At 66.0% G+C, this 41,603-nt stretch carries 38 protein-coding genes and 2 pseudogenes (1 of these 40 only partly in view); 18 read left to right on the forward strand and 22 right to left on the reverse strand.

The genetic code is table 11. From position 1 onward, the window contains the following. Both WS45_RS03405 and WS45_RS03410 read left to right on the forward strand, forming a co-directional pair. Window positions 1-1,128 carry the 3' portion of a cache domain-containing protein gene (locus tag WS45_RS03405; RefSeq protein WP_059698177.1) on the forward strand. It extends 252 nt beyond the left edge of the window, so only the last 1,128 of its 1,380 coding nucleotides appear in the window; its start codon lies off the left edge, out of view; the stop codon is at window positions 1,126-1,128. Window positions 1,129-1,159: 31 nt separating this feature from the next. Further along, window positions 1,160-1,804: a response regulator gene (locus WS45_RS03410; RefSeq protein WP_059528999.1), complete on the forward strand. Its 645-nt coding sequence runs from the start codon at window positions 1,160-1,162 to the stop codon at window positions 1,802-1,804. 109 nt (window positions 1,805-1,913) lie between these two features. Here the strand turns inward: WS45_RS03410 and WS45_RS03415 are convergent, their stop codons facing one another. Then, window positions 1,914-2,510 (reverse strand): MlaC/ttg2D family ABC transporter substrate-binding protein, encoded by a 597-nt coding sequence (locus WS45_RS03415; RefSeq protein WP_059529002.1) that lies wholly within the window; start codon window positions 2,508-2,510, stop codon window positions 1,914-1,916. Window positions 2,511-2,837: 327 nt separating this feature from the next. Here WS45_RS03415 and WS45_RS03420 point away from each other — a divergent pair. Further along, window positions 2,838-5,469, forward strand: a pseudogene (locus tag WS45_RS03420) (MMPL family transporter); the annotation flags it as partial. Continuing rightward, window positions 5,465-6,457, forward strand: a complete 993-nt coding sequence (locus WS45_RS03425) for an MlaA family lipoprotein (RefSeq protein WP_059698182.1) — start codon at window positions 5,465-5,467, stop codon at window positions 6,455-6,457. The pseudogene WS45_RS03420 and the gene WS45_RS03425, both read left to right, overlap by 5 nt. Window positions 6,458-6,573: 116 nt before the next feature. Here the strand turns inward: WS45_RS03425 and WS45_RS03430 are convergent, their stop codons facing one another. From WS45_RS03430 to WS45_RS03450, 5 genes are all read right to left on the reverse strand, one after another. Then, window positions 6,574-7,230, reverse strand: a complete 657-nt coding sequence (locus WS45_RS03430; protein WP_059698237.1) for a phosphorylase — start codon at window positions 7,228-7,230, stop codon at window positions 6,574-6,576. Window positions 7,231-7,284: 54 nt separating this feature from the next. Continuing rightward, window positions 7,285-9,258: a squalene--hopene cyclase gene (gene shc / locus WS45_RS03435; protein ID WP_059698184.1), complete on the reverse strand. Its 1,974-nt coding sequence runs from the start codon at window positions 9,256-9,258 to the stop codon at window positions 7,285-7,287. Between the two features lie 11 nt (window positions 9,259-9,269). Beyond that, a complete protein-coding gene (gene hpnE, locus WS45_RS03440; protein WP_059698185.1) occupies window positions 9,270-10,523 on the reverse strand; it encodes a hydroxysqualene dehydroxylase HpnE in 1,254 nt (417 codons plus the stop codon). Between the two features lie 4 nt (window positions 10,524-10,527). Then, a complete protein-coding gene (gene hpnD / locus WS45_RS03445; protein ID WP_059529130.1) occupies window positions 10,528-11,376 on the reverse strand; it encodes a presqualene diphosphate synthase HpnD in 849 nt (282 codons plus the stop codon). A gap of 257 nt (window positions 11,377-11,633) precedes the next feature. Beyond that, window positions 11,634-11,966 carry a hypothetical protein gene (locus tag WS45_RS03450; protein WP_059529016.1) on the reverse strand — a complete coding sequence of 111 codons (333 nt, stop codon included), beginning with the start codon at window positions 11,964-11,966 and terminating at the stop codon, window positions 11,634-11,636. Window positions 11,967-12,173: 207 nt separating this feature from the next. On the opposite strand from WS45_RS03450, the gene WS45_RS03455 reads away from it, so the two are divergent. Next, window positions 12,174-13,058 (forward strand): alpha/beta fold hydrolase, encoded by an 885-nt coding sequence (locus WS45_RS03455; protein WP_059698187.1) that lies wholly within the window; start codon window positions 12,174-12,176, stop codon window positions 13,056-13,058. Between the two features lie 38 nt (window positions 13,059-13,096). On the opposite strand, the gene WS45_RS03460 is transcribed toward WS45_RS03455, so the two are convergent. From WS45_RS03460 to WS45_RS03470, 3 genes are read right to left on the reverse strand one after another with little or no spacing between them, the layout of a single operon-like run. Further along, window positions 13,097-14,047: a GGDEF domain-containing protein gene (locus WS45_RS03460; protein WP_059698190.1), complete on the reverse strand. Its 951-nt coding sequence runs from the start codon at window positions 14,045-14,047 to the stop codon at window positions 13,097-13,099. Further along, the gene (locus WS45_RS03465; protein ID WP_059698191.1) at window positions 14,044-14,670 is read right to left on the reverse strand and encodes a chemotaxis protein CheC; all 627 of its coding nucleotides are present in this window, start codon (window positions 14,668-14,670) and stop codon (window positions 14,044-14,046) included. The genes WS45_RS03460 and WS45_RS03465 overlap by 4 nt, the downstream gene beginning before the upstream one ends. Beyond that, window positions 14,663-15,031: a response regulator gene (locus tag WS45_RS03470; protein WP_011548759.1), complete on the reverse strand. Its 369-nt coding sequence runs from the start codon at window positions 15,029-15,031 to the stop codon at window positions 14,663-14,665. Before WS45_RS03470 ends, WS45_RS03465 begins: the two co-directional genes overlap by 8 nt. Before the next feature lie 443 nt (window positions 15,032-15,474). Here WS45_RS03470 and WS45_RS03475 point away from each other — a divergent pair, with 443 nt between their 5' ends. Next, the gene (locus tag WS45_RS03475) at window positions 15,475-17,718 is read left to right on the forward strand and encodes a hybrid sensor histidine kinase/response regulator (protein ID WP_059529027.1); all 2,244 of its coding nucleotides are present in this window, start codon (window positions 15,475-15,477) and stop codon (window positions 17,716-17,718) included. 45 nt (window positions 17,719-17,763) lie between these two features. Here WS45_RS03475 and WS45_RS03480 read toward each other — a convergent pair whose 3' ends face one another. After that, window positions 17,764-18,318: an NADPH-dependent FMN reductase gene (locus WS45_RS03480; protein ID WP_059698193.1), complete on the reverse strand. Its 555-nt coding sequence runs from the start codon at window positions 18,316-18,318 to the stop codon at window positions 17,764-17,766. Window positions 18,319-18,691: 373 nt separating this feature from the next. Between WS45_RS03480 and WS45_RS03485 the strand changes: the two genes are divergently transcribed. Both WS45_RS03485 and WS45_RS33010 read left to right on the forward strand, forming a co-directional pair. After that, window positions 18,692-19,288 (forward strand): RNA polymerase factor sigma-70, encoded by a 597-nt coding sequence (locus WS45_RS03485; RefSeq protein ID WP_059698195.1) that lies wholly within the window; start codon window positions 18,692-18,694, stop codon window positions 19,286-19,288. Beyond that, window positions 19,269-19,508, forward strand: coding sequence for a zf-HC2 domain-containing protein (locus WS45_RS33010; protein ID WP_082721824.1), 240 nt, complete (start codon window positions 19,269-19,271; stop codon window positions 19,506-19,508). Before WS45_RS03485 ends, WS45_RS33010 begins: the two co-directional genes overlap by 20 nt. A 217-nt stretch (window positions 19,509-19,725) precedes the next feature. Here WS45_RS33010 and arsC read toward each other — a convergent pair whose 3' ends face one another. Further along, window positions 19,726-20,082, reverse strand: coding sequence for an arsenate reductase (glutaredoxin) (arsC, locus tag WS45_RS03490; protein WP_059698197.1), 357 nt, complete (start codon window positions 20,080-20,082; stop codon window positions 19,726-19,728). A gap of 895 nt (window positions 20,083-20,977) precedes the next feature. Here arsC and parA point away from each other — a divergent pair. Then, entirely contained in the window at window positions 20,978-21,640 is a 663-nt protein-coding gene (gene parA, locus WS45_RS03495; RefSeq protein ID WP_040138954.1) for a ParA family partition ATPase, read from the forward strand. A 23-nt stretch (window positions 21,641-21,663) separates the two neighbouring features. Next, window positions 21,664-22,725, forward strand: a complete 1,062-nt coding sequence (locus WS45_RS03500; RefSeq protein ID WP_059698199.1) for a ParB/RepB/Spo0J family partition protein — start codon at window positions 21,664-21,666, stop codon at window positions 22,723-22,725. Between the two features lie 90 nt (window positions 22,726-22,815). Here WS45_RS03500 and WS45_RS03505 read toward each other — a convergent pair whose 3' ends face one another. Continuing rightward, on the reverse strand, window positions 22,816-24,180 hold the full coding sequence (locus tag WS45_RS03505; protein ID WP_059467393.1) for a replication initiation protein: 1,365 nt from the start codon (window positions 24,178-24,180) through the stop codon (window positions 22,816-22,818). A 1,820-nt stretch (window positions 24,181-26,000) separates the two neighbouring features. Between WS45_RS03505 and WS45_RS03510 the strand changes: the two genes are divergently transcribed. Next, entirely contained in the window at window positions 26,001-27,182 is a 1,182-nt protein-coding gene (locus tag WS45_RS03510) for a DNA-binding protein (protein WP_059698201.1), read from the forward strand. A gap of 140 nt (window positions 27,183-27,322) precedes the next feature. Here the strand turns inward: WS45_RS03510 and WS45_RS03515 are convergent, their stop codons facing one another. The 3 genes from WS45_RS03515 to WS45_RS03525 form a co-directional block, all read right to left on the reverse strand. Continuing rightward, complete coding sequence (locus tag WS45_RS03515; RefSeq protein WP_059698203.1) at window positions 27,323-28,336, reverse strand: tyrosine-type recombinase/integrase; 1,014 nt, start codon at window positions 28,334-28,336, stop codon at window positions 27,323-27,325. A 102-nt stretch (window positions 28,337-28,438) separates the two neighbouring features. Beyond that, entirely contained in the window at window positions 28,439-28,816 is a 378-nt protein-coding gene (locus tag WS45_RS03520) for a DUF2471 family protein (RefSeq protein WP_059698205.1), read from the reverse strand. 129 nt (window positions 28,817-28,945) lie between these two features. Beyond that, window positions 28,946-29,557 carry a helix-turn-helix domain-containing protein gene (locus WS45_RS03525; RefSeq protein ID WP_059689207.1) on the reverse strand — a complete coding sequence of 204 codons (612 nt, stop codon included), beginning with the start codon at window positions 29,555-29,557 and terminating at the stop codon, window positions 28,946-28,948. 161 nt (window positions 29,558-29,718) lie between these two features. Between WS45_RS03525 and WS45_RS03530 the strand changes: the two genes are divergently transcribed. From WS45_RS03530 to WS45_RS34690, 3 genes are all read left to right on the forward strand, one after another. Beyond that, complete coding sequence (locus tag WS45_RS03530; protein WP_059698207.1) at window positions 29,719-30,918, forward strand: glycine C-acetyltransferase; 1,200 nt, start codon at window positions 29,719-29,721, stop codon at window positions 30,916-30,918. A 13-nt stretch (window positions 30,919-30,931) separates the two neighbouring features. Continuing rightward, complete coding sequence (gene tdh / locus WS45_RS03535; protein ID WP_059529060.1) at window positions 30,932-31,960, forward strand: L-threonine 3-dehydrogenase; 1,029 nt, start codon at window positions 30,932-30,934, stop codon at window positions 31,958-31,960. 321 nt (window positions 31,961-32,281) lie between these two features. Then, window positions 32,282-32,491, forward strand: coding sequence for a hypothetical protein (locus WS45_RS34690; protein ID WP_156437018.1), 210 nt, complete (start codon window positions 32,282-32,284; stop codon window positions 32,489-32,491). Here WS45_RS34690 and WS45_RS03540 read toward each other — a convergent pair. After that, a complete protein-coding gene (locus tag WS45_RS03540) occupies window positions 32,484-32,885 on the reverse strand; it encodes a hypothetical protein (protein WP_059698209.1) in 402 nt (133 codons plus the stop codon). The genes WS45_RS34690 and WS45_RS03540 overlap by 8 nt on opposite strands. After that, complete coding sequence (locus WS45_RS03545; protein ID WP_059698211.1) at window positions 32,882-33,520, reverse strand: GNAT family N-acetyltransferase; 639 nt, start codon at window positions 33,518-33,520, stop codon at window positions 32,882-32,884. Before WS45_RS03545 ends, WS45_RS03540 begins: the two co-directional genes overlap by 4 nt. 191 nt (window positions 33,521-33,711) lie before the next feature. Between WS45_RS03545 and WS45_RS03550 the strand changes: the two genes are divergently transcribed. Together WS45_RS03550 and WS45_RS03555 are read left to right on the forward strand one after the other, a co-directional pair. Then, the gene (locus WS45_RS03550) at window positions 33,712-34,326 is read left to right on the forward strand and encodes a TetR/AcrR family transcriptional regulator (protein ID WP_059698213.1); all 615 of its coding nucleotides are present in this window, start codon (window positions 33,712-33,714) and stop codon (window positions 34,324-34,326) included. A 55-nt stretch (window positions 34,327-34,381) separates the two neighbouring features. Next, window positions 34,382-34,861, forward strand: a complete 480-nt coding sequence (locus WS45_RS03555) for a nuclear transport factor 2 family protein (RefSeq protein ID WP_012365039.1) — start codon at window positions 34,382-34,384, stop codon at window positions 34,859-34,861. Window positions 34,862-35,297: 436 nt separating this feature from the next. On the opposite strand, the gene WS45_RS03560 is transcribed toward WS45_RS03555, so the two are convergent. Next, window positions 35,298-36,383 carry a tartrate dehydrogenase gene (locus WS45_RS03560; RefSeq protein ID WP_059698215.1) on the reverse strand — a complete coding sequence of 362 codons (1,086 nt, stop codon included), beginning with the start codon at window positions 36,381-36,383 and terminating at the stop codon, window positions 35,298-35,300. A 117-nt stretch (window positions 36,384-36,500) separates the two neighbouring features. Here WS45_RS03560 and WS45_RS03565 point away from each other — a divergent pair, with 117 nt between their 5' ends. Beyond that, window positions 36,501-37,424, forward strand: a complete 924-nt coding sequence (locus tag WS45_RS03565; RefSeq protein ID WP_059689202.1) for a LysR substrate-binding domain-containing protein — start codon at window positions 36,501-36,503, stop codon at window positions 37,422-37,424. Window positions 37,425-37,575: 151 nt separating this feature from the next. Here the strand turns inward: WS45_RS03565 and argC are convergent, their stop codons facing one another. Further along, complete coding sequence (gene argC, locus WS45_RS03570; RefSeq protein ID WP_059698239.1) at window positions 37,576-38,532, reverse strand: N-acetyl-gamma-glutamyl-phosphate reductase; 957 nt, start codon at window positions 38,530-38,532, stop codon at window positions 37,576-37,578. 118 nt (window positions 38,533-38,650) lie between these two features. Between argC and WS45_RS03575 the strand changes: the two genes are divergently transcribed. Beyond that, a complete protein-coding gene (locus WS45_RS03575; RefSeq protein ID WP_059698217.1) occupies window positions 38,651-39,535 on the forward strand; it encodes a LysR family transcriptional regulator in 885 nt (294 codons plus the stop codon). A gap of 61 nt (window positions 39,536-39,596) precedes the next feature. Here WS45_RS03575 and WS45_RS03580 read toward each other — a convergent pair whose 3' ends face one another. The 3 genes and pseudogenes from WS45_RS03580 to WS45_RS34695 all read right to left on the reverse strand — a co-directional run. Continuing rightward, window positions 39,597-40,061, reverse strand: coding sequence for a hypothetical protein (locus WS45_RS03580; protein ID WP_059698218.1), 465 nt, complete (start codon window positions 40,059-40,061; stop codon window positions 39,597-39,599). A 60-nt stretch (window positions 40,062-40,121) separates the two neighbouring features. Continuing rightward, window positions 40,122-41,339, reverse strand: coding sequence for a patatin-like phospholipase family protein (locus WS45_RS03585; RefSeq protein WP_059698220.1), 1,218 nt, complete (start codon window positions 41,337-41,339; stop codon window positions 40,122-40,124). A 129-nt stretch (window positions 41,340-41,468) separates the two neighbouring features. After that, a pseudogene (locus WS45_RS34695) lies at window positions 41,469-41,603 on the reverse strand (3-hydroxybutyrate dehydrogenase); the annotation flags it as partial.

Raw genomic sequence — 41,603 nt, forward strand, 5'->3', positions numbered from 1 at the left:
GCGCTCGCGATGCTGCAGAAGATGGATTTCGGCCCCGACGGTTATTTCTTCGTCTACGATCTGCACGGCAATGCGCTGATGCATCCGCGCGAGCCCGAGCGCGTCGGCCACAACTACTGGTCGATGCGCGACCCGCAAGGCGCGCTGACGATCCAGCAGCTGATCGGCGCCGCGTCGCACGGCGGCGGCTACGTGCGCTACACGTGGCAGCGGCCGTCGACGGGCAAGCCCGCGCCGAAGCTCGGCTACGTCGTCGCGCTCGAACGCTGGGGCTGGATGGTCGGCACCGGCATCTATCTCGACGACGTCGACACCGCGCTGCAACGCATCGACGCGCGCGCGTCCGCGAACATCGAGCGGACGATGAGCTGGCTCACCGCGATCGCGCTGACCGGCGCGGCTGCGATCGCCGTCTGCGCGCTGGTGCTGAACGTCAGCGAGTCGCGCAGCGCCGACGCGAAGCTCAAGCAGCTCGCGCAGCGTGTCGTCGAATCGCAGGAGCAGGAGCGCGAGCGGCTGTCGCGCGAACTGCATGACGGGATCAGCCAGATGATGGTGTCCGCGAAGCTGATGCTCGAATCCGCGCTCGCGCGCTTCGAGCGCGGCGCGACGCGCATGCCCGAAGCCGAGCAGGCGCTCGCGTCCGGCGTCGGGCGGCTCGGCGACACGCTGCGAGAAGTGCGGCGCATCTCGCATGCGCTGCGCCCGGCGATGCTCGACGATCTCGGCCTCGCGGCCGCGCTCGAGCAGCTCGTGCGCGAGCTCGGCGCGGAAAGCGGCATCGACATCGGCTATACGCAGGTCGCGCACAGCGGCGCGCGGCCGTTGCCCGCGCCGGTCAATACGGCGCTGTTCCGGATCGCGCAGGAAGCGCTCAGCAACATCGTGCATCATGCGCAGGCGTCGCGCGCGGCCGTCACGCTCGACGTCGGCGCGCATTCCGCCACGCTGACCATCGCCGACAACGGCTGCGGCTTCGATGCCGAGCGGTCGCAGACCGATGCGCGCCGCGGCATCGGGCTGCGCAACATGCGCGAGCGCCTCGACGCGCTCGGCGGCACATTGACGATCACGTCGCAGGTCGGCCACACCGTCGTGGCCGCGCGCGTGCCGCTGCGCGCCGCCTGAGCACGCGCCCCATCACCGGAGACCTTTGCCCATGAGCGCCCCCGATACCGTCCAGCCCGCCGCCCGACTGCTGCTCGTCGACGATCACCCGCTGGTGCGCGACGGCCTGCGGATGCGGCTCGAGGCGGCCGACCTGTCCGTGGTCGGCGAAGCCGGCAACGCGGACGAGGCGCTCGCGCTCGCCGCGTCGCTCGAGCCCGATCTCGCACTGATGGACGTCGGCATGAACGGGATGAACGGCATCACGCTCGCCGGCGTCTTCCACGAGCGCTTTCCGGGGATTCGCGTGCTGATGCTGTCGATGCACGACAACATCGAATACGTGACGCAGGCCGTGCGCGCAGGCGCGAGCGGCTATCTGCTGAAGGATTCGCCCGCGAGCGAGATCGTGCGCGCGATCGGCGCGGTGCTCACGGGGCAGACGTTCTTCAGCGAAGGGCTCGCCGCGCGGATGATCCAGGCGAGCGCGGCCGCGTCGCCGCTCGACCGCCTGACGCCGCGCGAACGCGACATCCTCGATGCGTTGGCCGAGGGGCTGTCGAGCAAGCAGATCGCGCAGCAGACGGGGCTGTCGGTGCGCACGGTGGAAACGCACCGGCTCAATCTGAAGCGCAAGCTCGAGATCGAGGGGCAGGCGGAGCTGATCAAGTTCGCGGTCGAGCATCGGCGGCGGTAGCGCCCCGACACGGGTCCCCGCGTCATTCCGAACCCGCAACGAAAAAGGGCGCCCGAGGGCGCCCTTGATGCATGCCGGCATGCTGAACATGCCGGCCGACCGGCGGCGATCAGTTCGTCCGCGCGTTGTGCTTCTGCAGATACGCGATCAGGCCGTCGATGCCGCCCGACGCGAGCTGGCCCTTGAACTGGCCCTGGTAGACCTGGATCAGCCACGCGCCCGACATGTCGATGTCGTAGATTTTCCAGTCGTTGCCGACCTTGCCGAGGCGGTAGCCGACCGACTGGCTGTCGCCCGGCGTCGTGACCGTCGACTGCACCAGCGCATCGGCGCCCGACGCGCCACCGGCCTTGAACGAGAACTTCGCGTCCTGGCCGCCGAGCTGCGCAAGCGACGCGGCATAGGTGCGCGTCATCAGCAGCTTGAACTGCTTGTACAGCTCCTGCTGCTGTTGCGGCGTCGCCTGCTTCCAGGCATCGCCGACCGCGATGCGGGTCGTGCGTTCGAAGTTCGTCGCGGGCAGGAAGCGCTGCTCGACGACTTGCGTGACTTTCGCCATGTCGCCGCCGCGCGCACCCGGATCGGCCTTCATCGCGTTGACGGTGCCTTCGACCGCATTGCGGACGATGTCGACGGGCGCGCTCTGCGCGAAAGCGGAAACCGACACGGCGGCCGCCGCGACGAAAGCAAACAGATGACGTTTCATACGGATATCGCACTCGATGAGAAAAAACGGCCGGCGGATTGCATCGGTGGCATCGGCCGGTGGGTCGAAGTATAGCGGCCCGGCGGCCGGCCTGCCGCGCGGTGACCGACTGTTACCTTTCAACCCCTTTTGTCACAGGCCCCGCCACGGCACGATGCCGGTCGATTATGTAAGTATCCCCATACGAATCGCCGGGCGCTGCGCGCCGATTCCTGCGCCGCGGAGCAAATATCCTTCCCGCCCCTTTACGCTCCATCGTCGCGACCGACGCCACGTTGCGCCGGTATACTCGTTGTTTTGTCCTTGCCAGCCCCTCCCCACCGCCACATGGTGACATCTCTCATCGTCCGACTCGTCGCATGGTCGGTACGCCGCCCCGTCTGGGTCGTCGTGCTGTCGCTCGTCGTCGCCGTCTTCAGCGGCGTCTACGTCGCGCAGCACTTCAAGATCAGCACGGACATCAGCAAGCTCGTCGACGCGGAACCCCAGTGGGCCACGCTCGGCCAGGCCGTCGACAAGGCCTTCCCGCAACGCAACGGCACGATCCTCGCGGTGGTCGAGGCCCCGGCGCCCGAATTCGCGACCGCCGCCGCGCATACGCTCACCGAAGCCCTGCAGAAGCAGGCCGACGCCGGCCGCATCGGCCAGGTCGCCGAACCCGGCGGCGGCCCGTTCTTCGAGCACAACGGGCTGCTGTTCCTGTCGCCGCAGGAAGTGACGGACACGACGACGCAGCTCGCGAGCGCACGGCCGCTCGTCAACGAGCTCGCGAAGAACCCGAGCCTGACCGGGCTCGCGACCACGCTGTCCACCACGCTCGGCCAGCCGCTCCTGACCGGCCAGGTGAAGCTGCCCGCGATGGCGAAGCTGCTCGCGCGCAGCGCCGCGACGGTCGACGACGTGCTGGCCGGCAAGCCCGCCGCGTTCTCGTGGCGCGGGCTGGTCGACAGCGATGCCGCACGCCAGCCCGCCCGCGCGTTCGTCACGGTGCAGCCGGTCGTCAACTACGGTGCACTGAAAGCCGGCGCCGAAACGACCCAGGTGATCCGCGACACGGCAAAAGTGCTCGGCCTCGAGCAACGCTACGGCGCGGTCGTGCGCCTGACCGGCGAACAGCCGCTCGCCGACGACGAATTCGCATCGGTGGAAGACGGCGCCGCGCTCAACGGCGCGCTCACGCTCCTCGCCGTGCTCGTGATCCTGTGGCTCGCGCTGCGCTCGAAGCGGATGATCGGCTCGGTGCTGGTCACGCTGTTCGTCGGCCTCGTCGTGACCGCGGCGCTCGGCCTCGCGATGGTCGGCTCGCTGAACATGATCTCGGTCGCGTTCATGGTGCTGTTCGTCGGCCTCGGCGTCGACTTCTCGATCCAGTACGGCGTGAAATACCGCGAGGAGCGCTTCCGCGATCCGCGCATCGATCACGCGCTGATCGGCGCCGCGCACTCGATGGGCATGCCGCTCGCGCTGGCCACCACGGCGGTCGCGGCGAGCTTCTTCTCGTTCATTCCCACGGCCTATCGCGGCGTGTCCGAGCTCGGCCTGATCGCGGGCGTCGGGATGTTCGTCGCGCTGCTGACCACGCTCACGCTGCTGCCCGCGCTGCTGCGCCTGTTCGCGCCGCCGGGCGAATCGAAGACGCCGGGCTTTCCGTGGCTCGCGCCGGTCGACGACTTCCTCGATCGCCATCGCAAGCCGATCCTGATCGGCACGCTCGCGGTCGTGATCGGCGCGCTGCCGCTGCTCGCGTTCCTGCACTTCGACTTCAATCCGCTGCACCTGAAGGATCCGAACAGCGAATCGATGGCGACGCTGCTCGCGCTGAAGGATTCGCCCGAAGCGGCCGTCAACGACGTCACGCTGCTCGCGCCGTCGCTCGCCGAGGCCGACGCAGCCGCGAAGCGTCTCGATGCGCTCCCGGAAGTCGGCCGCACGACGACGCTGTCGACCTTCGTGCCGGCCGACCAGCCGGCCAAGCGTGCGGCGATCGCCGCGGCCGCGAGCGACCTGCTGCCCGCGCTGACGCAACCGGCCGCGCCGGCCGCGACCGACGCGCAGCGCGTCGCCGCGCTCAAGCGCGTGTCGGACCTGCTGAGCTACGCGGCGGAAGATCACCCGGGCCCGGGCGCGGCCGCCGCCCAGCATCTGTCGGCATCGCTCGCGAAGCTCGCCGCCGCCGACAGCGCGACGCGCGACCGCGCCGAACGCGCGTTCTCCGACACGCTGCGCATCGCGCTCAATCAGCTCGCGACGCTGCTGCAGCCGCAGGACATCACGCGCGACGCGCTGCCGCCGCAGCTCGTGCGCGACTGGATCGCGCCGGACGGTCACGCGCTCGTGCAGATTTCGCCGAAGGTGCCGAAGGGCGTCGACCCGAACGACGACACGATGCTGCGCCGCTTCGCGAAGGCGGTGAAGGCCGCTGAGCCGGGCGCGATCGGCGGCCCGATCTCGATCCTGCATTCGGCCGACACGATCATCAACGCGTTCCTGCACGCGGCGCTGTGGTCGATCCTGTCGATCACGATCCTGCTGTGGATCACGCTGCGCCGCTTCGGCGACGTGCTGCGCACGCTGGTGCCGTTGCTCGTGTCGGGGCTCGTCACGCTCGAGATGTGCGTCGTGCTCGGCATGTCGCTGAACTTCGCGAACATCATCGCGCTGCCGCTGATGCTCGGCGTCGGCGTCGCGTTCAAGGTGTACTTCGTGATGGCATGGCGCGCGGGCCAGACGGGCCTGCTGCAGTCGAGCCTCACGCACGCGGTGCTGTTCAGCGCAGCGACGACCGCAACCGCCTTTGGCAGCCTGTGGCTGTCGCATCATCCGGGCACGTCGAGCATGGGCAAGCTGCTCGCGCTGGCGTTGACCTGCACCCTGATCGGCGCCGTGGTGTTTCAGCCCGTCCTGATGGGCAAACCGCGCGTCAAACGCGCCAAAGAACCAATCGCAAGGAAATAATGAACAAGGTGCGAATCATTGCGGCGACCGTCGCTGCCAGCGCGGTGCTGAGCGGCTGCGCGACGGGCCCGAACCGCAACCCCAACGACCCGCTCGAGCCGATGAACCGGGCGATGTACAAGTTCAACGACACGGTCGACACGAACATCGCCGTGCCGATCGCGAAGGGTTACCAGAAGGTCACGCCGACGCCCGTGCGCACCGCGATCAGCAACTTCTTCTCGAACCTCGGCGATCTCGGCAACATGGCGAACAACCTGTTGCAGCTGCGCATCACCGATGCGACGCAGGATCTGATGCGCGTGGCGATGAACTCGGTGTTCGGCGTCGGCGGCCTGATCGACATCGCGACGCCGGCCGGGCTGCCCAAGCATCACCAGGATTTCGGGCTGACGATGGCGCGCTGGGGCGTGCCGTCCGGCCCGTACCTCGTGCTGCCCGTGTTCGGGCCGAGCACGATCCGCGATGGCGTCGGCCGCGCGGTGGACGTCCGCTTCAACCTGCTCAACTACATCGAGCCGGCCGCGCGCAATCCGATGTACATCGCGCAGTTCATCAGCGCGCGTTCGGACCTGCTCGGCGCGACCGATCTGCTGAAGCAGGCGGCGCTCGATCCGTACTCGTTCGTCCGCGACGCGTATCTGCAGCAGCGCAAGTCGCTGACGTATCGCGGCCAGTCGGCGTCGGCCGCGCCGCCGAACTACACCGAGCCGGGTGAATCGGGTGCGGTGCCGGCGGCCGCGCCGACCGTGCCGGGCTTGCCGAACTACGAGGATCCGGGCGAGTCGGGCGGCGCATCGGGCACGGCACCGGGCAATGCGCCGGCCGCGCCGGGGTTGCCGCAGTATGAGGATCCGGGTGCGGACGGCGCGATGCCGGCGAGTGCGCCGGCGGCCGCGTCGGCCGGGGCGACGACTGCGCCGGCTGCCAACGGCGCACCGATCGCGCCGGCGATGCCGACGGTGCCCGCGAGCGGTCCGGCCGTGCAGTAACGCGCACGGCATCCGCCCGCAAGCCGAAGAGCGCTGCATCATGCAGCGCTCTTTTTTTGCGCGTACGCGAAACGAAAAGGGAAGGGGGAGGAGAAGCGGAAAGCGGCGAGCGCCGCTCAGACGATCCGCATCGCGCCGGCACGCTCGAATGCGTGCCGCGCCTGGATCAGCGTCGTGCGCGCCGCGCGCGCGTCGCCCGCAACCTGCAGCAGCGGGCCGAGCTGCGACGGCTGCTTCAGCAGTTCGCGCAGGATCGGCAAGATGGCCGTGCTGCCGTCGTCGCGCAAGCCGGCCGTCGCCGCCCGCGGCAACGTGCGCCACGCAGGGTCGACGATCGCGCGGCACACCGCGAACGGCACGCCGCGCGACGCCGCGAAGGCCGCGGCGATATGCGACTCCATGTCGACGGCGAGCGCACCCTTCGTGCGATGCAGCGACGTCTTTTCCTGCTCGCTGACCACCGGTGCACCGACCGCCGCCATCGTGCCGCGCGTGACGCGCGCCCACACCGGCGTGTCGTGCAGCGCAGCGACGAGCCGCGCGCTCCAGCCCGGATCGGTCTGCACGCGGCCGAACGGCCCGTCGATCGCGTCCGCGATCACGAGTGCGCCGGGCGCGAGATCGGGTGCGAGCCCGCCCGCCGTGCCGAAACTCACGATGCCCGCGCAACCGCGCGCGGTCGCCTCGGCCAGCGCGCGCTCGAGCCGGTCGGCCCGCGCGGCGAACACGGCCTCGACGCCGTGGCCGCTCGCAATGCGCGCCTCGAACGCCATCCCCGTGACGGCGATGACGGGCAACGTGCCGTTGTGCTGCGCCGGTGCCACGCGTTACATCCCGACCGTCACGCGCGTCGCATTGGCGCGCTTCAGGTTGCGATAGCGTGCGAGCGCCCACAGCGGGAAGAACTTGCGATAGCCGTGATAGCGCAGGTAGAACACGCGCGGAAAGCCGGTCGCGGTGAAGCGCGTCTCGTCCCACAGGCCTTCTTCGTTCTGTTGCGCGATCAGGTAGTCGACGCCGCGTGCAACGGCCGGGTTGTTCACCTCGCCGGCCGCCATCAGGCCGAGCAGCGCCCACGCCGTCTGCGACGCGGTGCTCGGCGCCTGCTCGAAGCCGCGGTAATTCAGCTTGTAGCTGTCGCCGTCCTCGCCCCAGCCGCCGTCCTTGTTCTGAATCGACAGCAGCCACTGCGCGCCGCGCTTCACGCGCGGATCGTCCGGCGTCAGGCCGGCTGCGTTCAGCGAGCACAGGGCCGTCCACGTGCCGTACACGTAGTTCATCCCCCAGCGACCGTACCAGCTGCCGTCCGGTTCCTGCTCCTTCAGCATGTAGTCGAGCGCACGACGGGCCGGCTCGCTGTTCAGCGCACTCTCGCCAAGCTGCGACAGCATCGACAGGCAGCGGCCCGATACGTCCGAGGTCGGCGGATCGAGCAGCGCGCCGTGATCCGAGAACGGAATGTTGTTCAGGTAGTACTGCGTGTTTTCCGGTTCGAACGCGCCCCAGCCGCCGTCGCTGCTCTGCATGCCGACGACCCATTCGCGCGCGCGCGCCATCGATTCGCGATACGTATCCGTCTGCTTGAGCTTCTGCGCACGGTCCATCGCCATCACGACCACGGCAGTATCGTCGACGTCCGGATAGTGCGCGTTCGCATACTGGAACGCCCAGCCGCCCGGCCGCACGTTCGGGCGGCGCGAGATCCAGTCGCCGCGCACGTCGAGGATCTGCAGCGGGCGCAGCCAGTCGAGGCCGCGCAGCACCGCTTCCTCGGCACGCGCGTCACCGGTTTCGAGCAGCGCATGCGCGACGAGCGACGTGTCCCACACCGGCGACAGGCACGGCTGGCAATACGCTTCGTCCTCGTGCACGACGAGCAGCTTCTCGACCGACTTGCGCGCGATCGCGCGGTTCGGATGATCTTCCGCATAGCCGAGCGCGTCGTACATCATCACCGCGTTGGCCATCGCCGGATAGATCGCGCCAAGGCCGTCCTCGCCGTTCAGGCGCTCGTCGACGAACGACACGGCCTGGCGGATCGCGCGTTCGCGCGTGTAGCTCGGGAACAGGCCGTCGACCGCGCGCAGCGCGTGGTCGACCACGCGGAAGAACGCGAACCAGCCGGGGCTCTGGTGGCCCTGGCGCGGCAGGAGACCGGCGTTGACGGGCGGGTCGATGAACAGCTCGTCGATGCGCACGCCGCGCGGGTTCTTCGCGATCGGACGCTTCGCGTTCAGCACCAGCAGCGGCACGATCACGGTGCGCGCCCAATACGACACCTTCGACAGGTGGAACGGGAACCACTGCGGCAGCAGCATGATCTCGACCGGCATCATCGGCACCGCGCGCCACGGGATCGCACCGTACAGCGCGAGCTGGATCCGCGTGAACACGTTCGACATCTCGGCGCCGCCCATCGCGTGGATCGCGCGGCGCGCACGCTGCATGTGCTCGGCGTTCTCGTCGTCGCCGATCACCTTCAGCGCGAAATACGCCTTCACGCTCGCGCTGATGTTCGGCGCGCCGTCGGTGAACAGCGGCCAGCCGCCGTCGGCCTGCTGGATGCGACGCAGATAGCGGCCGATCTTCTGTTCGAGCTCGAGGTTCGGCGTCTCGCCGAGATAGTGGACGAGCAGCACGTATTCGGCGGGAATCGTCGAATCGGCTTCGAGTTCGTAGACCCAGTGTCCGTCCGCGTTCTGCGCGGCCAGCAGCGCGTCGGTCGCGCTGGCGACGGCCGCGTCGAGCCCGGCCGGCACGGTGCCGGCGGACAGGGTAGCCATATCGGTGAGATCGTTCATCGGTCCCTCTCTTATTGTGTCTGGAGCACGTCCGCGGCCAGCTGGCCGGAACGGATCGCGCCCTCGATCGTGGCGGGCAAGCCGGTGGCAATCCAGTCGCCCGCCAGCACGAGATTGGTCCAGCGCGTACGCACGGCCGGACGTTTCATTTCCTGCGACGGCACCGCCGCGAACCCCGCGCGCGGCTCGACGACGAGCTGCCACGCGGGAAGGGTTTCCGGGTTCGCGCCGGTCACGCGCGCGACGTCTTCCCAGATGCGCCGCGCGAGCGCATCGCGCGGCATGTCGAGCCAGCGGCCCGCGTCGCGGATCGTCGCCGCGAGCGGACCATCGCCGGTGCGCACCGCGTCGACGATGCCGTTGATGACGGCCGTCTGTTGCGGGCTGCCGGCCGGTGTATCGACCGCGAAATACGCGGTCACGACCGCGCTGAACGTGTCGGGCGCGGTGAGATCCGGGACGAGCGGCTGCGCGACCTCGGGCGGCACCGCCAGCACGACCGCGTCGCCCGGCGCGAGATCGACGCGCTCGCCGCCGATCGCGACCGCATCGACCGCGTTGCCGTGCGCGCCGAATTCGAACGCATCGAGCCGCGAGTTCAGCTGGATCTGCGCGCCGCCGTGCTGCAGCATCCGCAGCGCCGGTTCGACGAATGCGCTGCCGAGCCCGTGGCGCGCGACGAGCGGGCGCCAGCCGGGGCCGCCCGCGGCAAACATCCCGCACAGTGCCGCACGCGCGAGCTCGGCGCTCGCGTGGCGCGGTTCGACGTTCAGCACCCCGAGCCAATACGGCCGCAGCCAACGATCCCACAGCACGCCGTCGCATCGCATCGTCTGTGCGAGTGAACGGCCGGTGCGCGCGAACGCGAGCGACGCCAGCGCGAGGTAGTCGAGCGGCGTGGTGCCCGGCGCACGCGATGCCGCGTCGAACAGCCACGACGGCCAGCGCCCGTTGCCGAAGCGCAGCGTCCAGCGCTGCTGCGACGCGACGTCGACCACCGGATATTCAGGCAGCGCGGGGCCCGTCAGCTGATCGGCCGCGCCGATTGCACGCAGATAGCGCTGCGTCGCGGACTGCCCCGCGAAGACCTGGTGCAGCCCGCTGTCGAGCGTCGTGTTGAGCGTCCCGTCGAACCACGAGCGGCAGCGCCCGCCCGCATGCGCATGCGCGTCATGCAGCACGATGCGCCGCCCGCGGCGTTGCAGCTCGACGGCGGCCGACAGGCCCGCGAGTCCTGCACCGATCACGTGGACGGTTCTGGGCATCGGCTCAGAACAGCGCGTAGCGCGCGGCGATCATCAGCATGCGCGCCTTCGGCTTGCGCAGCGGCACGCGCGGGGCGGCGAAGCCACGCGCGATCGCGGCTTCCAGAATGCAGCGGTACGCGCCCGACATGATGCGCGGCGCCTTGACCTGCGCGCGCGTGCAGCGATCCATCACGGCGTCCGCCGCGCGGAAGTGTTCGAGCGCGCGCTCGACGAGCGTCGCGCACACGCGCGGCAGCGCCGGGTCGCGCACGATCGTCGCCGGATCGGTGATCGCGATGCCTTCGCGCGCGAGCAGCTCGCGCGGCAGATAGCAGCGGTTGATCGCGGCGTCGTCGTCGATGTCGCGCAGGATGTTCGTCAGCTGCAGCGCGCGGCCGAGGTGGTGCGACAGCTCGATGCCTTCCGCCTCCGGGATCCCGAAAATCCTCACCGACAGACGGCCGGCCGCGCTCGCCACGCGATCGCAGAACAGGTCGAGCGTCGGTTCGTCCGGCGCGCAGATGTCCTCGGCGGCGTCCATCGCCATCCCGTCGATCATCGCGTGGAAGTCCTCGCGCTTCAGGTCGAATGCGCGGATCTCGCGCTCGAGCGCGACCAGATGGCGCGGCGGCTGGCCGGCGAAGCACGCGTCGATGTCCGCGCGCCAGCGATCGAGGCCCGCGTTGCGCTCGGCGCGCGGCAGGTCGCTGTCGGCGATGTCGTCGACCGCGCGGCAGAACGCGTAGACCTGGAACATCGCGTCGCGCTGCACTGCCGGCAGGATGCGCATCGCCAGATAGAAAGAACTGCCCGATGTGACGGCAGCGGCGTCGGTTTCTTGTTCGTCCACGACGAGATTGGAAACGGCCAAGACGAGCTCCACGGAGACACCCACGCGGGGCGATTGAAGAGGCCATGCCCGGCTGGGTTGGTCAGGGCGTCAAATGCGTGCGAGATATGCGAACGATCGACGCAGACAGGCACAAATTACCGGCCGGAAGCCGGAATTGGGCGAAAGTATAGCAATCTTTGAAGTTCGATGGCGGACACACGCCGCGCCCGGCGGGCCGCCTCGGGGCCCGGTGCCGGCGTGGCCGGCCGCGACGGGGAACGGCGTCGCGCCGCCCGTCAGCCGTAGACGATGTCGCGCTGCAGATCGAGCGCGATGAGCCCCATTTCGCGGGTCAGCTGCAGCATCGAGCGGCGTTCGAGGCGCGAGCCCATGAAGCTCGTCACGCGCCCGTCGGGCTCCGCCGTGAACTGGAACGACGGGCCGCCGGTGCCGAACCACGCGCCCGGCACGTCGGGCGACTCGTGCCAGTCGATCTGCTCGAACACGCGCGCGATCCCCGCGCGCACCACGTCGCTCGGACCGATCGGCGGCGCGATCTCGCCCAGATCGTCGAGCGAATAGGGGCCAGGCTTTTCCGGCCGCCGGTAGAAGAGGTAGTCGACGTTCATGGAGCGCAATCGGTAACAAAGCGTCAAATTAGCGCGCTTCGGCGCAAATTCAAATCAGATCTGGACGAAATGTGGCCTGAACGAGACAAAAGGGCCTGATCGCGACGGCCGATCCGGGCGCGCGCACGGTCGGGCCGCGCGTTCATGCTTGGACGCGCGCGGCTTCGTCTAAGATGAATATCTTTCTCGAAAAAAGACACGGACACCATGGAGACGAACGTAACCGCCGCCGCGCAATTCGACCATCCCGTTTTCGTGCTGGTGCACGGCGCGTGGCATGGTGCGTGGTGCTACGCGCACGTCGCGGCCGCGCTGGCCGCGCGCGGCTACCTGTCGATCGCGCGCGACCTGCCCGCGCACGGCATCAATGCCCGCTTTCCCGCGTCGTATCTCGAACGGCCGCTCGACGAAGACGCATTCGGCGCCGAGCCGTCGCCGGTCGCGAATACCACGCTCGACGATTACGCGACGCAGGTAATGCAGGCGGTCGACGACGCATACGCGCTCGGCCGCGGCAAGGTCGTGCTCGTCGGCCACAGCATGGGCGGCCTCGCGATCACGGCCGCGGCGGAGCGCGCGCCGGAGAAGATCGCGAAGATCGTCTATCTCGCGGCGTTCATGCCCGCGTCGGGCGTGCCGGGCCTCGACTATGTGCGTGCGCCCGAAAACAAGGGCGAAATGCTGGGCCCGTTGATGCTCGCGAGCCCGCGCGTCGCGGGCGCGCTGCGGATCGATCCGCGCAGCGGCGATGCCGCGTATCGCGAGCTCGCGAAGCGCGCGCTGTACGACGACGTGCCGCAGGCCGACTTCGAGGCGGTGGCGAACCTGATGACCTGCGACGTGCCGGCCGCGCCGTTCGCGACCGCGATCCCGACGACCACCGCGCGCTGGGGCGCGATCGATCGTCACTACATCAAGTGCCTGGCGGATCGCGTGATCCTGCCCGCGCTGCAGCAGCGCTTCATCGACGAAGCCGACGCGTTCGTGCCCGGCAACCCGACACACGTGCACCAGCTCGACAGCAGCCATTCGCCGTTCGTGTCGCAGCCGGCCGTGCTGGCCGGCGTGCTCGCGGATATCGCGAAAAGCTGAACGGCGCGCATCGCGCGCGGGAAGCGGCGGCGCGGCGGTTACGCGTAGGCGATCGACCGATCGCGCCCGAGCCGCTTCGCGCGATAGAGCGCGGTGTCGGCCTCGTTGACGAGCGCGTCGAACCCCGACGCGCCCGCCGTCGCGCACGCGCCGCCGACGCTCGCCGTCACCGGCACGCTGACGCCTTCCGCGTCGACCGGCGTGCTGCCGATCGCGTCGCGTACCTTGTCGGCAACCCGCATCGCCTCGTCGAGATTCGTGCACGGCAGCAGCAGCGCGAATTCCTCGCCGCCGAAGCGGCCGAACGTATCCTGCGCGCGCACGATGGACGCGACGCGGCGCGCCGTCTCGCGCAATACCGCATCGCCGGCCGCGTGTCCGAACCTGTCGTTGATCGTCTTGAAGTGGTCGAGGTCGAACAGCAACACCGACAGGTCGCCGCCGTAGCGCTGCCAGCGCGCGAATTCGTCGCCGAGCCGCGCCTCGAAGAAGCGTCGGTTCGCGATGCCGGTCAGGCCGTCGCGATTCGCATGCTCGCGCAGCTTCGCGACTGCTTCCTCGCGCTCGCGCTGCATCACGCTCACGTGCGTGACGTCCGAGATCGTCACGCAGACGGCCTCGACTTCACGGCCGCGCGTGAGCGGCATGAACGTGCAGTCCTGCTGCATGTAGTCGACGCCGCCGGTGATCGGCCGGTCGTGCTCGAAGCGAAACAGGTAAGGCCGCTGCTCCCACGAACTGAATGCGAAACTGCCGAGCTGGAACACGCTCTCGAGCTTGCGTTCGAGCCATGGGCGCGGCAGTTCCGGAAAGCGGTCGAACAGGTTGCGGCCGATCACGTCGGCAGCCGGGATACCGCTGTGGTCCTGCATGAAGCGATTCCACATCAGCACGTTCATCGTGCGGTCGAGCACGAACAGGCCGAAGCCGACGCGTTCGATCACGAGGTCGCTCAGCGACGCGGCGGTGGTGGTCGGGATAGCGGTCATAGCGCGGACAGCAATGCGTCGAGCGCGTCGCCCATCAGCCGGATCGAATCCTCGGCCATCAGCATGACGAAATGTGCGCGGAATGCGTGATCCTCGAGGCCAAAGTTCACTTCGAGCAGCAGCGCGACGCTCCATGCGAGCGCGGTCGGCTGGAACACGTCGTCGAACGACACGTTCGCGCCGAGCAGCCCCGGCGGGAAGAACACGGGCTTGCGGCCGAGCTCGTCGAGAATCGATGCGACGCACGCGCTCATCAGCACGTTCGCGACATCGAACACGAGTTCGTCCTGCGTGGCCATGCCGGCGTACACGCCGTCGCCGAACGTGCGGTCCATCAGCGACATGAGCCGCGCGACGCCCGCGCTGCGGCACAGCACGATCGCCTCGCCCTTGATGTCGGAACGGAATCCCTGGCGCACGGCCGTCACGTTGTCGTGGATGCCCGTCATCTCGCGCAGCGCGTCGCCCGCATCGGCGGCCTTCACGACGCGCACGCGCGGTACCGACAGCTCGATGAAATGCCCGAGCAGCAACGCGAGCCGTGCGGCGGCGCGGCCCATCGCGAGGTTGGCGATCTCCTGCAACGCGTCGCGTTGCTCCGCCGTGAACACCGATTCAGGCATACAACCCATACTCCTTGAGAATGGGCAGCAACGCCTCCGACGTCACGGGCTTGGCAACGAATGCGATCGCGCCCAGCTCGCGCACGCGTGCTTGCGCCTGCGGCTGAATATCGGCGGATACCACGATCACGAACGTGTTCAGATCTTCGTGGCGCAGTGTCTCGAGCACCTGATAGCCGCTCATGTCGGGCATCGTCAGGTCCAGAAACATCACGGAAGCTTTGCCGTCACGATAGAGCGCCAGAGCCTCGCGACCATTCGCCGCATACGCGACGTCGACGTCCCAGTCTCCCGGCAGCGCCTTTGTCAGAAGTTTGCGAGCGAGCAAGGAGTCGTCGGCGATCACGATCGGCAAAGGCATGGCGGCGAAGCGGTATACGGAATGGTCTCTCTCGCGTTAACGACCGCGCGGCGCGCTTCTTGAGGCGCCGTGCAATCAAGCGCGGGCGGCGCGGCGCGAGGCACGCGACACACCGCGCCGCGAACGCCGGCGGGCGCATATATCTGTCATAGGGAAAGCAAGGCGCGATTCTCTGAGTAAACCGAAGGCAGTGCAACTCGCCATTTTCACCATTTCGAACAAAATCGGTTCGATCGGCGGGCATTCCGAAAACAGGCGCGACCATTTTCAAGATAAGCACGCAAAATTTTTCTTTGTGTACGTTTGCGCTGCCGGATTCATAGCGTTTTCAAACTTTCATTTCGCCCCTGTCGGAATCATCAGGTTGCACATCCGCGCGCGGGTACGGCGGGCAAGCGCAACTCGTTTATGATTGAACATCTCAGCTTGGCCCGCCTTCCTCGATGACGTCCGAACGTCCCGCCGACTCCCGTACACCCGTCTCCCCGCCCGCCGACGACTGGCAGGACGACGGCAGCTATGCGTCCGGCGCACCCGAGCACGATTTCGCGGTCCGGCGCGTGACGCTGATCGTGCTGCTGGTCGCGGCGATCGTGCTGCCGTGCATCTACGTGTCGGTCATGGCGTACAACGACCTGAAGGCACGCGAGGCCGCGGCGAGCGACGTGACGATGCGCACCGTGCGCGTCGCCGAGGAGCATGCGCTCAAGGTGTTCGACCTGAGCGAGACGCTCGACGCGCGCATCGTCGACCTCGTGCAGGACATGGACGACGCCACCGTGCGCCGCCACGAATCCGACATCCACGAAGCGCTGAACACGATCGGCGGCGGCTATCCGCAGGTGGCGGCGGTGTCGATCTTCGGTGCGAGCGGGATGCTGCTCGCGAACAGCCTCTACTATCCGGCGCCCTATGCGTCGATCGCGTATCGCGACGACTTCGCCGGCATCCGCGACGGCAAGGTGATCGAACACATCTCGAAGCTGATGATGGGGCCGCTCAAGCTCGAGAATATCCCCGTGTTCAACACGGGCGTCGCGCGACGCCACAGCGACGGTTCGTTCGCCGGAATGGTCTCGATCGCGCTGAAGTCGTCGTATTTCAATGCGTTCTACCGCGACCTGCTCGGCGGCGCGGCCACGCCGATGACGATGGCGCTCGCGCGCTCCGACGGCGCGGTGATCGCGTCGTATCCGCCGCCGCCGTCGCTCGCGCACACCGATCTCACGGCCACGTTCGGCAACGCGCGCAACGATCCGCGCGCGGGCGTCGTGCGCGTGCGCCACGACGGCGCCAGCAGCGAGATCGTCGCGTACCGCCAGGTCGGCAGCTACCCCGTGTACGTGACCTGCGCGTACCGCACCTCCGCGATCTGGCATGAATGGTACGAACACCTGAGCGTGCTGTTCATCTCGATGTTCGCGCCGTCGATCGCGCTGTGGTCGGTGATCTGGCTGTCGCTGAAGCGGCTGAAGGCGGAAGAGGAGGCGTGGGACCGCTGGCAGGCCGAAGCGTCGATGCGGCGCTCGATCGAATCGGCATACCGGCAGTCGCGCAAGATGCAGGCGCTCGGCAACCTGGTCGGCAGCGTCGCGCACGACTTCAACAACCTGCTGATGATCATCTCGAGCAACGTGCAGATCGCGCGGCGACGCGGCGTCCAGCATCTCGACAAGGAACTCGGCGCGATCGAACGCGCGCTGAAGAACGGCCAGTCGCTCACGCGCCAGTTGCTCGGCGTCGCGCGCAAGCAGCCGCTGCACAACGAGACGATCGACGTCGGCCAGTGGCTCGGCACGTGTCGCGAACTGCTGAAGACGTCGCTCGGTTCGAAGTCGTCGCTGGTCGTCGCGATCGAGCCCGGCATTTGGCCGATCCGGGTCGATGTCGCGGAGCTCGAGCTCGCGGTGATCAATCTCGCCGTCAACGCGCGCGATGCGATGACGGCGGGCGGCCGCTTCACGGTCGGTGCGCGCAACGTGACGCTGCGCCGCGAGGACGGCTTTCCGCTGATCGGCGACTTCGTTCAGATCTCGCTCGACGATACGGGCTCGGGCATGGCGCCCGACGTGCTTGCGCGCGCGTTCGAGCCGCTGTTCACGACGAAGGCGCAGGGGATGGGAACGGGGCTCGGGCTGCCGCAGGTGTTCGCGTTCTGCGAGCGCTCGGGCGGCCTCGCGACGATCGACAGCGCGGTCGGCGCCGGGACGTCGGTGCGCCTTTACCTGCCGCGCGCACGCGTCGAGGACATCGTCGCGCGCTCGCAGCCCGTCGCGCACGACACCGGCGCGCTCGCGGGCCTGCACGTGCTGCTGGTCGAAGACAACAGCGAAGTCGCGGCCGGCACCGAAGCGCTGCTGACGCTGCTCGGGCACCGCGTCACCTACGCGCCCACCGCCGACGACGCGTTGCGCCTGATCGAGGGTGCGGCCGCGAACGACGCCTTCGATCTGGTGATCTCGGATATCCACATGCCGGGCCGCCTGAACGGCATCGATCTCGCCGAAGCGATCGACAAGCGGCCGGGGAAGCTGCCCGTGATCCTGGTCACGGGATATGCGGAGGAACTCGACCGCACGCGTACCGTCAACGTGCGCGTGCTGTCGAAGCCGTTCGACATCGCGCTGCTCGACGAGATCCTGCTCGGTATCCGCGAAGCGCGCGATGCGCGGCATGCCGGCGCCTGACCCGCGGCATGCGGGCCGGTGCCGGCGGCGGGAAGGGGACGGCGCTCAGGCCGCCTTCAGCACGCGCACCCAGTCGACGTAGCGGTCGACGAAACCCTGCAGGAACTTGCGGGTGTCCTCGCTGACGATCTGCCCCTCGTCGTCGATGCGCGCCGGGTCATGCTTGATGAACATTTCCGGCTGCCCGAGCGTCTTCACGTCGAGATACGCGAGCACGTTGCGCAGGTGCTGCTGCGCGAGCGCGGTGCCGACCGCGCCCGGCGACGTGCCGAGCACGGCGCCCGGCTTGCCGGACCACGAGTTATGACCCCACGGGCGCGAGCCCCAGTCGAGCGCGTTCTTCAGTACGCCCGGGATCGACCGGTTGTATTCGGGCGTGACGAACAGCAGTGCGTCGGCGACTTCGATCGACTGCTTGAAGCGCTTCGCGACTTCCGGAAAATCCGCGTCGTAGTCCTGGCTGTACAGCGGCAGTTCGCCGATCTCGACGAATTCGAACGAGAAATCGGCGGGGGCGAGCGAGATCGCGGCATGCGCGAGCGCGCGGTTCCAGGAACCGCGACGCAGGCTGCCGACGACGACTGCAACACGATAGGGCATGGCTTTCTCCTTCCGGTGGGTGAGGAATCGGATCGATTGATTCCGAACAGGCGACAAAGGTCTGTTTATAGGCAAGCCAGCCCGCGAGCCGTCCCACGGGGCCGACCGGCCGACTTTCCACAAGGTTTTCCACAGAAATTGTGGATAACTTGGCCACTATGATCTGATGTTACAGACCGCCCGCGTCGCGATTTCACGACGCGCGGTGCGGGGCTCCGGCAAGCATAGCGCAGCGCGCCAGCCGGCTTCGTGAATTCGTGACGGAACATCCGTTGCAGCGCGGCGTCTCGACCAGTAAGCTGCTCGCACCGCGATGCGCCCGCCCGACGGCGCCCACATGATCGCCTCCGCTCCGTAAGGCTCCCGACCCGCCATGCCGTCCGCGTACGACGACCCCACCTATCTCGCGCAACTGCGCCGCGACCTGTTGCGCTTCGCGCGACTCCAACTGCGCGATGCCGATGCGGCCGAGGATGCCGTGCAGGAAGCGCTGACCGCTGCGTGGACGCATGCGGGGGAGTTCGCGGGACGGTCGGCCCACAAGACCTGGGTGTTCGGCATCCTGCGCAACAAGCTGATCGACATTCTGCGTGCACGGCAGCGGACGGTGAGTCTGTCCGCACTCGATGCGGAGCTCGACGGCGAATCCGCGCTCGATCGCGAGTTGTTCAAGGAAAACGGGCACTGGGCCGCGCACACGAAGCCGCGACCATGGGCACGCCCCGAAACGCTGCTGCAGCAACGGCAGTTCTGGACGCTGTTTCAAGTCTGCCTCGACCACCTGCCGGAATACATCGGACGCGTATTCATGATGCGCGAATTTCTCGACGTCGAGATTGCCGATATCTGCAGCGAACTGACATTGACGACGAATCATTGCAGCGTGCTGCTGTATCGGGCGCGCACGCGCCTGCGCACCTGCCTGAGCGAAAAAGGACTGACGACCGAAGATGCTGCCGGGGAAATGTAGAGACGTGACGCGACTGCTGTCGGATGCGCTCGACCGATCGTTGACGCTCCATGAACGCATGCAGGTGCACGTGCATCTGCCGGCTTGCAGCGGATGCCGCGCATATCGTGGGCAGATCGCGATGCTGCGAACGGCGGCGCATGCAGCGGCGGGGCGGGGGATGGTGGATGAGGCGAGGGGTGATCGGGACGAGTCGTCGGGCGACGCGCCGAAGGGCTAAGTTGCCGATGTCGGTTTGTGGTTGCGCGTCGCAGTTGGCGATGTCGTTGTTGACGTCGTAGGGTCGGTGCTGGAGGCGCCTTGTGGGGCGAGCGCGCCGAGTACGGGCTGTCTGCTGCGTGGCGTCGGGGATCGGCTGGCGGTTGCGAATCCTGTCGGTCGATCCCGGCGCGCTCGCGTCGAGATCGATTCGATAAGAAAAATACGCCGAACTAAAATTATTCGAACAGCGCCCGCACCGACTCGGGCGGGCGGCCGATGGCGGCCTTGCCTCGATACACGACGATCGGACGCTGCAACAAAATCGGATGCGCCGCAATCGCTTCGTAGGCTTCCGCGTCCGTCAGGTTCGTACGGGCCAGATCCAGCGTCTTGTACGGCTCCTCGCCGTCGCGAAGCATGTCGCGCGCCGGGCGCCCGAGCTGACGATGCAGCGCTTCCAGTTCTTCGACCGTCAGCGGCGTCTTCAGGTATTCGACGACGTTCACCTGCGTGCCGGTGGTGTTCAGTGTCTCGACCAATGCGAGCGTTTCGCGAGACTTCGAGCAACGGGGGTTGTGGTAGATCGTGATCATCGTTCGGGCCTGGATGAGAAAGGCCCGTATTGTAGCCAGTCTGGTTGCGGGTGTTTCGGCGGGGTGTCGGTACACGGGTGGAAGGGGATTGGAATCTCGGTGTGGCGTGCAGAGGAAAGTGAGTTGCGCCGACGAGTGCGTAGTCCGCTTGGTGCATTTATGCGCATAAAGTGAGTTGCATGGGGAATTTGCGACGCCGTCTTCGGTGGCGGATAGCTCAGGGGATCAGACTCATCGTCATGTCGTGTTGACGGCGCCGACGTGGCGCCACCTCATGTATCCGCGCGGGGTTTATGCGCATAAAGCTAGCGCGTCCCCTGGTGGAAAGGACCGCGGATATCACGGTCGGCGCGGGCACTTCGATGCGCCGAACGATCATCAGCGCAATGCGTGATGGAGTCTGGGGCGTGCGACCTTCGATAACGGCCGAGCCTCCAGATGGTTTATGCGCATAAACACAGTGGGGACGGCCAGCGCGCTTCGTCACTGAACATGGCATGTATCGCGTCGCATCGGTCTGAGCCGCGCAGCGTTTGCCATCGGGGAGCACGCTCAAGCGAGAACTCAGAGTCGTCGGTACTCTCCGGCACTGCCGAAGTTTATGCGCACAAACTCCCCGACACCACGGCAGCGCCCCCTTCAACGATGGATAGGGCAGTGCCGATCAGTGTGCCAAACGTGGAACCGAAGCCGCCCGTCGCCAAGAGCATCACCATTCATCATCCACCGCAGCGACCTCGCTTCCTCCACCGGCGCCAGCCATCCGACATCCCCAGCTCGTTTATGCGCATAAACCAATCGCCCGAATGGCTAACGCGTAGTTGGCGAACGACAATTTCATTGAAATATAAATATCGTCCTGTAGAATTCCAACGACCAAAAACAGGAGTGAAAATTGGCCGCGGAAATCATTGCAGTCACTCAACAAAAAGGTGGCGTCGGCAAAAGCACGATTGCCATGCACCTCGGCGCGGCATTCCATGAGAAAGGGAAGCGCGTCCTCGTCATCGACGCAGACGGTCAAAACACACTGGTTCACTGGTCGAGCGCATCCGGTGACAGCGACGCCGGGATCCCGTTCCCGGTCGTCAACCTCGCCGAAGCCGGCGGCCAGATCCATCGCGAAATCAAGAAGTTCATCAACGACTACGACATCATCGTCGTCGATTGCCCGCCGTCGATCACCGAGAAGGTCTCCGGCGTCGTGCTGCTGGCCGCATCCATCGCCGTGATCCCGACTTCGTCGTCGCCGGCCGATTATTGGTCGAGCGTCGGGCTGGTCAAGCTGATTCAGCAGGCGCAGGTGATGAACGAAGATCTCCGCGCCGTCTTCCTGCTGAACAAGACCGAAGAGAAGCGCATGCTGACCCGCGAGCTCAAGCGCGCGCTCGAGGAACTCGGCTTCCCGTTGCTGAAGACGCAAATCCCGACCCGGGAAGCGTACAAGCAGGCGATGGCGCTCGGTCAGACCGTGCTGCAGATGAACGATCGTGGCGCGAAGCTGGCCGCCGCGGAAATCCGCGCATGTGCCGACGAAATCGTCGCCATGCTGCCCTGACTTTATGCGCATAAAGGAGTCGCATGAAACCCTCCCAATTTGCAAAAGGATTCCAGGCGCGCCCGGATATCACGACGAGCGAGAAGCGCACGGCGCTTGATCGGCTGAATGCCATCGACGGCATCGTCAAGTCCGAGACGGCCACGCCGGCGCCGACGAAGTCCGCCAAGAAGGACATCGCGCCGCCGCCGGCCCCGGACGTCCTGCTCGATCCGTCGACCGACGAATCGCCGCAATATCGCGCGTGGCGCCTCGAGAACCGCTATGCGCCCGGCCAGGTGATCGAGCTGTCGCTGAAGGCGATCAAGCATAGCCCGTTCAACCCGCGGCACTTCTATCTGAAGTCGTCGATTGCCGAACTCGCGGTCAACCTCGCGAAGCAGGGGCAACAGCAGGCGATCCACGTGATTCCGGACTACGACAATCCGGGTTCGTATTTCGTCAGCGACGGCGGCCGTCGTGTGCGTGCGTTGAAGGAAGCGAACAAGGAGTCGGTGAAGGCGATCGTGATCGACGTGCCGATCGGAATCCAGAGCTACAAGCTCGGCTACGACCTGAACGTGCAACGCGATTCGCAGACGGTGTTCGACAACGCCGTCGTATGGCGCCGTTTCCTCGACGACAAACATTTCCAGAGTCAGAAGGAACTGTCCGAGCATCTCGGCCTCGACGAGTCGACGGTCGCGGTTGCGCTGTCGATCGGCAAGCTGCCGGAAAGCGTGATGCAGGAGATGGTCGCGCGCCCCGATCGCTTCGGGTCGAACATGGCGTATCAGGTCGGCCGTTATCACAATGCGCGCGGCACCGAGGCGACGCTGCGGCTGATCAACAAGATCGTGTCCGACGATCTCAGCACGCGCCAGGTGTCGGACATCGTCAAGGGCCGCGTCGCGGCGCAGGAAACGCCGAAGCCGGCGGGTCGCCAGCGCTATGCGCAACGTCTCGAGATCAAGCTCGGCGGCAAGTCGGTCGGCGACCTGAAGTCGTATGGCGAAGACCGCATCGAACTGCGCCTGCGCGGCCTCCCGAAGGACAAGCGCGACGCGATCCTCGAGCAGCTCGAGCGGATGCTGTTGTCGGATTGATGGAAACGGCCGGCAGGGCCTGGCAAGGCGCCGGGCCCGCCGAATGGCGGGCCGCCGGCGACGGCCCCGCCAGAGGGGCCTGGACGGGCCTCAGGCGGCCCGAGATTGATTCAGGGTGAACGACAGCAGGTCGCCGTCGGTCGGCTCGCCCCAGGTCTTCTGGGCGAGCCAGTCGAAAAAGGCCGTCTCGGCCAGCTTCGAATCGAGACCGCGCTTGCGCCAGTCGTCGCGCAGGTGCGAGCCCATCGTCGGCAACACCTCCGACTCGAACGACTCGCGCGCCACTTCGCGCTCCGCGTCGCCCTGCTCCTCGTACAGCACCTTCGCTTCCTTGCGGCGGAACGCCGCGAATTCGCTCAACAGACGCGCCTTCAGATCGTCCGGCTGCGCCGAGACGGCCTTCGCGGCAGGCGTGCCGGAAGGCAGCGCGTCGACGGACTCGACCGGCGGCGCATAACCCTTCTTCAGCGCGTCCTTGAACAACGCGGGCGCGCTGCGCACCGGCGGCAGCGTCGTGCTGCGCATCCGCTGCTCGGTCATCTGCAGCGCGGCGCGAATCCGGTTTTCTTCGCTGTCCGCGTAGAGCGTCTGCGCTTCCTTGAGCGGAATCCCGAGCTTCACCATCCGGTCGACCAGCGTGCTGTCGAACACGTTCGGGTGCTCGTCGAGCGCGAGCATCGGCTGCTTGCGCTCGGTCACGCGGAACTGGATCTCCGCGACCCGCCGCCCTTCACGATGCTCGATCAGCTCGACGAAGATGTTGGTGACCGCGTTGACCTCGGCGATCGCCGGACGCAGGTAGTCCCGCTTGAAGTACTTGTACTCGCGCTTCGCCTCGTCGCCGGCTTCCGTATCGGGCGTGCCCGACAGGATCGGCCGCCACCATTCCCACGGCTCGCGCATCGTCAGGTGGCTCGGGTTCGTCAGATAGCGCACGCAGATTTCGTAGAGCGCAAGACCAGCGCTGCTGCGCAGCTGGCTCTGGAACTGCAGGCTCAGACGCGCGTACTGGACCGGGTCGAGCAGCTTCTTCTTGATCTTCGGTGCAAATGAAAATTCGACCCACACGCGGCGGGTGGCCGGATCCTCGAGAATTTCGGCATCGGCGATCAGCGTCGAGATCCCCCACTTGCGGCCCGGCTTCTGGCTCGACGTCCCCGTGCTCCATTCGACCTGGACCGACACCATACGGCGCAGGTGTTCCTTCACCAGAGCGGTGTCGTTCGAATCGAAGGCGGAGTTGGCGACGATGTCCGACAGCAGCGCGCGATAGGTATCGCCCGAGTCGTCGGCCTGCTGCGCGACGGCGAGCAGGACGTTGAACAGCTTGCGGGTCAGGAGCGTGATCTTGCCGCTCTTCGGCTGAATTGCGATCGCCTCGACGGCCTTACGCAATTCGGCTGAACTGGCACTCACCACATCCACATCGGTTTTCTTGGCGCGCTTCGTGGCCATGCGTCTGGTCGGAGGAGAAGTTTCACGGAAGGATAGCGCCTGTGGTGATGTGCGTCCAGAACGACATGCTCACCATAGCCGGTGAAGTGCGCGCGCAAAACGGCACTCACCCCAACCCTCTCCCGAAAACCCTCACCGGTCCGGATTTAAAGCGTTTCGGACTCGTCCAGACGTGTCGCGGGATGCGCGGATTCACAGATTTTTGCCTGTGCTCGATACGTGCGAAATTTGCTCCCGTATCGGCTCACCTTTCGATTTGTCGTAATTTTACGACTGCGCTTCCGGGTGCTCGTCACAGCGCCACCACTGGCCGTCGCGGCATCGAGCGGACAGGCCCGCAACGCCCTGTATGCATGTACAGGCGCGGCTGATGGGGCAATCGCGACCGCGCCCCGCATCCGGAAACCGGCACCGAAAAGCGTGTCCGCAACGTCGATCGAAACCGTTTCACTGGCCCGGGCGCGCATTGTACAGCGCACAGAATCCGTTCGGTCCCGAAAATTCTCACCTTGTCGGCTCGAAATTCTGTGACCTCGATATCGATGAATCCCCGACCCACGCGGGATCAGCAGTTCAAGGCTCCCGAAAACCCTCACCTTGACGATAAAAACGACGTTACAACGAACGCGGAAGCTGCTCCCGAAAAATCTCACCGTAACCGCCGCGGTATCAAAAATGTCAATGACATCCGATACTTATCCGCGCCAGGCATTCCGCTGTGTCCGGCGATCATCCCCCGAAAAGCCTCACCTTTACGGCGGTCGGGCGGATGCGGCAGCTGTGTGCTGTCTCCTGAAAAATCTCACCTGTGCCAAAAAGTGGCACAGCGAAAATCAGATTTCCGCCAGTCCCGGTGGGCTTTTCAGCGAATTCGCTGCACTTCCGATCCCGGAAACCCTCACCTTAGGCCAATCTTCGAGCAAATGGCGCTCCTGAAAAACCTCACCTGTGAGGCGCCCGGCAGCCTGTGATCGATGCCCCGAAAAAGCTCACCTTATCGGGATCCGTGCAGGAAAACCCGGATTTTGCTCCCGAAAAGCCTCACCTTTCGGGCCTCACTGGCTTCACAGGCACTTTTGCTGTGCAAAATGACGGTCGTTTCCCGGAAATCCTCACAGCAAATCCCTGTGTAGTCCCGTGAAACCTCACCTTTCCCGAAAACTGCTCAAAAGATGGGCAGAATAGGGGCGCGAAGAAGGTCCCGCAAATTCTCACCTGTGTCTGCACAGGCAGAAAACTGTGCGCGTAGGCACCGCAAGGGGTCTGTGGCTGTGTGGCCCCGAAAAACCTCACCTTTGGGGAATCTCATGTTTCACTGTGATCCCGAATCCGCTCACGACCTTTCCTGCATCGGCTCACGCAGATCCCCGAACCCCATCACTTCAGCTCCCGCAGAAGATCACCTTGGTTCCCGTAAAACTTCACCTTGTCGGCCGGAAAGCCTTGCTACATAAGGCTGTGCCGTGGCGTTAACGTTTTTAACTAAGGGTTCAAGGGTGTTTACTTCTAATACTCTCAAGACATCGGTCGTCGAGTTTTCCACAGAGACCCAACGCCTGAACACCGACCGGCTGCGATGACGTCGGTCATGTGAAACAAATGCACTTTTTCGGGGCCTACTCAAAAATGCTTTCGGGACAAGGACTTGCCTTGTTTTCTTCGCTTTGTTTCACGGAATCGAAGAGCTGGTTCGTCCGGATTGGCCCACAGCGCTGGTTTCTCTGAACGGCGACGTAAATTCACGACACTCCGCGAAAACAAGTATCAAAAAATACGTATTTCGTTATGATCGCAACATATCAATGTCTGTGAGTTCTCCCATGACGCTGGATGAAATGCGTGAAGTCATCCGAGAAGAACTGGAATCGCTTCGCGCGAGCGGCGCGCGCCGCCAGGAGTTGTCCCTACATGCGTGCAAGCGGTTGTTCTTCGATCTCGGTATCCGACCGTCGGCCGCCAACGTTCGCGACCTGACCCAGACCGGCAGCGCCAGCGACATTCCAAAGGACATCGATCATTTCTGGGAACGAATCCGTTCTGCATCGAAAATCCGGCTCGACGGTGCGGCGATCCCGAAAGCGGTCGAAGAAAAGGCAGGCGCGTTGCTCGGCGCGCTATATGAAGAGGCCTTGAAAGCGGCCAGGGAAAGCCTCGATGTCGATCGCGAACAGGTTCGCGCCGGCCTGACCGATGCGGAACAACGGCTGCGCGATGCCACGGTTCGCCAGGAAACCCTCGAGGGTGCACTGACGCGCAGTGAAACCCGCAACGAGCAGCTGCAGGCGCGTGTGACCGAACTCGAGGTGCAGCTGGCTTCGCAGTCGACGCACGGTTCGGCAAACGAGGCGACACTGCTCACCACAGTCGCTCGACTTGAAAAGGAACTGGCCGTCATGGCCGGCCGCGTCGACACCGAGCAGACGCAGAATGCGACGCTGCGCGACCGCATCGACACGCTGCAAGCCGAATTGCAGCAGCGCACCGAACACTACGCGCAGCAGATCAAGGATGCGGTGGCCGAAGCCGAGCGCCGTGTCAAACCGATGCTGGTCGAGCTGGACTCGCTGCGCAGCATGGCGTCGACCTACCAGAGCGGTCTGCGCGACGTGCAGCGCAAGGAATTCGATTTTCTTCAGCAACTGAGTTCGGCCAAGGCCCGCGCAGACCGGCTCGAGGAACAGTTGCGCACCCAGAGCGACGAACTGGACCGCGCGACACGCGACGCGAATACGCTGCGCGCGAGCCGCGGGATGAATCCGGAGATTTCCGCACTGATTCGCCGCCTGGCCGACGCAGGTCAGCTCGATGCGGATGCGTTTTCCGCAATCGGGACGTCACTGGACCACGAAATTCCGGTGCCGAGCCAGTGCCCGCATTGCGACGGGGAACCGGAGTTGTCGCATGGCGATGACGGATTCGAAGTGTCGTGCCCCGAGTGCGAACATGCGTCGGGGCCCTGGCCTTCCCGATTCGAAGCGATCGCGCGCTTTGCGCGCGACTGACGTGTCGCCCCGGCACAGGGATCGCACAGGTGAGGCGATTCGGGACGCGTGAGGTGAGGTTTTCCGGGAGCTGTGAAACGGTGAGGCTACGCCGCACAAGGCTGCTCACGAGTCATGTCGCGTGAGCAGCCGGCTCGGCATCAGAGCGTTTCGTCTTGCTCGGACACGTCACCATTCGCGAGATCATCGCGCCAGTTTTTCCATGCGCGGTGCAGACGGTTCGACGAAATCGGCCGCATGAAGCCGAGCCATTTGCCGACCCGCTCGGGCGGCACGTCATGTTCGAACAGTTCCGCTGCGTAAGTGTTGCGCAGCGTTTGCGGGCTCGCGCGTGCGGTGCGTGACGACGTGAGCCCCGCAGATTCGACGATCGCATCGATCGCGCGCAGCATCGTCGCCTTGTGCATCGGCCGCCCGGCGTGCGATGCCGGAAACACGAGCTCCCCCGGAATCTCCTGGCGCTTGCGCTCCACGAGCCATGCTTCGAGCAACGCGATCGCGAACGAGGCCAGATGGGTTTCGCGCGCGAAATCGGGATGCGTCGACGGGATCTGCAGCGACGTTCCACCCGTATTGATGCAACTAATCGTGAGCACGCGTGCTTCGCCGGTTTTCACGCCGGCCCCGAGAAATGCGGCGACGAGTGCGCGGTCGCGCCGCTCCTTCCAGTATGCGGAGCCGGATACACCAATCGGCGAAAACAGGTAGGCCAGCAACTTCGCGCGTTCGGCCGGTGTCAGGAAACCGGTCGGCTCATTGTCGCGTGCCTGGCGCCAGTTCGCTTCGCCATCCTGAGCAATGAAGCGGGCCGGGTTGGTGGACGCGAGCTCGGTGCGCCGGATGTGGTCGAGCACGCGTTCGATCAGCCTCAAATAGCGCATTCGCTGAGTTTTCCGGATAGGAAGCTCGCTGACGAAATTCGCGATCGTTGCGGTATCGACCGTGGCCAGATTTTTTTGATGTGCACGTAGCCATGCGAGAAAAGCGCCCCATTGTGCGCGGTAGACGTCGGCCGACGAACGGCGGTAGTCCTGCATGGCAAGCCAGGCGTCGAACGCGGCTTCGGGCGAGACGATCCAGTCGGACGCACCGCGGTCGAACAGATCCTTTTCTTCCGGGCGTGCGGGGGTGTCGGAGGATGTGGGAAGGGACATGTCGTTTATTCCGTTAGTTGCGTATATGGTAGCCCTATCCGCAACGTCGCGGGCAGCAGGATGCGGGAGCCGGCCGCCGTGTCGAACGGCCGGGGCCGGGTATCAGTCGCCCCACGCCTTGGACGGGCGATGATTGCGCTCGCGGGGTGCTGCTTCCTGCGATCTGGCTGCGGCTTCATACGCGAGGACCGCGAACGAGAAGACAGCGGGTAGTGCATTCGATCGTCCGAAGTCGATCGGATCATCCGTTTCGGGAAAGGTCATGTCCGACGGCCGTTCGAACAACTGGCGCATGCCGGCTTCGTGCCGGCTGGCAAAGCCGAGATCGGCGAGCGCCTCGGCTTCGATGGCGTGCAGCAGACGCCACGACAGCGGGACGCGCTGATGGATGTAGCGCCCGGCTATATGACGCACAATCAACTCGAGGTCATGCGCGGCAGCCTTGAAGCTGAGCGCGGCCAAATCTTGTTCTTCTGTCATCGCAGGCTCCTGTCGACCGGAGCAGGCGCCTCGGTGCGCCGGCCCGGCCAATGCATGGCGGAATGTCCGTATACTGTACAAACATACAGTATTTTCCGCAACTGGCCTTTCGGCCAGCTATTCGCATCGTCAGCGATGAATCACGATCAGTAGTGCGCGCGCTTCGGCCTTGCCGGGGTTGCGGATGGCGTGAGGTGTGTCGGCTGGGTAGCGCGCGGTGTCGCCGGCCTTCAGGCGCCGGCTCGCCGCCGCGGCTTCGATTTCCATCGCGCCCTGCAGCACGGTGAGATGCTCGCGCGTGCCGGGTTCGTGCGCGTTCGACACGAGCGCGCCGCCGCCCGGCAGCGTCAGCTCGTACCACTCGAACTTGCCGGCCAGGTCGATGGGACCCCATACGCGCAATTGATAGCGGCCGTCGTGGCCGGCGAGCGTCGGGATGTCGTGCGGGCCGTCCACGCGGATCGTTTCCGGCGCTTTCGGCTGCGAGAACAGCTCGTCGAGCGTGATGCCGAGCGCATTCGTGAGCCGCCATGCGACCGCGATCGTCGGATTGGCTTTGTCACGCTCGATCTCGGAGAGCATCGACTTCGATACGCCGGCTGCGCGCGACAGGTCGTCGAGGGTCAGCTTGCGTTCGTTGCGCAGGCGCTGGATTTGCTCGCCGACGCGCGGCGGCGTCACGCCCGGCGGCTGCAGTGCGGCGCCGGCACGCGTGCGCCGCGACGCGGAGGAACTTGCCATTTGGTTTCCGTTCGCTTAGAGTTGTTCGGTATTTCGAATTCTAGTTCGGAATATCGGATAAATGCGGTCAACCGAACGACCGACTATAACAGTAGCAGGCCGTTGCGCTGCCGCCACGAGCGGCGCGCGGCGGATTGCGAACCCATGTCAGGAGCTTTGCGATGCGTGATGCCTTTCTCGCCCAGGTGCGCGGGACGCTCGACCAGATCCGCGCGGACGGTTTTTACAAGACCGAGCGCGAGATCGCGAGTCCCCAAGCGGCGGCCGTGCGGCTCGCCAGCGGTGCCGGCGTGCTGAATTTCTGCGCGAACAACTATCTCGGTCTGGCGAACGATCCGCGCCTGATCGCCGCGGCGCAGGCCGGTCTCGACCAGGATGGCTTCGGCATGGCGTCGGTGCGCTTCATCTGCGGCACGCAAACCGTGCACAAGCAGCTCGAAAGCGCGCTGGCGTCGTTTCTCGGCACGGAAGACAGCATCCTCTATTCGAGCTGTTTCGATGCGAACGGCGGCCTGTTCGAGACGCTGCTCGACGAGAACGACGCGGTGATCAGCGACGAGCTGAACCACGCGAGCATCATCGACGGCATCCGCCTCTGCAAGGCAAAGCGGTTCCGCTACAAGAACAACGACCTGTCCGATCTCGAGGCGAAGCTGAAGGAAGCCGACGCAGCGGGCGCGCGCCACAAGCTGATCGCGACCGACGGTGTGTTCTCGATGGACGGCATCATCGCCGATCTGAAAGGCATCTGTGACCTCGCCGATCGTTATGGCGCGCTCGTGATGGTCGACGATTCGCACGCGGTCGGCTTCATCGGCGCGCATGGCCGCGGCACGCCCGAGCACTGCGGCGTCGACGGTCGCGTCGACATCATCACCGGCACGCTCGGCAAGGCGCTGGGCGGTGCATCGGGCGGCTATATCGCGGCCCGCCGCGAGGTCGTCGAATTGCTGCGCCAGCGCTCGCGTCCGTATCTGTTCTCGAACACGCTGACGCCGAGCATTGCCGCGGCGTCGCTGAAGGTGCTGGAACTGCTCGGCAGCGACGAAGGGGCGAAGCTGCGCGCACGCGTGCGCGAGAATGGCGCGCGTTTCCGCGAACAGATGACCGCCGCGGGTTTCACGCTCGTGCCGGGTGCGCATCCGATCATCCCGGTGATGCTCGGCGACGCGCAGCTCGCGACCAACATGGCCGACAAGCTGCTCGAAGAAGGCGTCTACGTGATCGGCTTCTCGTTCCCGGTCGTGCCGCGCGGTCGCGCACGCATCCGCACGCAGATGAGCGCCGCGCATACGCCTGAACAGATCGATCAGACGGTCGCCGCGTTCGTGCGCGTCGGCAAGTCGCTCGGCATCGTCTGAAGGAGGCGCGACCATGAAAGCACTGGCAAAGCTCGAGCGCGGCCCGGGTCTCACGCTCACGCGCGTGAAGCGCCCCGAAGTCGGACACAACGACGTGCTGATCAAGATTCGCCGCACGGCGATCTGCGGCACCGACATCCATATCTGGAAGTGGGACGACTGGGCGCAGAAGACGATTCCCGTACCGATGCACGTCGGCCACGAATACGTCGGCGAGATCGTCGAGATGGGGCAGGAAGTGCGCGGCTTCGCGATCGGCGACCGCGTGTCCGGCGAAGGCCACATCACGTGCGGCTTCTGTCGCAACTGTCGTGCCGGCCGCCGGCATCTGTGCCGCAACACCGTCGGCGTCGGCGTGAATCGCGAGGGCGCGTTCGCCGAGTATCTGGCGATTCCCGCGTTCAACGCGTTCAAGATTCCGCCCGAGATTTCAGACGATCTCGCATCGATCTTCGATCCGTTCGGCAACGCGACGCACACGGCGCTGTCGTTCAATCTCGTCGGCGAGGACGTGCTGATCACGGGCGCGGGCCCGATCGGCATCATGGCCGTCGCGATCGCGAAGCACGTCGGCGCGCGCAACGTCGTGATCACCGACATCAACGACTACCGGCTCGAACTCGCGCGCAAGATGGGTGCGACGCGCGCGGTCAACGTCGCACGCGAGTCGCTGCGCGACGTGATGGCCGACCTGCACATGACGGAAGGCTTCGATGTCGGCCTCGAGATGTCGGGCGTGCCGAGCGCGTTCACCAGCATGCTCGAGGCGATGAATCACGGCGGCAAGGTCGCGCTGCTCGGCATTCCGCCCGCGCAGACGGCGATCGACTGGAACCAGGTGATCTTCAAGGGGCTCGAGATCAAGGGCATCTACGGGCGCGAGATGTTCGAGACCTGGTACAAGATGGTCGCGATGCTGCAAAGCGGCCTCGATCTCTCGCCGATCATCACGCATCGTTTTGCGGCCGACGATTACGAACAAGGCTTCGCCGCGATGCTGTCCGGTGAAAGCGGCAAGGTGATCCTCGACTGGACGGTCTGAGTGCCGGCGGGGCGGCTCGGCGAGTTTGCCGACTGCCCCGTTCGTGTCGGCATGAGCGTTTGTCGAGGCAGGGCGGCTTCGACGAACGCGTGAGGTGAGATTATTCGGGAGCTGTGTTTGCGTGCCGAATGACGGCTCGATCGTGCTTTCGAGAGGCGCGCAGGCAAGTAAGTCAATGGGCTGCACGTCGTTTCTCGTTGGCGATATGAGGGCGATCGCGCTTCGATTCCTCAGCAAGCCACGCATCGGTGACATGCAATCGCGCGTGCACCTCACCTGTCAGCGTCGCTCACCTGTCCACGTCATCGCGTCGTTCGGCGCATGTCTTTCTTCCTGCCCTTCCGTTTCGTTTGCCGCGCCTGGATAGCGAGGCTCTGTCGCATCGCCGCTTGCCGCGATGTGCTTCCACGCCAGCACGTCACCACGCAACGTCGTCACGGCACTGCCTCGATGCGTGAGCCGATCAACGACATGCGCACTCACCTGTCAGCATCCCCGGCCGCATCGATCGGTGCGCTGCCCGCTATTTGATCCGCTCACCGTTCAACCATCGCGGTTCGAGTTGCAGACTCAACACGACGAGCCAGCGTTTCGGGCATTGCGGTGCGATCTCGATCAGTTCGCCATGCGCACCGGACACCGTCACGAACCCGTACTGCGCCGCATGCCGATATGCGCGGGATGCGTCCGCCTGAAGCCAGAAGCTGACGAGCGCGCACGTGACGAAACGGAACAGCAGCAACGTCGCGGCTTCCGGCGCGTAGCCGACCGCGGCGAGCAGGGCGTCGAACACGAACGTCAGAACTTGCGTGACCGCGATCGTGATAACAGTCAGCTTCACCAGCCCGCGCATGCGCAGCGCTGCCCGCGTGCGGGCATGCGTCAGTGCGAGCCGCGCACGGTCGTCGTCGGCTTCGTGTTTCATGACGCCGCTCCGGCGCGCCGCGCGACGTGGATCGACGTCATGTCGGATGCAGGTATCCGCCCGTCGAACGAGCCAACGGCCTTGCACAGGATCGCGCTGTCGTAGCTGTGCCCTGCAAACCGCATCACGTCGATCAACTGAAATCCTTCGCGTCGATAGAAGTCGACGAGTCGGATAGCCGCATGCGGCGCATCGAGCGCGAGGTGCGTCGCGCCACGCGCAGCCGCTCGCCGTTGCGCGAACGCGAGCAGCGCACGGCCGATGCCGCGATCCTGCCAAACCGGATCGACGGCCAACTGGCCGAGCGTCGCGACGCGTCGGCTGCGGTACGGATCGCACCGCGAATCGGGATCGTGCGGCTGCATCGTGATCGTCGCGACCAGATGCGCGTTCCCGAGCGCGACGAAACACTCGCCGGTGAGCATGCGTTCGCGCGTCGCCGACGCCGGCTGGTCGACACCCGGACAGTTGAAGCCCGCGGCGCCGAGAGGCGCGTACGCGCGATGCAGCAACGCGGTCAAAGACTCGTACGAATCGCTGCGCGGATCGAAACGCCGTACGACGACACGGCCATCGAGCCGCTTCGCATAAGCCGCATAGGCACGCTCGGAGCGTGCGGATTCCGGTCGCTGCATGATGTCCTTTCGGCCAGACAGGTTGACCGAAGTGTAGTGAGCACCCTGCGTCAGCTTCAAGAAAAAATGTCGTAAACGCCGCCTGCAATGCGCTGCCCGTCATCGAAACCAGGCGGCGCTCGGCCCTTCCGACGACAGGGCCTTTTCACGTGGAAGTTGACGATGGAGAACGATCGTTCTACCGTAAACCCATGAACACACACGATGACTTCTCCGGCGAACCGGTCGTTCGCGACCGGCTGCTCGACGCGGCCGAAGCGCTGATCTACTCGGGCGGTATCCACGCCACGGGCGTCGATGCGATCGTGAAGCGATCCGGTGCCGCGCGAAAGAGCTTTTATTCGCATTTCGAATCGAAGGAGGCGCTGGTCGTCGCGGCGCTCGAGCGCCGCGACGAGCGCTGGATGCACTGGTTCGTCGACGCCACGCTGGCGCGCGGCAAGTCGCCGCGTGCGCACTTGCTCGGCATGTTCGACGTGCTGCGCGACTGGTTCTCGCAACCCGATTTTCACGGCTGCGCGTTCCTGAACGCGTCCGGCGAGATTGCCGACACCGACGATCCGGTACGCGTCGTCGCGCGTATGCACAAGGCGCGCTTGCTTGCGTTCGTGCGCGAGCGGCTCGACGCGTATGCCGACGACGCCGGCATCGAGCGCCGCGGCCTGGCCCGCCTCGCGCGCCAGTGGCTGGTGTTGATCGACGGCGCGATCGGCGTCGCGCTCGTCAGCGGCGATGCGACCGCGGCGCGCGATGCGCGCGCAACCGCCGAACTCTTGCTCGATACGGTGTCTCGAGCGTCGAAGTAACGCGTCCCAACCGGCTGCGTTCGTGCGCGGCCCCAACCTTGAACAGGAGCATCCCATGTCCGCTTCCCCGGAAGTTCGTCCGCCCGTTCCGCCCTTCACGCTCGATACGGCGCGCCAGAAAGTGCGTGCCGCGGAGGATGCGTGGAACACGCGCGACCCGCAGCGCGTGTCGCTTGCCTATACGCCGCAGAGCCGGTGGCGCAATCGCGCGGAGTTCGTGACGGGCCGCGACGAGATCGTTGGACTGCTGCAGCGGAAATGGACGCGCGAGCTCGACTACCGGCTGATCAAGGAGCTGTGGGCGTTCGGCGGCAATCGCATCGCGGTGCGATTCGCGTACGAATGGCATGACGACGCCGGCAACTGGTTCCGTTCATACGGAAACGAAAACTGGGAATTCGACGAAAACGGCTTGATGGCGCATCGCCACGCGAGCATCAACGACCTGCCGATTCGCGAAGCGGATCGCCTGTACCACTGGCCGCTCGGTCGCCGTCCGGACGATCATCCCGGCCTGTCCGATCTCGGGCTGTGACGCATCACGATGGCGTCGCGTGAACGCGCTCGATCGTGCATCGAGCGCGACGCCTGTGCTGAACGGTGAGGGAATACGGGAGCCGCAGGTTGAGGTGAGCGTTTTCGGGAGAGGAGGCATTCCGTGCGGGACGGTGTGATTCTTCACGCCCTGCATCTCACCGATCGATCTTCGCAGGAAACGGTGCGGTTGCACTGATCGAAGCGCGGCACGCGACATCGTCGGCGCACTTGTTGCGTACATGCATGGCGGTGAGGTTCAAGTTTCAATCGGTGTATATCGATGCGCGATGCAACTCACCGTTCGACATCGACACGCACGCCTCCAGGCGCGCGCGTCGGAATCGACGAAGGTGCGCGGCAGTCAGTCGTGCTGCTCACCATTGAGCACGACATCGATCGAACCCTTCCGAGCCGCGCGCCTTCGGATCGTTCCGTCAACCGGCGATCCGCACCGCGATTGCCTCTCCCACTTCCTGCGTCCCCGCCTGGCCGCCGAGATCGCGCGTGCACGGCCCGGTGCGCAGCACGTCCTCGATCGCCGCGACGATCGCATCGTGCGCCTCGCGTTCGCGGCCCGCGCCGTTGCCGAGGAAGTCGAGCATCATCGCCGCCGACCAGATCATCGCGATCGGATTCGCGATGTACTGGCCCGCGATGTCCGGTGCGGAGCCGTGCACCGGTTCGAACAGCGATGGAAACGTGCGGTCCGGGTTCAGGTTCGCCGACGGCGCGATGCCGATCGTGCCCGTGCAGGCCGGCCCGAGGTCGGACAGGATGTCGCCGAACAGGTTCGACGCGACGACGACGTCGAAGCGGTCGGGCTGCAGCACGAAGCGCGCGCACAGGATGTCGATGTGCTGCTTGTCGACGGCGATCTCGGGATAGCGTTCGCCCATCTCGGCCGCGCGCGCGTCCCACCACGGCATGCTGATCGCGATGCCGTTGCTCTTCGTCGCGACGGTCAGGCGCTTCGCGCGGCGCTGCGCGAGCTCGAATGCGAACTTCAGCACGCGCTCCGTGCCGTGACGCGTGAAGATCGACTGCTGCATCACCACTTCGCGGTCGGTGCCCTCGAACATCGTGCCGCCAACCGACGAATATTCGCCTTCGGTGTTCTCGCGCACGATCATGAAGTCGATGTCGCCCGCTTTGCGGCCGGCGAGCGGCGACGGCACGCCGTCGAACAGGCGCGCGGGCCGCAGGTTGATGTACTGGTCGAATTCGCGGCGGAATTTCAGCAGCGAACCCCACAGCGAAATGTGATCGGGCACCGTCGCGGGCCAGCCGACCGCGCCGAACAGGATCGCGTCCATGCCCGACAGCCGGGCCTTCCAGTCGTCCGGCATCATCTTGCCGTGCTGCGCGTAGTAGTCGCAGCTCGCCCAGTCGATCTGCTCGAACTGGAAACGGATGCCGAAGCGCGCCGTCACGGCGTCGAGCGCGCGCAGGCCTTCGGGCATCACTTCACGGCCGATGCCGTCACCGGGGATGACGGCAATCTTGTACGTCTTGTCGCTCATGCAAGCCTCCTTGGCTGGTCGGGCCGCCGGCAGCATGCGCAGCGGAACACGACGCCATTTTATTTATTTCCATTCAGATTAAAATCATGCGAAAGGTTAATCGACTTTCCACGAATCGTGAATAAATCGCCGAATCTCGACGACCTGCGCGTCTTCAGCCTGGTCGTCCGCCTGACGAGCTTTAGCGCGGCGGCCGAGCAGCTCGCGGTCTCGCCCGCCTATGTGAGCAAGCGCATCGCGCTGCTCGAGGCGCAACTCGGCACGCGACTGCTGCATCGCTCGACGCGCCGCGTGACGGTCACGGAGGCCGGCGAACGCGTGTTCGCGCGTGCCGAGAAGATTCTCGACGACGTCGATCATCTCGTCGAGGACGTGTCGACCACGCGCACGGTGCCGCGCGGCACGCTGCGCATCTCGAGCAGCTTCGGTTTCGGCCGTCATGTCGTCGCGCCGGCGTTGCTCGACTTCTCCGCGCGCTATCCGCAGCTGAACGTGCGGCTCGATCTGTTCGACCGGCTCGTCGACGTCGCGGGCGAAGGCTACGACCTCGACGTGCGCATCGGCGACGAGATCGCCGATCACCTGATCGCGCGCCGCCTTGCCGCGAACTATCGCGTGCTGTGCGCGTCGCCCGACTATCTCGCACGGCGCGGCACGCCGCGCACGCTCGCGGATCTCGCATCGCACGACTGCCTCGCGATCAAGGAGCGCGACCATCCGTTCGGCGTCTGGCGGCTGAACCTGCGCGGCGAAACGGCAACGGTGAAGGTCGGCGGCGCGCTGTCGACGAACCACGGCGAGGTGGCCGTGCAATGGGCGCTGGCCGGGCGCGGGATCGTGCTGCGCTCGATCTGGGAAGCGGGGCCGCTGATCGAACGCGGCGCGCTTCGTCGCGTGCTGCCGGACGTAATCCAGCCGGCGAACATCTGGGCGGTGTATCCGGAACGCGTCGCGGCTTCGGCGAAAGTGCGCGTATGCGTCGATTTTCTCGCGGAGGCGCTTGCCGGGTTGAACGCCGCAGCGGGGGACGACGCGGCCTGAAATCGGACAAAGGTGAGCTTTTACGGGAGCATGTGAAAGTGTTGGCGGACGCCCGTCGTTGGCTCGCAACCGCGTCGCGATCCGGTAGCGTGCCGCGCACACCGGCGGCCGCGATGCGCCGGACCTGCCAATGATGACGCCCGCCCGCAGCTTACGCCGCCTTCGATGTGCTCGCCGCGTTCGCCGCACCGAGCATCAGGTCGAGATTCTGCACGGCCGCGCCGGATGCCCCTTTGCCGAGATTGTCGAACACGGCCGACAGCAGCACCTGACCGTGCTCGGCATTCACGAACACGCCGAGCCGCAGGTCGTTCGTACCGTTCAACGCTTGCGGATCGAGATGCGTGATCGTGCGCGTATCCGCGAGCGGAGTGACCTCGACGTGGCGCGCGCCGGCGTAATGGTGCGCGAGACACGCATGCAGCGACTCACCGGTCACGCCTGCCGGGAGCAGGCGCAACTCGATCGGCACGGTCAGCACGATGCCTTGCCGATAGGCGCCATAGGCCGGCACGAACAGCGGACGATGCGCGAGCCCGGCGTGCAGCTGGATTTCGGGCACGTGCTTGTGCGCGAGCGCGAGGCCGTAGACCTGCAGCGGTTTCGTGCGTGCGGCTCCGTTCGATTCGAATTCGTCGACGGCGGCCCGGCCGCCGCCCGAGTAACCGGACACGGCATGGATGCTCACCGGATAGTCGCGCGGAAGCAGGCCGGCTCGTTGCAGCGGCCCGAGCAGGCCGATCGCGCCCGTCGGATAGCAGCCCGGATTGGTGACGCGCCGCGCGTGCGCGATCGTCTGCGCATGTCCGTCGATCATCTCGGGAAAGCCGTAGACCCATTCCGGATCGGTGCGATGGGCCGAGCTCGCGTCGATCACGCGTACCGCCGGATTCCGGATGAAGCCGACCGCTTCGCGCGCAGCGGCGTCCGGCAGGCACAGAATCGCGATGTCGGATGCATTGATCGCTTCGGCGCGCCGCGCGGGGTCCTTGCGCTCGGCATCCGGCAGCGTGACGAGCCGCAGGTCGGTGCGATTCCGCAGGCGCTCGTGGATCTGCAGTCCGGTCGTACCTTGGTCGCCGTCGATGTAGACAGTGGAGAGGCTCATGATGGTCGCGTTCCTCGCTTCGGACGTCGGGAAAGCCATATCGTCCATCGAACGCCTAGAATAGGAAAAGTTGAATTTCCTGATTGCGAGATTCAGATTTCCTGAACGAGAGGTGGAAATGCGCGAGATCAGTCTGGATCGACTGCGTACGCTGGTCGCGATCGCCGACCAGGGATCCTTCGTGGCCGCCGCGCAACTGCTTCATCTCGCGCCGCCGACGGTCAGCCTTCATGTTGCCGAACTCGAAAGCCGCATCGGTGCGCCGTTGCTGTCGCGCACGCGCGGCAACGTGCAGCCGTCGACCATCGGTGCCGTGCTGGTGGAGCGGGCGCGCCGTCTGCTGGCCGAGGTCGAGTCGACCCTCGACGACGTGGAGCGACAAGTGCAGGGGCTGACCGGGCGGGTGCGTCTCGGCGCCTCGACCGGCGCGATCGCCCATCTGTTGCCGCAGGCGGTGGCCCGGCTGCGCGAGCGGCATCCGGACATCGATGTCCAGATCGCGGTGCTCACGTCGCACGACACACTGGCGCGCATCGCGCAGGGCACGCTCGACGTCGGCCTGGTGGCGCTGCCGCAGCCGGCGGTCGCGGGGCTGTCGATCCGCGCGTGGCGGCGCGATCCGGTGCTCGCCTTTTTGCCCGCGGACTGGCGGCTGCCGGCGCGTGTGACGCCGGCCTATTTGGCCGCGCGCCCGCTGATTCTCAACGATGCGACCACCCGCCTGTCGCGGCTCACGACGGAATGGTTCGCGCTCGGTGGCCACCGCCCCGAGCCGCGCATCGAACTCAACTACAACGATGCGATCAAGAGTCTGGTCGCCGCGGGCTACGGCGCGACGCTGCTGCCGCACGAGGCGGGCGCCCCGTTGCCGGACGCACGCATCGTCATGCGGCCGCTGCGTCCGGCGTTGTGGCGCGAACTGGGCATCGCCCATCGTGCCGGCCCGATCGAGCGTTCGACCCAGCACGTGCTCGACGCGCTATGGGCGCTCGGCGCACGCTAGAAAGCGGCCAGCGGCATTCCGGTTCGTCGGGCGTCAGGCGTCGGCACGTGGCCGTGACACGTCACAGCCGGTTGTCCCGCGCGAGCATCAGCACGCGCGCCCAGCGCTGCGCATCGCGCTTGTCCATCATCGGCAGCTTCCATTCGCCGCGTACGGCGTCGCGCACGCGCACGACCAGATGCCAGCGGCCGTCGATCGGCGCGGCTTCGCAGCCGTCGAGCTGCGACAACGTATAGCGGCCGTCCGCGCCGTCATGCGACAGCCACAGCAGCCCCTGCGTCGCGGACACGCGCACCTCGCCCCACGCGCGATGCACGATGTGGGTCCAGCCTTGTTCCTTCGTGTTCGGTGCGATGTCACGGCGGCGCTTGATCCACCACGCGATCAGCGCGATCAGGATCGCGGCGGCGAGCACGGCGGCCGCGATCGCGACCGGCTGGCCGAACTGCGCGGCGATGACGTGAAACAGGTGAACCGCGCCCCATCCCAGGGCGATGAGCGCGAACAGCGCAATGAAAATCGGCATGTCGAATCGGAAAGGAGGACGGGCCGGCGCAGGCAGCGCGCCGGTCCGTCGCACGCGGCATTACCGGCGGCGGTGAATGTCGTGCGTGACGAAGCCCGCGTCGTTGGTGGGCAGCGCGAGGCCGTCCTTGACCGCGAGCGTCTTGCGGATGTCGTCGAGCCCCGCGTTCCAGTGGTCGCGCATCGTCGACAGACCGAACTGATAGTCCTTGTAGTGGTGCTCGTACGCCTTCTGCTGATAGATCAGGTGCTGGATGTTGTACTTCTTCCCGCTCGACATCGCTTCGGCCTCGACGCACCACGGGTCGTTCTTGCGCTGCTCTTCCGGCACCTGCTCGAGCACGTGGCGCAGCACGTTGCGGTAGCGCTGTTCGCGCTGCAGCGTGTCGGTGACGAAGCGCGTGCGGCTCGAATACTGCACGTCCTTCGTACGTTCCGCGACGTCGGCCATCGTGCGCGGCAGCGGCCCGCGTGCGCTCCACAGGTCGACCTGGAACGCGAGCGTGTCGCGCCGCGGACGCGCGCGCAGCACTTCCATCAGCGGCGTGTTCGACACGACGCCGCCGTCCCAGTAATACTCGCCGTCGATCTCGACGGGCGGGAACGCGGGCGGCAGCGCGCCGGACGCCATGAAGTGCTCGGGCTCGAGGCGGATGCGCGAGTTGTCGAAGTACACGAAGTTGCCGGTGCCGACGTTGACCGCGCCGACCGACACGCGCGTCTCGCCCGAGTTGATCCGGTCGAAATCGCACAGCTTGAGCAGCGTCGCGCGCAGCTGCGACGTGTCGTACCAGCTGATCTTTTCCGGATGATCGGACACGCCCGGCAGCGGCGGCGGGAAGCGCGGCACGAAGAAGCCCTGCTGGCCCTGCATCATCGCGCTCGCGGCCTGCGACGCGGTGAAGAACGTGCGGATCTGATCGATGCTGTTGAACAGCGCGAACTCGAACGCGGCCGGAATCGCGGGAAAGAACGCCGGCTGGCAGATCGTTTCCCAGAATTCGCGCAGCCGTTCGACGCGATGTTCGGGCGCATTGCCGGCGATCAGCGCGGTGTTGAGCGCGCCGATCGAGATGCCGGCGATCCAGTCGAGCGGAATGCCCGCTTCGTGCAGGCCCTCGAACACGCCGGCCTGATACGCGCCGAGCGCGCCGCCGCCCTGCAGGACGAGCGCGATCGTTTCGTAAGGCAGCGACCGCGCAGCGGCCGGCGCGCCGGCTTCGTGATGCAGGTCCGCCGCATCGACGGCCTGCTTTTCTGTACGCGCGTGCGGTTTCATCAGTTGCTCCGAGAAATCCCGCCGTGGACGGCGGAGACGGATGGCGTGCCGTCGCTCGACGGTACGCCATCGTGAGTCGTGAGAATGGACGTGATGCGGGAATCGCCTCCCGTCAGGGAGGCGAGGACGTTACTGCATGAACCAGCCGTGGCTGACGATGAACGACTGGCCCGTGAGCGCGGCGCTCGGGAACGCCGACAGGAACAGCACCGTCTGCGCGACGTCCTGCACCGTCGTGAACACGCCGTCGACCGTGTTGCCGAG

The organism is Burkholderia sp. RF2-non_BP3, from assembly GCF_001522185.1.
Lineage (GTDB): Bacteria > Pseudomonadota > Gammaproteobacteria > Burkholderiales > Burkholderiaceae > Burkholderia > Burkholderia diffusa.

What these genes read in the sequence shown, in the direction of transcription:
- WS45_RS03410 (WP_059528999.1), top strand. Translation starts at nt 1,160, where the DNA reads ATGAGCGCCCCCGATACCGTCCAGCCCGCCGCCCGACTGCTGCTCGTC.
- WS45_RS03415 (WP_059529002.1), bottom strand. Translation starts at nt 2,510, where the DNA reads ATGAAACGTCATCTGTTTGCTTTCGTCGCGGCGGCCGCCGTGTCGGTT.
- WS45_RS03425 (WP_059698182.1), top strand. Translation starts at nt 5,465, where the DNA reads ATGAACAAGGTGCGAATCATTGCGGCGACCGTCGCTGCCAGCGCGGTG.
- WS45_RS03430 (WP_059698237.1), bottom strand. Translation starts at nt 7,230, where the DNA reads ATGGCGTTCGAGGCGCGCATTGCGAGCGGCCACGGCGTCGAGGCCGTG.
- shc (WP_059698184.1), bottom strand. Translation starts at nt 9,258, where the DNA reads ATGAACGATCTCACCGATATGGCTACCCTGTCCGCCGGCACCGTGCCG.
- hpnE (WP_059698185.1), bottom strand. Translation starts at nt 10,523, where the DNA reads ATGCCCAGAACCGTCCACGTGATCGGTGCAGGACTCGCGGGCCTGTCG.
- WS45_RS03450 (WP_059529016.1), bottom strand. Translation starts at nt 11,966, where the DNA reads ATGAACGTCGACTACCTCTTCTACCGGCGGCCGGAAAAGCCTGGCCCC.
- WS45_RS03455 (WP_059698187.1), top strand. Translation starts at nt 12,174, where the DNA reads ATGGAGACGAACGTAACCGCCGCCGCGCAATTCGACCATCCCGTTTTC.
- WS45_RS03460 (WP_059698190.1), bottom strand. Translation starts at nt 14,047, where the DNA reads ATGACCGCTATCCCGACCACCACCGCCGCGTCGCTGAGCGACCTCGTG.
- WS45_RS03465 (WP_059698191.1), bottom strand. Translation starts at nt 14,670, where the DNA reads ATGCCTGAATCGGTGTTCACGGCGGAGCAACGCGACGCGTTGCAGGAG.
- WS45_RS03470 (WP_011548759.1), bottom strand. Translation starts at nt 15,031, where the DNA reads ATGCCTTTGCCGATCGTGATCGCCGACGACTCCTTGCTCGCTCGCAAA.
- WS45_RS03475 (WP_059529027.1), top strand. Translation starts at nt 15,475, where the DNA reads ATGACGTCCGAACGTCCCGCCGACTCCCGTACACCCGTCTCCCCGCCC.
- WS45_RS03480 (WP_059698193.1), bottom strand. Translation starts at nt 18,318, where the DNA reads ATGCCCTATCGTGTTGCAGTCGTCGTCGGCAGCCTGCGTCGCGGTTCC.
- WS45_RS03485 (WP_059698195.1), top strand. Translation starts at nt 18,692, where the DNA reads ATGCCGTCCGCGTACGACGACCCCACCTATCTCGCGCAACTGCGCCGC.
- WS45_RS33010 (WP_082721824.1), top strand. Translation starts at nt 19,269, where the DNA reads ATGCTGCCGGGGAAATGTAGAGACGTGACGCGACTGCTGTCGGATGCG.
- arsC (WP_059698197.1), bottom strand. Translation starts at nt 20,082, where the DNA reads ATGATCACGATCTACCACAACCCCCGTTGCTCGAAGTCTCGCGAAACG.
- WS45_RS03500 (WP_059698199.1), top strand. Translation starts at nt 21,664, where the DNA reads ATGAAACCCTCCCAATTTGCAAAAGGATTCCAGGCGCGCCCGGATATC.
- WS45_RS03505 (WP_059467393.1), bottom strand. Translation starts at nt 24,180, where the DNA reads ATGGCCACGAAGCGCGCCAAGAAAACCGATGTGGATGTGGTGAGTGCC.
- WS45_RS03510 (WP_059698201.1), top strand. Translation starts at nt 26,001, where the DNA reads ATGACGCTGGATGAAATGCGTGAAGTCATCCGAGAAGAACTGGAATCG.
- WS45_RS03515 (WP_059698203.1), bottom strand. Translation starts at nt 28,336, where the DNA reads ATGTCCCTTCCCACATCCTCCGACACCCCCGCACGCCCGGAAGAAAAG.
- WS45_RS03520 (WP_059698205.1), bottom strand. Translation starts at nt 28,816, where the DNA reads ATGACAGAAGAACAAGATTTGGCCGCGCTCAGCTTCAAGGCTGCCGCG.
- WS45_RS03525 (WP_059689207.1), bottom strand. Translation starts at nt 29,557, where the DNA reads ATGGCAAGTTCCTCCGCGTCGCGGCGCACGCGTGCCGGCGCCGCACTG.
- WS45_RS03530 (WP_059698207.1), top strand. Translation starts at nt 29,719, where the DNA reads ATGCGTGATGCCTTTCTCGCCCAGGTGCGCGGGACGCTCGACCAGATC.
- tdh (WP_059529060.1), top strand. Translation starts at nt 30,932, where the DNA reads ATGAAAGCACTGGCAAAGCTCGAGCGCGGCCCGGGTCTCACGCTCACG.
- WS45_RS34690 (WP_156437018.1), top strand. Translation starts at nt 32,282, where the DNA reads ATGTCTTTCTTCCTGCCCTTCCGTTTCGTTTGCCGCGCCTGGATAGCG.
- WS45_RS03540 (WP_059698209.1), bottom strand. Translation starts at nt 32,885, where the DNA reads ATGAAACACGAAGCCGACGACGACCGTGCGCGGCTCGCACTGACGCAT.
- WS45_RS03545 (WP_059698211.1), bottom strand. Translation starts at nt 33,520, where the DNA reads ATGCAGCGACCGGAATCCGCACGCTCCGAGCGTGCCTATGCGGCTTAT.
- WS45_RS03550 (WP_059698213.1), top strand. Translation starts at nt 33,712, where the DNA reads ATGAACACACACGATGACTTCTCCGGCGAACCGGTCGTTCGCGACCGG.
- WS45_RS03555 (WP_012365039.1), top strand. Translation starts at nt 34,382, where the DNA reads ATGTCCGCTTCCCCGGAAGTTCGTCCGCCCGTTCCGCCCTTCACGCTC.
- WS45_RS03560 (WP_059698215.1), bottom strand. Translation starts at nt 36,383, where the DNA reads ATGAGCGACAAGACGTACAAGATTGCCGTCATCCCCGGTGACGGCATC.
- argC (WP_059698239.1), bottom strand. Translation starts at nt 38,532, where the DNA reads ATGAGCCTCTCCACTGTCTACATCGACGGCGACCAAGGTACGACCGGA.
- WS45_RS03575 (WP_059698217.1), top strand. Translation starts at nt 38,651, where the DNA reads ATGCGCGAGATCAGTCTGGATCGACTGCGTACGCTGGTCGCGATCGCC.
- WS45_RS03580 (WP_059698218.1), bottom strand. Translation starts at nt 40,061, where the DNA reads ATGCCGATTTTCATTGCGCTGTTCGCGCTCATCGCCCTGGGATGGGGC.
- WS45_RS03585 (WP_059698220.1), bottom strand. Translation starts at nt 41,339, where the DNA reads ATGAAACCGCACGCGCGTACAGAAAAGCAGGCCGTCGATGCGGCGGAC.